Source organism: Bifidobacterium sp. ESL0745 (assembly GCF_029433335.1).
Classification (GTDB): Bacteria; Actinomycetota; Actinomycetes; order Actinomycetales; family Bifidobacteriaceae; genus Bifidobacterium.
The window spans coordinates 1,671,452-1,729,122 of record NZ_JAQTHX010000001.1; the positions used below are offsets into that span (position 1 = coordinate 1,671,452).

The 57,671-nt window shown below is 55.5% G+C and carries 35 protein-coding genes, 1 tRNA gene and 2 pseudogenes (1 of these 38 cut by a window edge); 14 read left to right on the forward strand and 24 right to left on the reverse strand.

Annotated features, from left to right (window positions below):
• A protein-coding gene (locus tag PT275_RS06735) for a DUF6541 family protein (RefSeq protein WP_277153525.1) crosses the window boundary here: on the reverse strand, positions 1-2,149 show its 5' portion. The gene continues 104 nt to the left of window position 1, outside the view; 2,149 of the gene's 2,253 nt are visible here — the first part of the coding sequence; the start codon lies at positions 2,147-2,149; the stop codon falls past the left edge of the window.
• 242 nt (positions 2,150-2,391) lie between these two features.
• Here PT275_RS06735 and PT275_RS06740 point away from each other — a divergent pair, with 242 nt between their 5' ends.
• Both PT275_RS06740 and PT275_RS06745 read left to right on the forward strand, forming a co-directional pair.
• Positions 2,392-3,858 (forward strand): ABC transporter permease, encoded by a 1,467-nt coding sequence (locus PT275_RS06740; RefSeq protein ID WP_277153526.1) that lies wholly within the window; start codon positions 2,392-2,394, stop codon positions 3,856-3,858.
• The gene (locus PT275_RS06745; RefSeq protein WP_277153527.1) at positions 3,855-5,300 is read left to right on the forward strand and encodes an ATP-binding cassette domain-containing protein; all 1,446 of its coding nucleotides are present in this window, start codon (positions 3,855-3,857) and stop codon (positions 5,298-5,300) included. The genes PT275_RS06740 and PT275_RS06745 overlap by 4 nt, the downstream gene beginning before the upstream one ends.
• Positions 5,301-5,652: 352 nt before the next feature.
• Here the strand turns inward: PT275_RS06745 and PT275_RS06750 are convergent, their stop codons facing one another.
• The 7 genes from PT275_RS06750 to rsmI form a co-directional block, all read right to left on the reverse strand.
• Complete coding sequence (locus tag PT275_RS06750) at positions 5,653-6,645, reverse strand: HD domain-containing protein (protein ID WP_277153528.1); 993 nt, start codon at positions 6,643-6,645, stop codon at positions 5,653-5,655.
• A 385-nt stretch (positions 6,646-7,030) separates the two neighbouring features.
• Positions 7,031-10,651: a glycoside hydrolase family 2 TIM barrel-domain containing protein gene (locus tag PT275_RS06755; RefSeq protein WP_277153529.1), complete on the reverse strand. Its 3,621-nt coding sequence runs from the start codon at positions 10,649-10,651 to the stop codon at positions 7,031-7,033.
• Positions 10,652-11,090: 439 nt separating this feature from the next.
• A complete protein-coding gene (locus PT275_RS06760) occupies positions 11,091-12,635 on the reverse strand; it encodes an alpha-L-arabinofuranosidase C-terminal domain-containing protein (RefSeq protein WP_277153530.1) in 1,545 nt (514 codons plus the stop codon).
• Positions 12,636-12,786: 151 nt separating this feature from the next.
• Positions 12,787-15,336: a KUP/HAK/KT family potassium transporter gene (locus tag PT275_RS06765; RefSeq protein ID WP_277153531.1), complete on the reverse strand. Its 2,550-nt coding sequence runs from the start codon at positions 15,334-15,336 to the stop codon at positions 12,787-12,789.
• Between the two features lie 346 nt (positions 15,337-15,682).
• A complete protein-coding gene (locus PT275_RS06770) occupies positions 15,683-18,424 on the reverse strand; it encodes a KUP/HAK/KT family potassium transporter (protein ID WP_277153532.1) in 2,742 nt (913 codons plus the stop codon).
• 241 nt (positions 18,425-18,665) lie between these two features.
• Entirely contained in the window at positions 18,666-19,622 is a 957-nt protein-coding gene (locus tag PT275_RS06775) for a TatD family hydrolase (RefSeq protein WP_277153533.1), read from the reverse strand.
• A 172-nt stretch (positions 19,623-19,794) separates the two neighbouring features.
• On the reverse strand, positions 19,795-20,805 hold the full coding sequence (rsmI, locus tag PT275_RS06780; protein WP_277153534.1) for a 16S rRNA (cytidine(1402)-2'-O)-methyltransferase: 1,011 nt from the start codon (positions 20,803-20,805) through the stop codon (positions 19,795-19,797).
• Between the two features lie 105 nt (positions 20,806-20,910).
• Here rsmI and PT275_RS06785 point away from each other — a divergent pair, with 105 nt between their 5' ends.
• The 4 genes from PT275_RS06785 to PT275_RS06800 all read left to right on the forward strand — a co-directional run bounded on the left by PT275_RS06785 (position 20,911) and on the right by PT275_RS06800 (position 27,088).
• The gene (locus PT275_RS06785) at positions 20,911-21,615 is read left to right on the forward strand and encodes a LytTR family DNA-binding domain-containing protein (RefSeq protein WP_277153535.1); all 705 of its coding nucleotides are present in this window, start codon (positions 20,911-20,913) and stop codon (positions 21,613-21,615) included.
• 7 nt (positions 21,616-21,622) lie between these two features.
• Positions 21,623-22,900: an ATP-binding protein gene (locus tag PT275_RS06790; protein WP_277153536.1), complete on the forward strand. Its 1,278-nt coding sequence runs from the start codon at positions 21,623-21,625 to the stop codon at positions 22,898-22,900.
• Between the two features lie 181 nt (positions 22,901-23,081).
• Positions 23,082-25,976, forward strand: coding sequence for a glycoside hydrolase family 3 N-terminal domain-containing protein (locus tag PT275_RS06795; RefSeq protein ID WP_277153537.1), 2,895 nt, complete (start codon positions 23,082-23,084; stop codon positions 25,974-25,976).
• Between the two features lie 287 nt (positions 25,977-26,263).
• Positions 26,264-27,088 carry an alpha/beta hydrolase gene (locus PT275_RS06800; RefSeq protein ID WP_277153538.1) on the forward strand — a complete coding sequence of 275 codons (825 nt, stop codon included), beginning with the start codon at positions 26,264-26,266 and terminating at the stop codon, positions 27,086-27,088.
• Positions 27,089-27,184: 96 nt separating this feature from the next.
• Here the strand turns inward: PT275_RS06800 and PT275_RS06805 are convergent, their stop codons facing one another.
• From PT275_RS06805 to PT275_RS06845, 9 genes are all read right to left on the reverse strand, one after another.
• Entirely contained in the window at positions 27,185-29,497 is a 2,313-nt protein-coding gene (locus PT275_RS06805) for a glycosyl hydrolase family 65 protein (RefSeq protein ID WP_277153540.1), read from the reverse strand.
• A 366-nt stretch (positions 29,498-29,863) separates the two neighbouring features.
• Positions 29,864-31,006 (reverse strand): glycoside hydrolase family 172 protein, encoded by a 1,143-nt coding sequence (locus PT275_RS06810; protein WP_277153541.1) that lies wholly within the window; start codon positions 31,004-31,006, stop codon positions 29,864-29,866.
• Positions 31,007-31,196: 190 nt separating this feature from the next.
• Positions 31,197-32,231 (reverse strand): carbohydrate ABC transporter permease, encoded by a 1,035-nt coding sequence (locus PT275_RS06815; protein ID WP_277153542.1) that lies wholly within the window; start codon positions 32,229-32,231, stop codon positions 31,197-31,199.
• Positions 32,232-32,243: 12 nt separating this feature from the next.
• A complete protein-coding gene (locus PT275_RS06820; RefSeq protein WP_277153543.1) occupies positions 32,244-33,182 on the reverse strand; it encodes a sugar ABC transporter permease in 939 nt (312 codons plus the stop codon).
• 116 nt (positions 33,183-33,298) lie between these two features.
• The gene (locus PT275_RS06825) at positions 33,299-34,606 is read right to left on the reverse strand and encodes an extracellular solute-binding protein (RefSeq protein ID WP_277153544.1); all 1,308 of its coding nucleotides are present in this window, start codon (positions 34,604-34,606) and stop codon (positions 33,299-33,301) included.
• Positions 34,607-34,821: 215 nt separating this feature from the next.
• The gene (locus PT275_RS06830) at positions 34,822-35,994 is read right to left on the reverse strand and encodes a LacI family DNA-binding transcriptional regulator (RefSeq protein ID WP_277153545.1); all 1,173 of its coding nucleotides are present in this window, start codon (positions 35,992-35,994) and stop codon (positions 34,822-34,824) included.
• 300 nt (positions 35,995-36,294) lie between these two features.
• Entirely contained in the window at positions 36,295-37,353 is a 1,059-nt protein-coding gene (locus PT275_RS06835) for a class C sortase (RefSeq protein ID WP_277153546.1), read from the reverse strand.
• Between the two features lie 248 nt (positions 37,354-37,601).
• The gene (locus PT275_RS06840) at positions 37,602-39,581 is read right to left on the reverse strand and encodes an isopeptide-forming domain-containing fimbrial protein (RefSeq protein ID WP_277153547.1); all 1,980 of its coding nucleotides are present in this window, start codon (positions 39,579-39,581) and stop codon (positions 37,602-37,604) included.
• Between the two features lie 167 nt (positions 39,582-39,748).
• Complete coding sequence (locus PT275_RS06845) at positions 39,749-40,081, reverse strand: hypothetical protein (protein ID WP_277153548.1); 333 nt, start codon at positions 40,079-40,081, stop codon at positions 39,749-39,751.
• A gap of 968 nt (positions 40,082-41,049) precedes the next feature.
• Between PT275_RS06845 and PT275_RS06850 the strand changes: the two genes are divergently transcribed.
• From PT275_RS06850 to PT275_RS06870, 5 genes are all read left to right on the forward strand, one after another.
• On the forward strand, positions 41,050-41,775 hold the full coding sequence (locus tag PT275_RS06850; protein WP_277153549.1) for a VTT domain-containing protein: 726 nt from the start codon (positions 41,050-41,052) through the stop codon (positions 41,773-41,775).
• 950 nt (positions 41,776-42,725) lie between these two features.
• Positions 42,726-43,550, forward strand: a complete 825-nt coding sequence (locus PT275_RS06855) for a (Fe-S)-binding protein (protein WP_277153550.1) — start codon at positions 42,726-42,728, stop codon at positions 43,548-43,550.
• Positions 43,547-45,634 (forward strand): LutB/LldF family L-lactate oxidation iron-sulfur protein, encoded by a 2,088-nt coding sequence (locus PT275_RS06860; RefSeq protein WP_277153551.1) that lies wholly within the window; start codon positions 43,547-43,549, stop codon positions 45,632-45,634. The genes PT275_RS06855 and PT275_RS06860 overlap by 4 nt, the downstream gene beginning before the upstream one ends.
• Before the next feature lie 3 nt (positions 45,635-45,637).
• Positions 45,638-46,528, forward strand: a complete 891-nt coding sequence (locus PT275_RS06865; RefSeq protein WP_277153552.1) for a lactate utilization protein C — start codon at positions 45,638-45,640, stop codon at positions 46,526-46,528.
• Between the two features lie 284 nt (positions 46,529-46,812).
• Positions 46,813-46,885, forward strand: a tRNA-Ala gene (locus PT275_RS06870).
• Positions 46,886-46,922: 37 nt separating this feature from the next.
• Here the strand turns inward: PT275_RS06870 and PT275_RS09240 are convergent.
• The 7 genes and pseudogenes from PT275_RS09240 to PT275_RS06900 all read right to left on the reverse strand — a co-directional run.
• Positions 46,923-47,129: pseudogene (locus tag PT275_RS09240) on the reverse strand (HAD family phosphatase); the annotation flags it as partial.
• Positions 47,130-47,375: 246 nt separating this feature from the next.
• A pseudogene (locus PT275_RS06875) lies at positions 47,376-47,921 on the reverse strand (HAD family hydrolase); the annotation flags it as partial.
• Positions 47,922-48,407: 486 nt separating this feature from the next.
• Positions 48,408-49,100 (reverse strand): helix-turn-helix transcriptional regulator, encoded by a 693-nt coding sequence (locus tag PT275_RS06880; RefSeq protein WP_277153553.1) that lies wholly within the window; start codon positions 49,098-49,100, stop codon positions 48,408-48,410.
• A gap of 395 nt (positions 49,101-49,495) precedes the next feature.
• On the reverse strand, positions 49,496-50,512 hold the full coding sequence (locus PT275_RS06885; RefSeq protein ID WP_277153554.1) for a DnaJ C-terminal domain-containing protein: 1,017 nt from the start codon (positions 50,510-50,512) through the stop codon (positions 49,496-49,498).
• 124 nt (positions 50,513-50,636) lie between these two features.
• Positions 50,637-51,374: a nucleotide exchange factor GrpE gene (gene grpE, locus PT275_RS06890; RefSeq protein WP_277153687.1), complete on the reverse strand. Its 738-nt coding sequence runs from the start codon at positions 51,372-51,374 to the stop codon at positions 50,637-50,639.
• Positions 51,375-51,559: 185 nt separating this feature from the next.
• Complete coding sequence (gene dnaK, locus PT275_RS06895) at positions 51,560-53,458, reverse strand: molecular chaperone DnaK (protein WP_277153555.1); 1,899 nt, start codon at positions 53,456-53,458, stop codon at positions 51,560-51,562.
• Positions 53,459-53,855: 397 nt separating this feature from the next.
• Positions 53,856-54,020: a YjzC family protein gene (locus tag PT275_RS06900; protein WP_277153556.1), complete on the reverse strand. Its 165-nt coding sequence runs from the start codon at positions 54,018-54,020 to the stop codon at positions 53,856-53,858.
• On the opposite strand from PT275_RS06900, the gene PT275_RS06905 reads away from it, so the two are divergent.
• The 3 genes from PT275_RS06905 (at position 54,019) to PT275_RS06915 (ending at position 57,655) form a co-directional block, all read left to right on the forward strand.
• Positions 54,019-54,204: a hypothetical protein gene (locus PT275_RS06905; RefSeq protein ID WP_277153558.1), complete on the forward strand. Its 186-nt coding sequence runs from the start codon at positions 54,019-54,021 to the stop codon at positions 54,202-54,204. The two genes, PT275_RS06900 and PT275_RS06905, sit on opposite strands and share 2 nt — an antisense overlap.
• Positions 54,205-54,342: 138 nt before the next feature.
• Positions 54,343-55,404 carry an ATP-binding protein gene (locus tag PT275_RS06910; protein WP_277153559.1) on the forward strand — a complete coding sequence of 354 codons (1,062 nt, stop codon included), beginning with the start codon at positions 54,343-54,345 and terminating at the stop codon, positions 55,402-55,404.
• Positions 55,397-57,655: a S8 family peptidase gene (locus PT275_RS06915; RefSeq protein ID WP_277153560.1), complete on the forward strand. Its 2,259-nt coding sequence runs from the start codon at positions 55,397-55,399 to the stop codon at positions 57,653-57,655. Before PT275_RS06910 ends, PT275_RS06915 begins: the two co-directional genes overlap by 8 nt.
• Positions 57,656-57,671 lie beyond the last annotated feature (16 nt).

The window sequence follows — 57,671 nt, forward strand, 5'->3', positions numbered from 1 at the left end:
CGATCAGATCCTGACGATGGAAGGTGTCGTACTGCTGGCGGAATGTGAACATCTGCAGACTCGGCGCCTGCGGGCCCATGGAAAGGAAGTATTTGGGAACATCACCATCGATCGGGCAGGTCGTCGCACTGAGTTTGGCCGGATCGCCGGAATCGAACGCCGATTCGGTAGCCGGGAAAATAGCACCATTCTTTTCACGCATCGCGTTGTAAATCGGATACAACATATTCGCATCGAACATCGCCGAACCGTACATGGAACCGTTGAGCGGGTCGGAAATGATCACCGAAGCGTTACCGGTCATCTTGACGGTCTGTTTCAGGACGTCATATTTGGCACGGTTGAGCTCTCCGTTTTCGGGCTTGCCGTCCAAGGTCGAGTTGTTCGCCAGCGACGCACTCATCTGGTTGCGCGTCGTATTACCGAACTGGCAGGAAATCGCAAGCGCAGCCAGTACGAGAACCGCAATCAACTTACCCAGATTGACGCTGACCCTTTGCGAAACGTCTCCGGCCCTCGCACCATCCGCTACCGGCTCCTCCGTCATCACCGCAACAGCACAGGCTGCGAATACCAGCAACGGAATACTGGCCAACGGGATCATCGTCAGCGGCCGCGTTTCGGCGCGGTACCACGCGCCGGCCACGATGTTCGGGAACCAGCCGGTCAGCGAGGTCGAGCAGACATACACCAGACACACCAGCGCAAACGCAAGAACCAATGACACCGCATCCTTGGCCATCGACGTTGTCGGCGTGACAAACCGAGAAGCCGGCCTGTCGGCGTCATACCTGTCAATATCGTATACACCCTTGGAATCGTAAGAATCTCCGGAATCTGCAATCACGGGTGACGCAACCCCGCTTTCTGGCGCAACCCCGCTTTCGGTATCGGAACGGGTGCCAGCGGACGCGTTGCCCTCCGCAGCGATGCCATGCCGAACTTTTGCCGCCGAACGTTTATCGAACTTTACGACCACCAGCCTGGACCTGAAAAACGCAATGACCACAACAATGGCGGCCACCAATGCGGCAATGACCATGGCAGCCATGAACCAGCCCGCAGCACCGCCGATATTGTCGGTGAAGAAGACCCGCAGCGCATCCGGCACACTGCGATTGGGCACGTAGGTATGGAACCAGCTGGACGGATCGAGGTAACGGGACGAATGGTAATGTCCGATCATGTAGAAGAAGAACGCGACGGCACAGATCACGACAGCCACGAAAGCGCCCAGAATCAGTTTCCACGGCAGCCGCAGCAACATGAACGGGGCCATCAGCAGCAGCCAGGTGAAGGCGATGCGCGGGTGCGCGAAAACGCAAAGCACGCCGAGTAACACCGCGGCAGTGAGCCAGCGCGAAATCTGGAAACGGGCGGCGATGGCGTCGAACAAGCGCAACGTCGCGTAAAGCCAATATGGCAGAAGCGTGGTGGCCAGACCGAACGCGATCAGTGGGCCTGAAAGCAGCATCTGGAACGGATGGCTGGCCGACGCGACGGCAAGCAGCGGCACAATCAGCATCATCGCACACGAGAACGGACGCCACGACGCCGCCAGCAAACCCATTATCGCCGGCCAAAGCCGCTTCTCGTTGATCGGCGGGAAGGAAGCGGCGGCATTGGCACCGGCACCGCCACCTGCGCGCGACTGCGAATCCTTCAATGAGGACTCGCCCGCATTTTTCAGCGAACCGCGGGAAGCATAGGAACGCGAAAAACGGCTTTCCCACCGATCGGCGAATTCCCCATCGACCTTGCGCGTCCAATAGCTGGCCCACAGCGATACGCCCGCCGGCCAGACAAGCCCTGACGTCACCAGCCAGACGAGATTGAATGCGGTATAGATATTGACCTTGATGCCCAATGCCTGGCCCGTGGAAATGATGACTGCGGCAATGATATGAAACATCGGCGGGTAATAAGCGTCATTGGGCCATAGCCTGGTCGCGGCCCCTATCCCCTCACGCAACAGCTTGCGAATGAAATAGTAGTGGGCCGGCGCATCGATCTCCTGCAACGGCAGGTTCCACGCATCCCAGGTCTTGGGGAACCATGACAGAACGATGCCGAACGCCACGAGCACGCCAAGTACCGAACAAACCGGCAGCGCCGCACTATCTATACGCTGTTTCCATTTCGCATTCATTATCCGTTATCCTACCTGCTGCCTGTATCAAGCGAAATTCTCAGGAAACTCTCAACATTTCCGGAGGTTTTGTTCGTCTCCTTCAAGTTCAGGCACATATACTTAGGTCTGTTGCCTATGCTGCGGCCTAGCATCGAAAAGGTGCAAGCCTGAAATGGCGGGAACACGTGGTGTCTGTATGTCACGCTTGGCGCGAAAGCCCCAAGCGTCGTGGCTATAGGCCTTGAACGCAGGAGAAATAGATGTTCGTGCTTACCAATGCTGGGTCTACGGTGATACGTCATAAATGGCGGAGCCTCATGATGCTGTTGGTTTCTGCAATCATGATATTCGGCGTCGTCTTCGCCACCGCCGTGTCAAGCGCCAGCGACAAGGCGCACGGCGAAACCTACAAGGCCCAAGCGCCGGTCGCGGTCATCCGACCCACGGCGGCAATGGAGAAGACCATCAAAGGCGACGACGTCTCCAGCGTGAAAAAGTACATGTCCTTCGACGAATACGGCGGCTACGCGATGTCGATGCAGCAGATCGGCGTGCAGGACCCGCAATTCTCGATCAGCGTTTCGATGCCGATGCGTCAGACCGGCTCACTCAAGGCCATCGCGGGCAAAAGCGACGAAAACAGCACGAAAACAGGCGGCGAGACCACACTGTTCAGCTTCTACGACAAAAACTCCGTAGTGATCAATCCGTGGGGAAGCTTCAAGATCACCCAAGGAAAATCCCTGGACTACCAAGGCAAAGACGGCAAGGACGTCGTGGTCTCCCAAGCCTTCGCCCGCAAAAACAACCTGCAGGTGGGCAGCACCTTCAAGCTCGGTAATCCCACGACCGCAGACACCTATGAATTCAAGGTTCGCGGCATCTACACCTACACCGATCCGGCGCCCGCGGGCCACGGAAGCGACGCCAGGCTTGCCAAAGACAACCGCGACAACGCCATCTACACCGAACCCGCCGCCCTTACGGTCAACAATCTGTTGAGCGAAAATCCGGAAGGCTGGCTCAATCCCCGTTTCGATGTCGGGTTCAAGCTCGACAGCGTCGACCAGTACAAGACGTTCGTGCAAACAGTCAAGTCCATGAAGCTTCCGAAGGGCTACGCGATCAGCTCGCCGACGCTCGACCAATACAACGCCACGCTGAAGCCCTTGGATTCTCTGAACGCCATAATGAGCAAGGTGCGCATCGGGCTCTACGCCGGCGGCGGGGTCATTCTGCTGCTGTTGGTAGCCCTTGCTCTACGCAAGCGCCGTGACGAAATCGCCATGGATATGGTCATTGGTGTCACACGCGCCCGCATCGGCTGGCAATTCTCCTTGGAAACACTGATACCTACTGTTCCCGGGCTGTTGATCGGCGGAATCGCCGGGGCCTTGTGCGCCAAGCCTTTGGGAGGCGCACTGGCCAAAGGATTCGCAACCCCTGCGGTCTCGGCCTGCTGGATGCCGATGTGGTATTCGATCGCCATTGTGGCGGCATTGGCCGTCATCGTGTTCTTCCGGGCTATTTTTGCAGGGACGTCACACCTCTTCGATACCCGTGACGTAACCGGTAACGCAACGCAATCGACCAACGCGGAAGTGAGTGCGCAAACCGTTGAAAACACGGAGAACGACACGAACGCCAATACCGACGAGCAAAACAGCAAAGACAGCAATACCAACGACGACAACGCATCCGAAGACGACACGGAGGCTCAGGCATGAGCAAGAACACCGATTCGAAAGACGAAGCCATGAACAACGATCCAGACAATATGGATGACAACGCGACGGACACTTCGGCAGATGCCTCGGCGGTCCAGTATGACGTGGTCTTTGACGATGACGAGAACGCCCTCGATCTTGGCGCCTTGGCAACTGCTGGTCAGATCGACGATGCCGTAAGCAATGATGACACCGATGATGCCGATAGCGACGGCAACGGCGGCGACAACAATGCCGGCAACGAAGACAAATCCGAAAATCCTGCCGAAACGAAAAAAGAACGCAATACAAAAAAATCGAATTCGGCAGCCAGCAAGGCAAGCGGAAACAAGACCGATCATACGGCCAAGCGGACTTCGTCAGCAAAAAAGAGCAACACTTCCGAAGCCGAACCCAAAGAGCCAAACAGCGAAGACACATCAGAGGCTGACAAGGAAACCGACGGCGACAAGGCGACCCCGGACAACGTAGCGACCTCGAACGCGCAACACGTCAACGAAACGATCGGGCTTGCCGCGCCGGAAGAGGACGAACTGATCGCCCACGAGGCGAAATCGGCTGCCGTCGAGCCAGCCACCGCGGTTTCAACGCGCCTCGACAAAGAAACCATCACTGAAGCCGACATCCTGCTCAAGCCAAACCCAACCTTTGCGCTCGACCACGTCACCTTGACCAACCGCAAAACGGGACGAAACGTACTGGATAATATCGACTGGGGATTCTTTGCCGGTTCGCTGTATGCCATCACCGGGGCCGACGACGAACAACGTCGCGCTCTGCTAGCGGTGGCTTCAGGCTTCTACCGCGCGGATAGCGGCCAGGTCATGGTGAAAAGCCAGAGCCTTTTGGAGCTTGAGACCAATGAGATCCGTGGCCATCGCATTGGTCTGATCACGCAGCGTTACAGCCTGCGCGATGACCTTGACGCGCTGACCAATCTGACGTTCACCATGCGCGCATCCGGTCGCACATTCCTCAAGCCGATTCCCGAAGCGGCACGCGATATTCTCAAATACGTCGATTTCGATGAGGCCGCCACTGGCGTCAAGGTGCCGGAATTAAAACCGGTAAACCAACGCCGTCTGGCCATCGCGCGCGCCATCTGCTGCGAGGCAACAGTTGTTCTTGCCGATGACCCATTGGGCGGGCTTGACACGAGCGACCGCAGCATCATCCTCGATTTGCTTGCGCGCATCGCCCATACGCAGGATCCGAAGCGCTGTGTCATCGTTCTGGTTCCGGGCTTCGGGGCCGAAACCAGCCAAAACGACAGCGTAGGTACCGGCGAAAACGATGATGCCGAAGTCGAACCAACTGCCGAAGCCATTGGCAACAGCGGCCGCGGAACGGCAAAAACCGAAGCCGAAACAATTGAAGATTCAGATGAATACAGCGACGCAACCGATTACGAGGTCAAGGCCGATAAGATCTACTCGTTCTGACTGCCACTCATACAGACTCATCACTTCTTGAATGAAAAGCTTGCGTTTAAGGATTTAAGCGCAAGGTCAAGCCATTTTCATGCTTACAATGCTGAGTTGCAAAGGAGGTTTAAGCACAAAAACAACTGATTCTGTGCTTAAACCGCATTCTACCAGTCGCAGAAGGAATTTATTCGCGATTCCCGATCCCGATCTGCATGGAGATGACTTCCTGTTGACGCCTCGAGATTCTGTTGCTGCGACCAAAAGCATGTATAACCGTGCTTTTCGTCGCGATTTATTTGTCATTGCGACCAAAAGCACGAAAAACAGCCCGATTCTATGCTTTTCGTCGCAGTAAGGTAGCTGCCGGCTACTCGTCCAGCTTCATGCCGAATTGTTTGGCGAGCGCAGGAATGTCGGGCACACCGTACTTCTTGACGAGATCAAGCCACTGTTGCTCATTGCCGGCGCCGAAGCGACGGGCCTTGCGAGCGTAAGCCTCGGCCGTGAGGAAGCGCGGCGGAATGGATTTGCTGTTGTATTTATCGGCCACCATCACCACTTCCTGCTCCAGGTTCATCGGCACATAGTCGGCCGGCGGGAGCGGCAACCCCTGCGCCACGACCTGCTCGCGGGTAAGTCCCACTCCGGTATGGTTGCGCGCGAATTGCGCGATGGACTCGTCAACACCCTGCGAAAGCAGCCAGTCGTAGCCACGCAGCCCATGCAGAATGTAGTTCGGCCCGTCGAATTGCAGCTTTTCACCGTCCGATCCGTCATGTTTCAGAACGAGGTAGGTGCCAATATCGTGAAGCATGGCCCCCACCACGGCAAGGTTCTCGTCAAGCAGACGCGGAGGCACCATGCCTCCACGCACGCCGTCGATGGGCGGAACCGTCGCCTCGATGAGGTTGATGGGGGCGGAACCGTTGTGTTTCTGCGCCAACGTGGCCGGCGTGACATGCGCATCGGCAGCGGAATTTGTTGCATTCGCGCTGCCGGCAACGGCGTCACTTGTATTTCGAGCACTGTCACCATCGGCACCATGGTTTCCTCGGAATCGTTCATCGCCACCATTGTTCGAACCTGTGGCACCACCACCTTCAGCAGCGAGCCCAAAACCGTTTGCTTCGGCAGTTGCGTTGCCGGAATCGTCATTCCCGTACTTTCCGGTGAGTTCGGGAGCGTCCTTCGGCAGCGTGCAACGGCGGACGAACAGCGCGTTTTGCCGGCGAACCAACTGACGGGTGATCGTGGCGATGATGACGCAATGGGTATGGATAAGATCGTAGGCGGCCTTGGATGGTGCGATCTTATGATGCAGCTCTTCGGCTTGGGCAAGTGTAGGGATATATCCGGTCATGGCCTCCATTGTATTCAGTCTTGCTCACTTCGGAATCTGAGAAAATCTATTCCAACGCAAAAGCCTGATTCCGGCCACTGCCGCATGGCGGGAATCAGGCTTTCACACGAGTAACCGTTTACTGGACCGAACTAACGACGATGTGGCGCTCTCCGCTGACTATTGGATAAAGGCTCGAGACACAACACACGAAAAAGAGCCCGCACCCCTGGAACAACCCATCTGGCACCGGTTACGCAGAGCAGAAATTCGGGGGCAGTACATCACATCTCAGCGTGCCCCCCCCCAAAAAAAAGTTGACGTGCCCGTTGCCGGTCACCATGCAGAAGCTCAGGAAACTACATACCGACATATTTCGCGGCGTACAGCACAAACCTGGCATCTATCACTCAACGCGTTGCGGCACCAAGGTCAGATTGAAGGTGAACTCGGTGGGGTCAAGACGGTAGCGCTTGGCCAAAGCCGGTCCACAGCTGTTGGAACCGACGCCGCTTTGCGCGTAATCGAAACAGACCACATTGGACGGGCAACGCTCGAGTTCATGGCGATGGCCTTTTGCGGTCATCTCCTCCTGCGTATACGGCAACGCCTGGAAGGAGAACGGTTGCGGGGAGGCTGCGGCAAGCGTGACATTCCCGTCGCCGACGGAGGCGTAGTCACAGCCATAATGCGAACCGTTTTCCTGCGGTTTGATATACGGCTCGACCATCGCCTCGGGGGTGGAAAGGTAAAGGCCGTATGCACTGGAACGATGCTTGTCAAGGTAGCTTTCGTTGGGACCGTATCCGCAATAAGCAACCTGATTCATGGCTTTCGGGGTAAACAGCCGAAGGCCGAAACGCGGCAGGAACGGGAAGATGGGATCGCGCTGGGCTTTGAGGCTTACATTGATGCTGCCGTCACAACGTATCGTCCACGTGGCATCCACGCGCAACACCGGCTGCCGGGATGGCGAGGCGATGGCGATACGGCTGGAAATCCGAACGCCATTGCACTTCCTGCTCATGGAACCGCTTACGTTACCCTGGCCGTTGCCATTTCCAGTGGCTTCGGCACCAATTTCATTTGCACTTGTGTTGCTTTCGACGGATTTATCCGCATCCCCCGGCAAACATATCAAACGCTCCACGCGCATGTCCTGGGCGCGAGACGAGGCATGGTCGTAACGGGCATCCTGCCATTCACGACGAATGTTGATGTCATTGTCGGTGGGTGCTCGCCAGATGTTGAATTCCATCGGGACATCGATAAGCTGCCGATTGGCAAAGGTCAACGAGGAAAACGTGCCGGTACGTTTGTCATACACATAACGCCATTGCGAACCTGAAATGACAACGTCACGAGAGGTCTCACCGATGCTTATGGAACTTGGCACGTCTGCACTGATCGAGGCACGCGAATCGACCATGCCGTTCCTTTCGGCAGCGCCCCTTGACGCTGCTGAATCTGAAGCGGAAATCACACCTTCGGAATCGCAGCCATTCGCCGAACGAGAATCCGAAAGCCCCGCAGACATGCCCGAAACCATTTCCACAGGCGTTTCCGCGCCGATATCTCCGCTTTCCAGCAGTTTCACGGCATCCTGGTTGCGGCCGTCGGCATTCCTGAGCGCAACCTCGTCGAACCCGAGCGGGAAACCTGCGGACAGCATGGCACCGGCCGAACGCAAGGCATAACGAATCTGCAAGGTGGCCTTGCCCTTCGCCGGCACTTCGACGCCTTTAAGCTTGACCACACCTTGTTGGTGTGGCGCGATACGTAAGGCGGAATCGTCGGCAGCGATTACACCTTCGCCCAGCGTTTTCCCGTCAACTAGCAGCCGCCACGTAACCGTAAACGCATCGGCGTTCAGGAAGTCCATATAGTTGCGCAACGTCAACGCGCCGCTGTTCTCGTCATAACCCACAACCCGCAGCGGGCGGAAGACGTTCTTGAATTCCTTCAGTCCGATATGTGGAGTTCTATCGGGGTAGACCAAGCCGTCCATGCAGAAGTTGCCGTCGTCAGGATATTCGCCGTTGTCGCCGCCATAGGAATAGATGGTCCGCCCATCGATCGTATAGCCGCGGTCAATGGCATGGTCGCACCACTCCCAGATGAAGCCGCCGGCGAATCCCGGATAGTCTTCACAGGCATCGAAATAATCCTCCAAGTCACCCGGACCGTTGCCCATCGCATGGCAGTACTCGCAAAGCACGTAAGGCCGCACAGCGTGGTCATCCCCTTTGCCGTAGGCTCCGTCGTGCCCGTCCTTCCCGGCACCACGAGAAGCCTTGACAAAGTATTCGCGGATCTCGTCAATGCTGGGGTACATGCGGCTGTACAGATCGAGATTGCTGTAGTCAAAAACCTTGCCATCGGCGGGGTGGAAAGCGCTTTCGTAATGGGTAAGCCGCGAGTCGTCAAAGCCCTTCGTCCATGCCAGCGCCCGTTCGAACCCTCGCCCGTAACCGGCTTCGTTGCCCATCGACCAGACCACGACGCAGGCGTGGTTCTTGTCGCGTTCGACACTGCGCTCAACGCGGTCGAGGATGGAAGGGAACCATTGCGGATTGTCGTTGATCTCGCCATGCCAGTTAAATTGCGGTTCCCCGTCGCCATAACCGTATTGCATTTCCACGCCGTGGCTTTCGATATCGGCTTCGGCGATGACGTAGAATCCGAGTTCGTCGCACATCGTGGTGAATTCAGGAATGTTGGGATAGTGGCTGGTGCGGATGGCGTTGACATTGTGCTCTTTCATCAGCCGCAGGTCAGTGAGCATGTCCTCGCGAGTCACCGTGAAACCGGTTACGGGATTGGAATCATGGCGGTTGACGCCGTGAAGTTTCACCGGCGATCCATTGATTTCGAAGACGCCGTCGCGTACGTTCACCTCGCGGATACCGACACGGTCGGTGATGGCCTCGCCACAGCCAGGTTTGCCAGGTTCGCCAGGTTCGCCGCTTTCGAAAACGAGGGTATAAAGATACGGTTCCTCGGCGTTCCACAGCTGCGGATTGTCGATATGGAACTCGACTGAAGCCTGTGTATGGAAATTCTCAGCACTCCCGGAGTTCATCACGTCATCGGCGGCACCGACAATCGGGTAACCGGTTTCGTTTGCCCCGTCAACAGGATGCGAGACCGCCGTCGCAACCTTGTGACCTTGCGTGTCGAACAACGTAACCGTTACCGGTACCACCGCCGCGTCAAGAAAATCGAAGTCCACCGTAACGTCGGCGCTGCGATGGTCGGACGCCAAGCTCGTATGGGTAAAGAAATCGCGGATTCCGGCCTGCGGGCGACGCAACAGATAGACGCTGCGGAATATGCCGCTCATACGGAACTTGTCCTGATCCTCCAGATAACTGCCGTCGCACCATTTGAGCACAAGGACCGCGATAGTGTTTTCGCCTTCGCGCAACACCTTGCTCACCTCGAACTCGCTGGTGGAATGCGAGACCTGGCTGTAGCCGACAAACGTGCCATTGATCCAGACATAGAAGCAGGAATCCACGCCCTCGAAATCGAGGAATGCACGCGGCGCATCGGGGTCGGCGTGGTAGTCGAACGAGCGAACATAAACGCCACAGGGATTGTCTTCGGGAACGTGCGGGGGATCGAACGGGAATGGATACTGCGCGTTGACGTATTGCTGCCTGCCATGGCCTTCGCATTCCCAGGTCGAAGGCACCGGGATGCTCCCGAACGCACCGGCGCCGAGGTCCTGCGCAGGGTCGAACCCTTCATCGAAAAACCTCGTTCGGCCGGCCTCTGCGTCCTCATCCAAATCGTAGATGCTCCGGTAGTAGCGGAACGACCATGTTCCGTCAAGCAAACATACCCGGTCGGAACGATCGAGAGGGCTTTGGCGAATATCGCCGAAACAGGCCGAATCAGCAAGCGCCTCCCCATCGTTGCTCACCGTCCGCGAGCGCGGCACGAAATAGGATCGGTTCGGCATTGTCCCCGCATGCAGCACCGAACAGTTTTTATAGTAATCAGCAATAAACATCAGTGTCATACCTTTACATTCCAATTGGTTCCGGCCATGCCCATGGCCATACGTCTGTTTGGACGGCGGCCGAGGCCGGTTCCGCCGTCACGCTTGTACCCCATCACCCTTCGGCTCCTGACGACCGTCCATTGTTCTATAGCTATTTATACAAATAATATGCAAACAACTATCCCTTCATAATTTATCGTGAAACTCTGACCAGAATATGCGCACGGCTCAACCAAACGAATCGTTGGAAATTCGGCATACAAACAGGCTGAAAACAGCCCGAACCGTTAATTTCCCTTCTCGCGCAGGGACAGGCCTATCAGTTTCCCCACACCACCGACTCAACATGCTCCACGCGCAAAGACACCGCCGAACCAAACCGGTTTCCACTTCAGACAAAGGCAAATAGCCAATTGGGCTTCGCTTTACAACATCGTCTCATACCCTCATCAACACGTCACTTCACGTGAATGGCCGTCCACGAAACCGCGGGAAGGGTGATCTTGACCATGCCGGATTTCGGGAAGATGGTGACGGTTTTGTTGTCCTGCGGGGTGACGCGGTTCTGATCGTTGCGGGTGTTCCTGGCGTTGATGTCATCGTCGTGCAGGGTGAGCGCCTGAACATCCAGATTCGGGTTGTCGCGCATTTCCGCAGGAAGTCGAACCTCGAATTTCGCCGGTTCGCTAAGAGAACGATTGACCACGAAAACAGACACCGAACCATCGGCGCCACGCACCGCGACGGCATTGACTCCATCGACCTCACCGAATTTCGGCGTACGAACCTGCGTCGAGCTGAGCTTCGGTTCGATCACCGTACCGCCTTTCGCCAACCTTGCCGTAATCGAGAACGGATAGAATATGGTTTGCCTCCAAGCCGGGCCGCCGGGCTCGGTCATGATCGGCGCGATAACGTTGACGAGCTGCGCGAGGCTCGCGGCGTGCACGCGGTCGGCGTTCTTCAAAAGGGTGATCATCAGATCGCCGACCACCACGGCATCCGCCACCGAATAGACGTCCTCCAACAGGTGCGGTGCCACCGGCCAGTTGCCGATGCCTTCGGGAAGTTTGCTTGGCTCCTGGCCTGCGTACCAGACGTTCCATTCATCGAAGGAGATGAAAACGTCGTGCTTGCTCTTGAGCCTCGCCTTGGTGGCGTCGATGGATGCGGCGACATCGCGGATGAACCCGTCCATATCCACGCCGGAGGCGAGGAAGCTGGCCATATCACCATCGAAAGGCTGGTAATAGGCATGGCAGGAAACGAAATCGACCAGATCGTAGGCCTTGCCCAGCACGGTCTGTTCCCATTCACCGAATGTCGACATGGCATGGGATGAGGAACCGCAGACCACCAATTGAAGATCGGAGTCCATCTGACGCATGCCGGCGGCTACGGAACGGGCCAGCGTGCCGTAGTCCTCGGCGGATTTGTGGCCGAGCTGCCACGGACCGTCCATCTCGTTGCCGAGGCACCACATACGGATGTCAAAGGGCTTGTCGGCGCCGTTGGCGCGACGCTTTTCCGAAAGTTCCGTACCGCCCGGAATGTTGGCATACTCAAGCAGATCCATCGCATCCTCAAGGCCGCGGGTGCCGAGGTTCACGGCCTCCATCAGCTCATTGTCGCCGACTTTGTCAATCCACTTGGCCATCTCGTGCAGGCCGAACTGGTTGGTTTCGGTGCAATGCCAAGCCATATCAAGCCGCCGCGGACGCTGGTCTTTCGGACCGACGCCATCCTCCCACCGGTATCCTGAAACGAAATTGCCGCCCGGATAACGAACCGTGGTCACTCCCAGTTCACGCACCAGATCGATGACATCCCCACGGAACCCATCGGCATCGGCCGTGGGATGGCCAGGCTCATAGATTCCGGTATACACGCAACGGCCAAGATGCTCGACGAACGAACCGAACAGCCGCTTATCGACTTTCGCCACTTCAAAATCATTATCGACGATCAACTGTGCCGCATTGGCGGATGACGTCTGGGCCATTTCAATTCCTCACATCACTGGACTACAACGTTGTACGCAACATTATGGTAGCGGAACCTGTACGAAATGCCGGTGTCTCCTGCCGATTCGCACGCGGAACGACAAAACACCGGCATTGCCATACGCTGGGGAGGGCAATGGAAATGATCAATCAGCTCTTGCTGCCGCTCTCCTTGGCCACATCCTTTTCATCCGTTTTATCAACGGCCTTTGAGGCACCGGAAGGCTTCAAAGCGGTACCGGACGCACTGCCGGATGCACTGCCGGACGCACTGTTGGAAACAGTACCAGCAGATTCCCCGTTATCCTTTTCGGCTTGCCGAGAAACGGCCTTCCGTCGTGTGCTGTTACGGAACGCCATACGCTTCAAACGCGGAGGACGACGGGTACTCAGGAAGAGCGGCTGGACCTCGACCACCGGGTTGTAAGGGGCCAGGCCGAACCACTTGACCGGCGAACCGGCCACACGACGAATCGAGTACTTCATCTTGAGCGACAGGGCCTCGCGGCCGGTGATCTTGGATTCCGGCATCAAAGCCTTGTGGATCAGGACGTAGCGGACGGTGCCGATGTCCGGATCGGCGTCGACCTTCGGATAGACCGACTTCTGCTCCGGCAACTCGCCCGAAGCGGAAAGATCATGCATCACCTGATGGATATAAGCCGGGATGGACTGCGAAACCTTGAAACCAAGCCGCAGGCGCACACGGAAAATATAGTCCGTGCCGAAATTTTCCACGGAATACTCGCGTGTGAACGGCTCGTCCGTGGTCACCACGGAAACGGCCCACCAGGCGCGGGCACGCTTCGGGTGGTCGGCGAAGATCGAGAAGAAGATGTCGGTGTCAAGACGGCGCATCTCCGAATCGGAGGTCAGGTAGACGATGTTGTCCGCGAAATACGGAAGACGGAAATCGTCATGCAATTTGGCGAGCGCAGGCTTGAAATCGCGAGGACGCATATGACGACGCTGGCTCCGCTCAATCTTCGTGCCGTCGTTCCAGGTGATCATGACCAGAAGGATCAGCGCCGTCAAAAGCATGGTGAACCAGCCGCCACGCAGGAACTTCGACATCGAGGAGATGAAGAAAAGCGAATCGGTGGTGATGAAGAGGGCAAAGAAGCATATCGAGGCCACGCGATGGCGGCGATGCCAGAGGTAGGTGGTCAACAGGATCGTCGTGGCCAGCATGGTGATGGTAAGCGCCAGACCGTAAGCCGCGGAAATGTGCTCGGAATCCTTGAACAGCGCCAAAACGGCGAGCGTAGCGATGCACAGCACGACGTTGACGGTCGGGATGTAGAGCTGGCCGCGGGTACGCGAGGGGTAGCGCACTTGAAGGTGCGGCATCCAGTTCAGGCCGGTGGCCTCGGAAACCATCGTGAACGCACCGGTGATCAACGCCTGCGAGGCGATGACGCCAGCCGCCACGGAAAGGAAGACACCGAAGTAGCGAACGTTCGGATTCATCATCTCGAAGAAGGGGTTGACGTTGCCGAGCGTGGTGTTGCCTTGGTTCTTGAGCATCCAAGCACCCTGTCCGAAGTAATTGAACACCAGCGCGACGTTGATGAAGGGCCAGGTGAAGTAGATGTTGCCGCGGCCGACGTGGCCCATGTCGGAGTAGAGCGCCTCGGCGCCGGTGGTGGCCAGGAAGACCGTGCCCATCAGGGAGAGGCCGGCGACGTTATGCGAGCTGAAGAGGAAGCGGAAACCGTAGACCGGGTTGATGGCGGCGAACATGCTCCAGTCGCCGCTGACGTTGACCAGCCCGACCAGCGCGAGGAACGCGAACCAGACCAGGACGACCGAGCCGAAAACCTTGCCGATGCTCTCGGTACCGCGCGATTGCACACAGAAGAGCAGGATGATGATCACGATGGTGATCATGAGCGTCAGGTTCGGGGTGTCCTGGAACGCGTTGGTCAAAGCCGGAATGGATTTGAGGCCTTCCACTGCCGAGGAAATCGAGACGGCCGGGGTCAAGACGGAATCAGCCAGGAAGGCCGCGCCGCCGATCATTGCGGGCACGACCAGCCATTTGCCATAGTGGCGTACCAGCGAGAAGAGCGCGAAAATGCCGCCTTCACCCTTGTTGTCGGCGTGCATGGCGACCAACACATACTTGACGGTGGTGATGAGCAGCAACGTCCAGAAAATCAACGAGAGCATACCCAAAACCGCAGGCCGGTCGATTTTCGGAAGCCCGCCCTGACCGGCCAGGAACGTCTGGACGGTGTAAAGCGGGGAGGTGCCGATGTCGCCGTAGACCACGCCGAGGGTGACGATGGCCATGCCCAGCGTCACCTTGTCGGGGCTGGACTGCACCTTGCGCCACCAGCGGCCAAGCGGGCCATGCGAGGACTTGGTCAGCCTTTTGGCCTCAACCTCTTCCTCATGCTCGTGCTTGGCGATTTCCTTGCGTTCCTCTTCGGTCAGCGTGTCACGCGAGACCTTCGGGGCATTGGTGAACGTGTCGGCGCGCAGCAACGCCCTCTTTTCGGCCTCCGCCGCACGCTTTTCGGCGTTCAGGGCCTTCTTTTCAGCGCTCACGGCCTCTTTCTCGGCCTTCACCGCCTTGTGTCCCCCGCGACGGTCGGGATGGGCCTGCCGGTCTTGCTCCCCCTGCGGTTGCTGATGGTTTTCGGGTTGTTGACTATTTTGAGATCCAGTTGACCCATGATTCTGCGGTTGCGCCATGATTTGCCCTCCAAGAACGGAAACCTCTACGCACTTGTCTTCTTCTCGAACCCGTGTACCGGGCGTTCTCATTTAAAGACCAACGGGCAAGTCTAGCCATCTATTTGTGAAAACCAAAATCGGAATCGGTTATTTTGACACAATGAGAATCATTAATAGATAACAAACATTCGAATCGGTAGAAAACCAGTAATTTCGGGGACTTATGAGGAAAATATCGCAATGCCCCGTCCTTCGGTTTATGCTTTGAGCATCAAAACCATAAGTCAGGCAAGCGCAAGAATACGAAAGTGCGCCATCCATACTCAAACGGATGACGCACCTGACTCTGATTTTCGTTTACCTGCTATGCCTGCTTCTTGGATTTTTCGTCACCGTTATCGGGACGCGGCAAGACGGTGGTCTGCTCGCCGGTGTCGACCTTCTTGCGCTCGGCGACATCATGTTTCTTTCCGATATCTTCGGCCGAAGCCTGAGTCTCGACTTCCTTGCTCTGCATCTTCTGCAACTTTACGGATTTGGCGAGATTGCCGAGACCCTTGCGACCTTTGGCGAGTTCGGCGACGCCGATACCATTGGCGGGCTTGCCCTCGATATTCGCGGAACCGTCCTGCGGCTTGGAAGTGCCGCGACGTGACACTTTTACCTCTTTTCGAGACGTTTTCGGATCACGCGATTCGACGCGACGCCTGCTGGCGCGCAAGGCTTCACGCTTCAAACGCGGAGGACGGCGGGTGCTCACGAAGAGCGGCTGGACCTCAACCACCGGGTTGTAGGGGGCCAGGCCAAACCACTTGACCGGCGAACCGGCCACACGACGAATCGAGTACTTCATCTTGAGCGACAGGGCCTCACGGGCGGTCAACTTCGATTCAGGCATCAAAGCCTTGTGCACCAGGACATAACGGACAGTGCCGATGTCCGGATCCGCATCCACCTTCGGATAGACCGACTTCTGCTCCGGCAACTCGCCCGATGCGGAAAGATCATGCATGATCTGATGGATATAAGCCGGAATGGACTGCGAAACCTTAAAACCAAGCCGCAGGCGCACACGGAAGATGTAATCGGTGCCGAAGTCCTCGACCGAATACTCACGCGTGAACGGCTCGTCGGTCGTGACCACGGAAACGGCCCACCAGGCGCGGGCACGCTTCGGGTGGTCGGCGAAGATCGAGAAGAAGATGTCGGTATCCAAACGGCGCATCTCCGAATCGGAGGTCAGGTAGACGATGTTGTCCGCGAAATACGGAAGACGGAAATCGTCATGCAATTTGGCGAGCGCAGGCTTGAAATCACGCGGCTTCATGTGCCGACGCTGGCTCCGCTCGATCTTGGTGGCATCGTTCCAGGTGATCATGATCAAAAGAATCAGCGCCGTCAAAAGCATGGTGAACCAGCCGCCGTGCAGGAACTTCGCCATGGATGCGATGAAGAACAGCGTCTGAATGGCGATGAACACGACGAAGAAGACGCCGGCGAATACACGGTGATGCTTGAACCAGATATAGACGGTCAAAAGGATCGTCGTGGTGATCATCGTGATGGTAAGCGCCAGGCCGTAAGCCGCGGAAATATGCTCGGAATCCTTGAACAGCGCGAGCACCGCAAGCGTCGCCACGCACAGCACGACGTTGACGGTGGGAATGTAGAGCTGGCCGCGCGTACGGGCCGGGTAGCGCACCTGAAGGTGCGGCATCCAGTTCAGGCCGGTAGCCTCGGAGACCATCGTGAACGCGCCGGTGATCAAGGCCTGCGAGGCGATCACACCGGCGGCCACGGAGAGGATGACGCCGACGTAACGCACATTCGGGCTCATCATCTCGAAGAACGGATTGACATTGCCGAGTGCGGTGTTGCCCTGGTTCCTGAGCATCCAGGCACCCTGACCGAAGTAATTGAAGACCAGCGCCACGAAAATGAAGGGCCAGGTGAAATAGATGTTGCCACGGCCGACGTGACCCATATCCGAATACAGCGCCTCGGCGCCGGTGGTCGAAAGGAAGACCGTGCCCATGATGGCGAGTCCGGAAAGATTATGCGAACTAAACAGGAACTCGATGCCGTAGACCGGGTTGATGGCCTCGAAAATGCTCCAGTCGCCGCTGATGTTGACGATGCCGGTGATCGCAAGGAACGCGAACCAGACCATCACCACCGAGCCGAAGACCTTGCCGATGCGCTCGGTGCCGCGCGATTGCACGCAGAAGAGGATGACGATGATGACGACGGTGATGATCAGCGTCAGGTTGGTGTTCGATTTGAACACCGGCTCGAACAGCGGAATGGTCTTAAGGCCTTCCACTGCCGAGGAAATCGAGACGGCCGGCGTCAGCACGGAATCCGCCAGGAACGCCGCACCGCCGAGCATCGCGGGAATCACCAGCCATTTGCCGTGGTGGCGAATCAGCGAGAAAAGCGCGAAAATGCCGCCCTCGCCCTTGTTGTCGATGCGCATGGCGATAAACACGTATTTGACGGTCGTGATCAGCGTGATCGACCAGAAAACCAACGAAAGCAAGCCAAGGACCGCCGGACGGTCGATGTTGGCGAACCCGCCTTGGCCGGCGACGAACGCCTGCGAGGTGTAAAGCGGCGAGGTGCCGATGTCGCCGTAGACCACGCCGAGCGCGACAACGGCCATGCCCAGCGTCACCTTGTCGGGGCTCGACTGCATCTTGCGCCACCAGCGGCCGAAACGGCTGTGCGTGGAGACCTTGGTGAGCTTTTTGGCCTCCTCCTCTTCCTCCTGCTCGTGCTTGGCGATGACCTTGCGCTCTTCGTAGGTCAAGGTGTCTTTCGAGACCTTGGGGGCATTGGTGAAGGTATCGGCACGCAGCAACGCCTTCTTTTCGGCATTTGTCAGACGTTTCTCGGCGTTAAGCGCCTTCCGTTCGGCGCTGGCCGCTTCCCTTTTCGCCTTTGAGGCGGCCTTGCTCGCCTTCTTGCTTTCCTGTTCGAGCTTGCGGACGGATCTTTTCTCTGCCGGCCGTCTGCCTGCATCGCCATTTTCGGTTTTTCTATCGTCATGATGCGGATTTTTCCTATTTTGAGGCTGATTTGACTCGCGATCCTGCGATTGCGCCATGGCGTTGTCCTCCAAAGCGGAAAAGCAGAGGCTCCTCCGCACATACTTTCTTCCCTCAAGCCCGATTTGCGGGCAGCTCATTTGTCGACTAAAGCGACAGTTTAGCCTGAGGAGCATAATAAACCAAAACAGCGCAGTTAATAATGTATATTAAATCTACGAAAATGAGCGCGATTCGTTATGATGACGGAATTTGTTTAATTCTTCCACCATCGCCTTTAAAAATCGCTACAAACCCCTATTAAACGCCATACACGGCATTTGTAGTGCGGCGCGTCGCCTTGGCAACTTCAGTTATTGACAAACCAAGGGTGTCCGCGAGCGCCTTCAAGGTATAAGGAATCATGTACGGCGCGTTCGGGCGGCCGCGATACGGCATCGGAGCCAAATACGGGGCATCGGTTTCCACCATGATATGGTCGAGGCCCACGACAGCCGCTGACTTGCGAATCTCCTCATTGCCCTTGAAACTGGATGCGCCGGAAAAGCTCAGATACCAACCCTGTTCTTTGGCGATTTGGGCGAGGTCAGTGTCGCCGGACCAGCTGTGGAAGACGGTGCGTTCGGGGCTGCCGTCCTTGAGCAGGGTTTCGATGACCTCTTTATGGGCCTCGCGATCGTGGATCTGCATCGGCAGGTTGAGCTCCTTGGCCAGTGCGATATGGGCGCGGAAGGCATCGCGCTGGATCTCCATCGCGGCCTCGCCGGTGCGGAAAAGATCCATGCCGGTCTCTCCGATAGCGACCACCTGCTCAGGGTATTTTGTGGCCAGACGGTGGACTTCGGCGAGCGCATCCTCGAAACTCACGTCGTGCCACGGCTGGTATTTAAGCGGCAAGCCGTCAGGGCCCGGCACCCCGTGATGGCCATGGAGGACTGCCTCGTTCGGATGAATGGCCAAGCCTGCGTGGACGGTTATCGGATGGTCGAGCGCCATCTGCACAGCCACCTTGAGATTCGGCAATTCGCAACCCACGTCGATGACGCCCTCGACACCGACGGCCTCGGCTTGCTCAAGAATCTCGTCAACGCTGTACACCGGCACCGGCGGCTGGTCACGCTCGATCGCCTGCCGGTTCATCTCGCGCGCAAACGGCACCACGCTCGCCACATGTGTGTGGTCGTCGATAACGTGCACCCCGTCCGGCAGCGCAATCGGTGCCGGCGCCCAGCTTCGATCCCGATGTTTCTTGCTCATGTGGCCCAAGTCTAGCGAGAGGCGTAACAGTGTACATTCATCAAAGGCCAACAATTCTGCGGTTTTCGGAGGTACGCTGCCAGTTTTACCCTAGGAAAATTCTGTACTTCTGCCAGTTTTACCCTAGGAAACTTCCGTGATATTGGCGATTCCCAGTTTCGTCTCAGCACGCTTACTTCAGCTTGAGCGTCGCTGTGTAGATGGCCTTGCGATTGGGCAGGGAACCGTCTGGAAGCGGGTGCTCCTTGACGACCTCGGCGATGGCATCCTTGATGCGCTCATTGGTTTTGTTGGCACGTTCGGCGGCGAGCGCGGCCAAGTCATCGACGCTTAAAACCGCTGCCGTGGCTTCGCCGGCCTTGAGCGCTTCGTCCTCACTGGCACCGGCAATGACCAGAACGATTTCGCCGCGTGGGGGATCGTCAACGACGGACTGGTGGATTTCGCCGATGGTTCCACGGCGAATCTGCTCGTAGTCTTTGGTCAGTTCGCGGCACAGGGCCATCGGACGATCAGGACCAAACATCTCAAGCAAGTCGTCCATCGTCTCGGCGATGCGGTGCAGCGTTTCGTAGAAAACGATGGTGCGCCGTTCCCCCAGCAGCGAACGGAAACGCTGGACACGCTCGTTGTGCTTGCGCGGCACGAAGCCTTCGTAGCAGAAGCGGTCGGTCGGCAGGCCAGAAAGCGCGAGCGCGTCGAGCACCGCAGAGGGGCCGGGAGCGCAGGTCACCGGCAAGTCGCGCTCGATGGCACGGCGGACGATGGCCACGCCTGGGTCATTGACGGTGGGCATGCCCGCGTCCGAGACCACCAGCACGGTCGCCCCGCGCTCGACTTCGTCGAGCAGGCCGTCGGCCTTCGCGCGCTCGTTGTGATCGTGGTTGGCCACGACGCGACCGCCGACATGCACACCGAGCCGATTCGCCAAGTCGTAAAGGCGCCGCGTGTCCTCCGCTGCAACGATGTCCGCGCGCTCAAGCAACGCCCGTAGCCTGGCCGAAGCGTCGCCGACATTGCCGATCGGCGTAGCCGCCAATACCACCGTTCCACGCGGGATCTCAACCATCACACCATCTTCCATTACAGCGTCTTCCGCTACTTCGCGCCCATTGACATCATCTTCCGCGATTTCCCGTTCGCCGGTCTTGTATTTTGCGGATTCCATATCACTTGCTTCCATATCTCAAGTATCCATCACCACAGTGACGCAAAAACAAAGACATTTTATGCATATTCAATAACGCTGTATACTACAGGATATTCAACCAATTGAGGGACTTCGAAGATGACAATACGTATTGCCTTGGTAGAAGATGACGAAGACGACGCCGATACGCTCAGTTCGTTCATCAGCAAATTCTTCAACAGCGACCATTCAAAGTTTTCCATCATCAGATTCAACAATGGCGATGATTTTCTGGAAAAATATAGCGCACAAATCAATTTGATATTCATGGATATCGAAATGCCTGGGACCAACGGCATGGCCTCCGCACAGAAACTGCGCAAAATCGCACCTGAAACACCATTGATTTTCAGCACAAGACTTTCCCAATTTGCTTCTATCGGCTATAACGTTGACGCCTTGGGCTACCTTCTGAAACCACTGAATTACCACGCCTTCGTCATCCCCATGCGCAAGGCCGTCAAACACATTGCCAGCCGCTCCACTGTCACACTTACCCTGTGCACAAACGGCAGAGACGAATTCGTTTCTTCCGCACGTATCAAATTCGTTGAAGTACGCGGACATATATTGTATTACCATATAGATGACGAGAAATGGAAAATCTGGGGAAGCCTCAAATCCGCATCAGAACAACTCTACGACGCCGGCTTCATCCTCTGTAATCGATATTGCCTGGTAAATCCGCAATGGATAGACAGCATAAACGGCAATACACTGACCATCGGCAGCGATACCGTGACTATCAGTAGGAACAAAAAGAAAAAGCTTCTCAAGACATTACTTCAGTATCACGAGAGCTAGGTGAATCATGGCCGCACTCGATTTGCTTGCATTCTTCCCCGAATTGCTCGTCGGCTCCGCACTATTCATACCATTGTCGGTATGGCGGAAAAACATAAGGCTCAGCTCTATTCCCGTTGCCATACTGGTGATGACTCTTTATTTTCTGACGACATCAACAGAAACTTTCCCTCGGCCGTCTCTTCCATTCGTCATTTTCAGCTATGTACTTTGCGACATGGCTGTGATGGCCCTCATCAAATATTGCACAACCGAACCTTGGTTGAGCGCATTCATCTTTTCGGTCTTAGGCCACGCAACCCAACACCTGTCATACGATATTTCAAATATCACAATCTGGATCATCGGAGCAGCAAACAATGGCATTGCGCAAATACCGATCATCATCCCCCATCTTCTCGGCTGCACGGTGATTTACCCCTTGGTCTGGTTCTTGCTGGCGAAACGATTCAGAGTCAATCACGAGAAAACCAAGAATTCTTTGATATGGGTCATAGCCTGCTCATTGATACTGCTGCTAATCATCATCCTCAATCTGATATTCACCCACGATTCCGGATATTCCATCTACGACACGATATGTACATTGCTGGCTATGACGATTCTCATGCTGCTCTCTTCCAACAACCGGCTGCAAAGCAATATTCTTTTGCTCAAACAAGTTGAACAATCGCAACAAAAACACTACGAACTGGCAAAGGACAGCATTAACCTCATCAATGTCAAGTATCACGACTTGAAGAAACTTGCCCTCCGTCTGGCTGATACTCCAGCAAACGACGTCGTGCCTACCGCAAAAACCTGGGCACAAGATATATCAAAAAGCATCTCGACCTATGACGCCATCTTTCATACCGGCAATGCAGCACTGGACACCATCATCAACGAAAACGCCCTATACTGCAATACAAACAATATCACCTTGCTGTGCATGGCCGATGGCAAATGCCTGGAATCATTATCAGAACCCTGCATCTATGCCCTGTTCGGCAATCTGCTCGACAATGCGACCGAAGCCGTAACCCAAGTGAACGATGTCGACAAACGAATCATCAATCTCACGGTTAAAAGCAGCAACGGTCTGATAACGATACAGGAAACCAATTATTTTTCCGGTTCAATTGCGTTTAATCGCGATGGCCTGCCGAAATCCAGCAAAAAAGACGATTCACATGGGTTCGGGTTACGTTCGATTGAACATGAGATCCGCACCCATCAAGGATATATGAAAATCTCCGTCGATCATGACCTGTTTACGTTGACAGCCATCATTCCCATTCCCTAACCTGATTTTTACTGCGCCCAACCGGACAACGCATTCCCTCCATCAAAACCATTCACGCGACCACATGCCTCTATTTACGCAATTCGCAACTCCACCGGATAACGAAAAGACGAGGATGGGACTGTTTCCATATTCAATCGGCACGTTGCAGTGACCGATAACAATGAAGGAGAACAGGTTCATGGTCCAAATAAACATGAATGACGTACGTACCCTGTTAAAAAATCTGACACCGTACCTTGTCGTCATAGCAGCGATGCTGCTGATATCAATCGTCCTGTTGTGTGCCATCAACAAGCACACCGTCAAACAAAGCCGAGTAAGAAAGCTCATACATTCCCAAAGCTGGATTGTCACAGCCATCGTTATCGTAATCGCAGTGAGCATGATGCTTTTCGGCCCGCTTAACGCCATGCTCACCAAGGCGACCGACAAACATAAACTGCAGCCTCAAACCATTGCCGCCTCGAAATCGCTGGCAACGGATATCGAACGCGAAGCAATCACATTGCTCAAGAACGATGATTCCCACTTGCCTTTGACAGAAAAGAAAATCAATGTATTCGGCTGGGGGTCGACCAACCCAATCACTGGAGGCACTGGCTCCGGTTCCATGTCTCCGGATTATCCCACTACATCGCTGTTAGACGGTTTGCATCAGGCTGGCTTTAAAACCAACAGCGAACTGAGCAAACTCTACACCAGCTATCGCACGACCAGACCGACTGTTGGCATCTTCCAGCAAGATTGGACACTCCCCGAAGTCCCCTCAGCCCAATATTCCGAAAACCTGTTGAAAAACGCTACCGATTTCAGCGATGAAGCGATGATCGTCATCACTCGCGTCGGAGGCGAAGGAGCTGACCTTCCAACGAATATGGGTGCCAAAGACCTTACCTATCATAACAATTCCAAGAGCTATGCCGACTTCACGCCAGGAGAGACTTTCCTGCAATTGAGCCGTACCGAGCAAGACATGATCAACATGGTCACCAAGCGCTTCAAGAACGTCACCCTGGTTTATAACGGCGCAAATGCCATGCAACTGAATTTCATCAACTCCTATCCTCAAATCAAATCCGTGCTGTGGTGTCCACCTGCTGGCCAGACCGGTTTCACGGCCCTCGGCCAAGTTCTGGCAGGCACCATCAACCCTTCCGGCAAGACTTCGGACACGTTCGTCAAGGACCTGACCAAGACACCATCATTCAACAACTTCGGATCCTTCTCCTACGACAACATGAAGGAATTCAAAGGCTCCACCCTTCTGGGAACACCGACTTATCCTACATTTGTGAATTATGACGAGGGAATCTATGTCGGTTACCGTTTCTATGAAACAGCTGCGCAAGAAGGGCTGATTGACTACAATTCATCGGTGCAATATCCGTTCGGATATGGCCTGAGCTACACAACGTTTACTCAAAAAATGGGAAATCTTACCAGCTCCAACGATACGGTATCGTTCCCAGTCACCGTGACCAACACCGGCAACAAATCAGGAAAAGACACCGTCGAGACCTACTTCAATCCGCCATATACCAATGGCGGAATCGAAAAGGCCAGCACCAACCTCATTGCATTCAACAAGACAAAGACACTCAAACCGGGCGAATCACAAACGATACATGTGTCATTCAATCGACAGGATATGGCATCCTACGACTCGGCAAAAACCAAAGGCTATGTTCTCGAAGCCGGAGACTATCAAGTGTCCATCCGTTCTGATTCGCACGAGCCGATCGCCACGCAGACCGTGAACGTGTCCGACACCCAAATATACGGGAAGGATCACAAGCGCGATTCTGATAAAACCGCAGCGACCAATCAGTTCGACGACGCCACAGGGCATGTGACATATTTGTCCCGTGCCAATCACTTCGCCAATTATCAACAGGCCACCGCCGCCCCAACCAGCATGACGATGCCCTCAGACCTGAAAGCGAAATTCATCAACGCATCCAATTACCGGCCGAAAGCTCAGGACGACAAATCCGACAAAATGCCTACCATGGGTGCAAAAAACGGAGTGCAGCTATACCAACTGCGCGGCAAATCATACGATGACCCGTTATGGGACAAGTTGCTCGACCAAATGAGCTTCAGCGATATGGACACCTTGATTTCCCAAGCCGGATACGGGACGAAAGCCATCAAGAGCGTAGGCAAAATCGAATTGACGGATGCCGACGGTCCAGCAGCCCTGAACAACAATTTCACCAATGTAGGATCGATTGGATTCCCTTCCTCCACTTCCGTAGCATGCACTTGGAACACCGATCTCGCAAGTCGCTACGGCAGGTTGATCGGCGACATGGCACATGACATGAATGTGACCGGATGGTATGCCCCCGCTATGGATATCCATCGCAGCGCATTCGGCGGAAGGAATTTCGAGTATTTCTCCGAAGACGGTCTATTGGCAGGTACTCTTGCCGCCGCTCAAATCAAAGCCGCACAATCCAAGGGTGTCTATGCGTTCATGAAGCATTTTGCCGTCAACGAGCAGGAGACGAACCGGTCAAGCATGCTGGCGACATGGGCCAACGAACAATCGATCCGCGAAATCTACCTCAAACCGTTCGAACTTTCCGTCAAACTCGGCAACGCCCATGCCGCAATGACCGCGCTGAACTACCTTGGACCGACCTATGTGGCCGCCAATCCCAACCTCCTTGAGAATGTACTTCGCAAGGAATGGGGATTCAAGGGATTCGTGATAACCGACACCTTCGCCGGAGTCGGGTATCAGGTCGGCGATCAGGAAGTCCGCGCGGGCAATGATGCGATGCTCACTATCATCGACACCACTAACCACATCACCGACCATTCGGCGACCTCGGTCAAAGCCATGCGCAGAGCCTCTCACAACATTCTCTACACAGCCGTCACCAGCTGGAAATACGAAAACGGAAAACCTGCAATGCAGACGCCTTCATGGCAAATTGCCACGTACGTTGTAGTAGCGATACTCGCGATCCTGCTCATACTCGCGGAAATCGCAACCATCCGTCGTTTCCATGGCCGTCGAGACAAAATAAGCATCATAGATGGTACATCCGATACACAGCAGTGACAGTTAAAACTGTGCAGGATAATCATTGATCATGATTTTGGCGGACTCAATCAACGTTGAGCCCGCCAAAATATTTTTATCGAAAACCGCCAGATTGGAAAATGTTGAATGTCGCGGGTCCAATATTCTCGTTGACGGCTTTAACACTTTTCTATAGTTGAAATTACTCCCCGTATAAATCCCATAAACCGTCGAGCAACCTTCTTAGAATCCGGAAGTAGACATCGGTGGGTCTGGCAGAATATTAATAACCACAGAACGACCGCTGATTATCAAAAGAGGCACAAATGCAATACATTACGAAAACCATTAAAGGCATCGACGGCAGCGAGGCGACACTGACCGGTTATATCATCGACAATTCACCGGAAATCGATCCGAACCGTCGCCGTCCGGCGGTGCTCATTTTCCCCGGCGGCGGATTCAACAAGGTAACCGACCGCGAGGCCGAGCCCATCGCGATGATGGCCGTGGGCGCGGGCGTTCAGGCCTTCATACTGCGCTATTCCATCGCCCCATCGCGCTACCCAGTGCAAATGCTTGAGGGCGCAGAAGCCATGAAGATCATCCGCGAGAACGCCGAAGCCTGGCACATCGACCCCAAAGCCGTCACCGTGATCGGCTTCTCGTGCGGCGGCCAGCTCGCCGCCTCGATGGCGACCACCACCGGCGACGACGTGATGCGCGAAAACGGCTATGATCCCGACGAAGTCCGTGCCAACGGCCTGGCACTGGGCTACTCCGTGCTCACCGCCGGCAAGTATACGCACGTCGGCACGATCGACAAGCTGCTCGGCGAGAAGAAAACCGATCAGAAGATGCTTGACGAAATCTCCTGCGAAAAGCACGTGGATTCCAAGACGCCGACCACCTTCATCTGGCAGACCGTCACCGACGCCGTGGTGCCGGTGCAGAACTCGCTGCTCTTCATCAACGCCTGCGTCGACGCGGGTGTGCCCGTCGAGGCACACATCTTCCCGCACGGCCCCCACAGCCTGGCACTGGCCACCGCCGAGACGGCTGCCGCCGGCAACACCGCGCAGATTGAGCCGAGTGCCCAAATCTGGCCGAGCCTTTGGGCCGCGTGGATCAAGCGCAATTTCGTAAAGTAGTGAACAGCCTTTTCATCACAAGAAGAACCGACCGCCAGATTTTTCTTTGGCAGCCGGTTCTTTTAGATATGTTCAGTCAATCACATCAATAAAATCTCAGACCGTACGGAGCTCGCCTTTGACTTTGAGCGTCACGGGGTCGCCGGAAACGCGGCGAATCGAGACGGCGTCGTGGTCGATCGTGACGATCAGGCGTGTGCCATGGACGACAAGGCGGTAGGTAAGGCTCTCCCAGCCCTGAGGCAGGTGTGAATCGATCGAAAGCTCGTTGCCGCCAGAGTCGCGCAGACCGCCGAAACCGGCCACCACCGACATCCACACCCCGCCAGCCGAAGCCAGATGGATGCCATCGGAAGTATTGCTGTGCAGGTTGGCCACATCGGCGTACAAAGACTCAAGGAAGTAATTCATCGCCAGATCGCCGTAGCCGACCTCGGCGGCAAGAATGCACTGTGAAGCCGCGGAAAGCGAGGAATCCCCCGTGGTCAACGGGTCGTAGAAATCGAAATCGCGGCGTTTGACATCCAAGCCGAAATTCGAGGAGAGCAGGTAAAGCGCCAGCACGGTGTCCGTCTGCTTCAAGACGCGGCGGCGGTAGATGACCATCGGATGATAATGAAGCAGCAGCGGGCGCTCGGTGTCGTGCTCGAAATCCCAAGGCTCGCGGCGCAGCACGTCGTCGTCCTGAAGATGGACGCCAAGCTTTTCGTCATACGGAAGTTTCATCAGCTGTGCCACTTCGCGCCAACGCATCGACTCTCCGGGCTTGATGGAAAGGCGCTGAACCGCGGAATTGAGCTCTTCGCCGTCAAGCGATTCGAGGGCGTCCGCGGCCTTGCGCAGGTTGAATTGCGCCATAGCGTTGGTGTAATAATTGTCGTCCACCAACGCGGTGTATTCGTCGGGGCCCGTGACCGTGTTGATATGGAAGGTGCCGTCCCAGCCCATATAGCCCAGACTCGCCCACATCCGCGCGGTCTCGACCAGAATGTCGATGCCTTCCGTGGCCAAAAACTCATGGTCACCGGTCGCCGAAACATACTGGCAGACGGCGTAGGCGATGTCCGCATCGATATGGCACTGGGCGGTTCCGGCCTCGAAGAAGGCCGAGGCCTCTTCGCCGTTGATGCCGCGCCACGGGAACAACGCCCCCTCGACGCTCATCATCCTGGCGCGCTTGCGGGCCGCCGGCAGCATGCGGAACCGGTAGGAAAGGATGTCGCGGGCGCGCGCAGGATTCGTATAAATAAGGAACGGCACGATGTAGGTTTCGGTATCCCAGAAGTAATGGCCGGAATAGCCGGTACCGCTCAATCCCTTGGCCGATACGCCGTTGGGAACCGTCGCGGTGGCTTGTGCCAGTTCGAAAAGCTCCCAGTGCATCGTCTGCTGGAGACGGCCGTCGCCGCCGTCGTCGATCTCGACGTCTGATTCACGCCAGAAGCGGCTCAGCCATTCGCGCTGCTGCTCCTGTAACCGCTCAAAACCTTGGGCCACGGCCCACTGCAAGGTTTGTGCGCAACGCCTGACAAGTTCGACGGAATTCGGGGTTCCGTCGATCGAGACCTGAAGCCCTCTTTCAATTCCGATAGGATTAATCGGATACGTATTATAAGCGGCGAAACGCGTCACACACTTTTCGCCGCCGTCGGGCACGTCGACGTCGAACGTCTCCGGAATCATTTCGCCGTCCGCCTGCTGGCAGAAGCCGACCCCCATTGTCAGGCCGGAATGCAGACAGTGAAAAGCGCCGAAATTCTCATCGGCGACGCCTCGTGAAATGGCGTCGACCTCAAGCTTGCGCAGGCCGCCGTCGGCGATCATATCGGCCTTGCGCGGATCGACGTCGCGGGAGACCACGGGGTGATCGGTGTTCATCGAGCCCACGACATGGACGTTCATCGCCCGTCCGTGAGCCTTAAGCGTCAGGGTCGTGGCCATGAGGTCGGCGTGGAACAGGCACACCATCGTGACGATATCGACGTCAAGGCTTGCCCCGTCGCCAACGTCATAGGTGTACGAGCGGGTGGCGGTGCCGTCCCTGAAATCAAGGCTTTGCGAGACTTGTTGCGCATCGGCGAGCGCCTTGCCATCCACCGAGAATTTGAAATCGACGGTATCGGGAACGCCTTGGACGACCTGCCCCACACGCGCGAAACCGTAGGCCTCTTCGGCGTGACGGATGGCAAACGTCTCATGGAAACCGCTCAGGAACGTACCGTCGCCGAGATTTCGCGGCCCGTTGGATTCGCCGCGCACGCCGATGGTGCCGTTGGAGAGGGAAAACAGCGTCGCGCTTTCGGCGGTCGGTTCCCCGTATTCGGTGAATTTCCAAGGATCGATCGGATAACGGCTTTCATCGAGCGGGTCGTGCTGTAAATCGAGTTTCCGAATTTCGTTACTATCCAACGGTTTCCTCCAACATCTCGCCGTCCATCGCATGCCGCCCTGCGACGATTGCCGACAATCGAGTGCATGTACGCCATGGCATTGCCCGTGATCCCATCGTCGAACGGGCATCCAGTGCATCGTTCTTTACTGCACGCAAGCATACAGCAAATAAAATGACATTGCTGTTATAAAACACCTTGGGAAGCGGCCCCATAGGAATTTTTCAGAGGATTTCCCGCCGATTAGCGGCAATAAATAGCCATAAAACGGTCATATTGGTAATAAACATCTCATTTACGATATCGACGATTATCGATTCCCACTTACAAATATCCGGTACCGATAGTCCTGATTGCTCACTTATCGATACCGGACAATCCAACCTCACCGAGGCTGACGGAAATGCCGATCGCCAATCGGCGCAAACGCCGTGTGCGGCTCACGCTGGTACCAATACGCAACGCTGGCCACGTCGTCGCTACGTTCGAACAGGCCGGCCTCGTCGGTGCCGATCTGCTGGATGGTCACGCGCAGATCGCGGTCGAAATAGATCGGGTCGGGGACGTGCCAGCGGTAGAGGCCGCGGGTCACGGGCGTGGCCTGATCCCAGTAGTCGCTTTCGCGGCCGGCCAAGTTCTGGGAGCGGAACGGGAAACCAACGAACGGGGCGCAATAGGTCTGCTCACGCATGTGGTGATTTTCATCGAAAGCAGCAAAGCTCCAGGCACCGCCGAAATAGTCTTCGGTGCCGGTGCTCGTGACGGTCGGGTAATCACTGTCGCCGTCGAGGTAGAACTTGACCTCGCCTTCGCCCCACCAGCGGCTTTCCAGCGCCGTCAATGCCAGATAGGTGCCGACGTAGGTGCCCTGGCCGCGCACGCCGTCGAGAATGGTGTAATCCTGCGCCTTTTTGGTGACCCGTTCACGACGCCACTGGGCGTGGAAGCGCATCGCATCGGCCGGAAGCGCGTCGTATTCGGTGTAATCGATCTGGTAGAAGAACGCCGGAACGTCCTCGTTGTGGTCGCTGCGCAGCACGATTTTCGCGTGCTCGAACGGCATGGCGAAGTAGCAGTTGAAGCCGCGGTTGGGCGCGACCATGACGGGCATGGAATTGATGCGGCAATCCTGCCCGTGCCCGCAGCAGAAGAAGTCCCCGATCGGGCAGACAACAGACGGATTCTCCTCACCGTCCCAATAGAACTCGAGGATCAGGTTGCGCAGGACGTTCGGGCCGGTCGGTGACGTCTTGTCGGTTACGGTCATCCAGATATGGCGGATCACGCCGGGGCCGTCGACGTCCATCAGCGTCACCGATTCGCCGGCCGGCACGGTGCCGAGGCAGGGCGTCCCCTTGCGCGAGGGGCCGAGTTTGCTGGCGGTCCGCGCCGCCACCCCTTTGCCACCGGTCGGGTTCTCGGCGTTGACGCACCGCGAGCGCCCGCGCGAAGCCGCTGCCAGCCCGTCCATCATGCCAAGCCCATAACCTCCATATTCTTGGGTCGCTTCTGCCGTTACACCGTTCATCGATCTTGCCTTTCCTTAATTTACTTAACATTATTCTTACTGGCTTATCTGACACTGGCATCAGGCCAAGTCCAATGTCGGACCTTCAATTCCGACATAATCAAGCCACTCAGCCAGTCTCAGCGGCCCCAAAATGGCGGAAACATACAATCGCGCCATATTCGAGCCGCCAAGCGGGCCGATAAACCGCTTACTTCACCGCGCCGGCGACAATGCCCTGGTTGAGCTTACGCTGGAAGAGGATGAAGAAGATGATGGTCGGGATGATGCTCAGCAGCGACGCCGCAGCCAAGGTGGTCGCGTCCATCGTGTGCTGGCCCTGCAGCGTGGCGAGCGCCAGCGGCACGGTCTGCACGTTGTCGTCCATCAGGAAGGCCATCGGGATCATGTATTCGTTCCAGGTCCACACGAAGAAGAAGACGAACAGGACGCTGATGGTCGACCATGAAATCGGCAGCACCACTTTCAACAGCGTCTCCCAACGGGTCGCGCCGTCAAGCGTTGCGGCCTCGAGGATGGCCTGGGGGAACGTTCCGTAGACCGACGAAAGCAGATAGGTGCCGTACGCGCTTTGGATGACGGTGAAGATGACGACGATCGCCCATTGCGTGTTGTACAGACCGATATGCTTGAACATCGTATAGAGCGGGAACAGCATCGCTTCCTGCGGCATCATGTTCGCAAGCATGATCGCCAGGATGATCCAACGGTTGCCCTTGACCTTGCCGATACCGAGCGCGAAGGAGTTGAGCACGGAAAGCACCACGCCCAGCACTGCGACGATCAGCGAGATCAGCAGGGAGTTGCCGAGCTTGACAGGGAAGTCGCTCATCTTCCAGAAACCGACGATGCCGCTCATCGTCGGATGCGCCGGAAGGGAGAGCGGGCCGGTGGCGTTGTAGTCGCCGATGGTCTTGAAGGCGTTCATCGTCAGGATGATGATCGGGAAGAGCATGATCACCGCGCCGACCAGCAGCAGGATCAGCGCCAGCCAATCGCCCCACGACCTGATGTGCTTGGCCTTGTGGCTTACCTCGGCGGTTTTGCCTTGGGTCCGGCTGTGTTCGTCGCGCACGACGGTCGTCACATTGTTTGTATTACCTTGCGTTGCACCCGCATCGGCCTGTGCCATGCGTGCGTTGCGACGCAACGTTTTGATGGCCCTTGACTTCGCGCTTGATTGGACACCGCCCATAGCGGACACCGGCATAATTGCTTCAGACATGTTGCACTCCCCTCAGTCGTCCATGTTCTTCTCGACATGGCCCTGGAAAATCGTGAACACCACGGAGAACACGATGATGACCAAGGTCAGCGAAGTCGAGATGGCGGCGCCGTAGCCGACCTGATGGATTTGGAAGAATTGGTTGTATGAATAGTAGGACGGCACGATCGTTGTGGTGCCGGGTCCGCCTTTGGTCAGCAGATAGACCGGGCCGAACGTCTTCAGCGCGCCGATGGTGGCGGTGAGGATGACGACCATGAGCTCCGGCATGATCGACGGCAAAGTGACCACGCGGAACTTCTGCCACCAGTTCGCACCGTCAAGCCCCGCGGCTTCGTAAAGCTCGGGGTCCACGCGCTGCAGGCCGGACATGAATATCACGATAGGATAGCCGAGCTGGATCCAGATGAGGATGAACATCAGGCTTGGCAGGGCCAGTTTCGGGTTGCCGAGCCAGTTGATGGCGACCGGACCGCTGGTGAATTTGGCGATGAGCGCGTTGATCGCGCCGTCGTCCGGGCGGAAGATCCAGCCCATGATGATCGCGGCGACAGCCACCGGCAGCAGCTGCGGAAGATAGTAGAGCGCACGGATGAACGACGCGGTCTTGGAACCGAATTTCTTTTGGATGACATCGGTCAGTACCGAGGAAATCAGCAGGCCGAGGATGGTCGGGATGACCACGATGGCCACGATGATCCAGAACGAGTTGAGGAACGATTTCCAGAACGTGGCGTCGCCCATCAGGCGGATCCAGTTCTTGGTTCCGATGAATTTCATCGGCCCGACCCCGCGCCAACGCGTGAAACTCAGGCAGACGTTCCACAGGAACGGGACGATGATGATGACCGCAAGTCCCAGAACGCCGGGGATGAGGTAGGGAATGAATTTTGATGATTTATTGCCGGGCAGGCGCGACATCGCGGGCCTCTTGGCTTTGTCTGTTTGCATTACAAACTCCTTGGAAGTAATGAACTGCTGGATTGATGATTGCGATGATTTCAATGGGTCTCAACCCGCCGGATAGGTCCGACGAATCGAGCCGAAGCGTAACAGCGGACGCCGCTTTAGTCCTTGAAGCCCATATCGACCACACCGGTGTCGTAGGACTTGTGAAGTGAGTCGAGCACCTGCTTGGGTGTTTTGGTGCCGTTGACAAGCTCCTGGAACTGTGCGGAGATGTCGTCGGTCAGGTTGGACGCTGGATAATCCGGGTAGTAGGAAAGGTCGCCCTTCTGGGAATACTGCGAATACTCCTTGATCATCTCCTGGTTCTTCACGTTGGTGATCTTGCTCATATTGGCCGCAAGCGGGATGCCGCCGGCGTTGCCGATACCGTCCTGGTTCTCCTCGGAAAGCACGTTGTTCAAAAGCTTCGCCGCCAGATCCTTATGGTGCGATTTGGTCGGGATGGTCAGCAGGTTGCCCGTGCATCCCTGAAGCATCTTGGTGCCCGGCAGCGCGGCGGCAGTCCATTCGAAGTTCTTGATCTGGTCGACGAAACGGCTTTGGTTCCATGTTCCGGTCTGGTAGATCGGATATTGATTGCCCTTGATGAAGGAGTTCGTGGTGTCTTCGGCCTTGAGGCCGGTGGCGCTGCGGGAGATGTAGCCTTTCTTGACCCAGTCGTTGATTGTGTTGGTGGCGTAGGTCAGCGGCTCGGAATTCCAGTTGACATCGTGCTTGTACATCTGCCAGTCATCGATGAACTTCTTGTCGGCCTTCGTTCCCACAAGCGACCACCAGAGCCACATCACGCCGTATTCCTGGGCGTCGGCAGCGATCGGGGTGATGCCGTGCGACTTGAACTGGCTGCACGCCTGCTCGAATTCGGCCATCGTGGTGGGGATCTTGATGCCGTACTTGTCGAACAGCGTCTTGTTGTAATACACACGCTGGTATTCGGCATAGCTCGGCAGACCGACCCACTTGGTGCCGTCCATAATCCCCATCGCGTCATACTTGGCGATCGAGGCATCAGCCTTGGTGATCTTCTTGTCCCAACCGTATTTCTTGACATACGGCTTCAAATCGCTCAACAGCTCCATCGAGGAAAGCATCCCCGCCGAACCGTTGCCACGATTGGACTCCATGATGTCCGGGGCTTGGTTCGAGTCGAGGAACTGGCTGGAGTTCTGCGCGATCTGCGTGAACGACTTGACCTCGAATCTCACCTTGACGCCGGTCTGTTGGGTGAACTGGTCGGCCGCCTTCTTCCAGGCCGCGGTCTGGGCCGCGGTAGGCAGGTCATAGTACCAGAACGAAATGCTTTGCGGGTGTGCGTCGTCCTGGGCGTTGCTCGACCCGCAGGCCGAAAGCGCCGTCACCGACAGCACCGCCGCAAGCGCCGCCGCGGCAATCTTCCTTATCTTCATCTTTCCTCCTTGAACTTCCACGGATGAATGAAATTATTCAAACAATAATCGAAACGTTTCGATTAACAGGACAGTAAACCATTCTTGTTTTCGCTATGGTTTCCTTGCTCCATTGAAAGGCGGAATCAAAGCCACGCGCCGCACGGGCCCTCATCGCTGAAAGCCTGGCCGGCAAAGCCTTGGTCCTTCACTCAAACTCAATGTTTGTTATGGTATCAATCCATAAGCTCCCCTTCCAGGTCCCTGCTCTCGCGGGAAGGAACGATTGGTCTTGAAGTCGAGATTTTTTCGTTCGCCTGGATTCGGGCAACCGAAGAGGAAGCGGGAGTCGGTGTCCCGTCGTTGACAAGGCCCGCATTCTGCGTGGCCTGCGCCGGAGCCGAAGCAAGCGAACCACGATCGACGAATTTGGGATCGATCAGCGTCACTTCGCCGGCAATGCTCTGACGGTTCTCGATGGCGGAAATCAGCGAGCCCATGGCTATCGAGCAGAGCCGTTCCGGTTCGAACGGTTCCTCGCTCACCGGCCGACGCATCGGCTCGTCGCGCAGGAACGTGCCGCAGGAAAGCACTGAGATGTCATCGGGAACCTTCAGGCCTGCCGCCATCAGCGCGGTGACCGTCAGGTTGAGGATATTGACGCCGGATTGGCTGACCAAAGCCGTCGGACGCGGGGTCTTGGCGAGCATACCGGTGACGAATTTCCTGACGTCGAATGTCGCGTTGTCGACCGGACCGGATTCGAAGACGTCGAGGCCAATCTGTCGTGCACGGTCGAGGAACGCGTCGCGGAAGAGCAACAGATAACCGGCATGGCGCTCGTAGTCGATTTCCTGGGCGCGCAGCAGCGCAACCCGGCGATGCCCCAGCGCGAAAAGCCTGTCGGCGCTTCGACGCCCCATCTTGGCGAAATCGATGTCGATGCAGGCACAGTCCTTGTGGCTTTGCGGCAAGCCGATGGCGACGCACGGCTTGTGATAGCGGGCCGCCTGTGCCACGCGCGCATCGCGCTGTTCGACGTCGAGTAGAAGCACCCCGTCGACGAGGTTGCTGTGGGTCACACGTTCGATATCCGCCACAGCATCGGGGCCTGTCAGCAGCAACACATCATAACCGGCGCTTCTGGCCTGCCACGCGGACTGCATGAAGTAGGTGCTGTATTGCATTTGGTTCAGCCCCTCGTGCATCGGTTCGCTGATGGCGATGATGTGGTTCAGCTGGCCACGCATCTTCTGCGCGCTGGCGTCGGGGATGTAGCCGAGCTCATCGATGGCTTTGAGAACCTTGTCGGTGGTTTTCGAGGAAATGGATCGCTTGCCGGAAAGCACATAGGACACAGTGGAAACGGACACGCCCGCGGCCTTTGCAACATCCTTGATGCCTGCCATGCGTCGCCTCCCTTACCGTGCACGTAAAGCCGGGTCCGCCGGGCCCGTCTTCAACGTCTCAATCTTAAGAAATCAGTCGAAACGTTTCGAAATATGTAGCTTCAGAATAGATGAGGTTTTATCAAGATGTCAATCACTTTGGTTTCTTGAACGTTTCTCATTATTTTGTCTAGTATAGGGCGGCCTGCGGCCCGTTACTGGCTTTGCCTGGTCTCAACGCAGAAGCTTCAATAACTCCATAAAAACCAGACAGGGACGGCCAATTGACTTACAGATACGGGGAAACCAAGCACGGACGGCTTAGTGGCCGTCGCTACCACCATGCCGGGCCGTCGGGTGCAGCGCAGCGCGGCGACGACGCTGCCAGAATCTCGGGGGCTGTCCGCCGACAAGCGCATGGCGAATCGGGCGCGGCTTCTTGTGCCGGATTCTGGTCACGGTCACACCGACGAAGAATATGACCAGACCGGTGACGATGCCGTTAAGGATGCCGTCATTCTGGGTATGGTCGAGGTCCGGAATCGGATCGGGGATGGACCGGCGGCTTCCGGTGATGATCAGACGTTCGGTGTTGATGCCGTAAGGCGTGCAGGTCATCAGCGTCACCAGATCTTGGCCAGGAACGATTTTGTAGAGGTGGGTATCGTCCGGCTTGATGATGTGGATGCCGGTGATCAGGTAGCCCATGGTGTGGTTCAGGGTCTGAATATAGAAGAAATCGCCCTTTTTGAGCTCATCGATTCTGGTGAACAGCAATGCTCCCGGCAGGCCGCTGTGCCCACTCAAAACAGCGTTGGTCGACGGGCCGCCGACCGGCAGGCTTGTGCCGTAAAGGTGGCCGGCACCATGACGCAGAACATCCTCGGACGTGCCGTGGAAAATCGGCATTCGTACGGAAACCTTGGGTATACGAATGGTGCCCATCATCCCTGTTCCGTCGTTGAGCAGGGAAAGGTAATCGGTGTCTTTTTCACTTATCGGCTTGTCTGCGTCGGCACCTTTGGAGAAAGGGTCGGCGAACTCGCCCAGAGTGGCCTGCCCGGACTCGGCGATCTTGCGGTTATAGGCCTGCGCCCTAGCATATTCGTCAGCGATCTTGCCTTGCGGCCAGGAATCAAAACGGGCATTGCTGCTTTCCGTCATCTCGCGTTCGAGGTTCATATCGGAAAGCCAACGCACGGGGAACCACGCAAGGGCGACGATAAGCGCCACAAGGAAAACGGCGATAAGAGCGTCGACGCCAAGAACCGCCGCCCGGCGAAACGGGTTCTTTCCCTCTTCCGGCTCACGCAAAACCGCAGCGAAAGAAACGTCCGAGACAAGCGAAAGTCCCGCTTTATCGCCGTTAGACGACACCATACAAGTCTCCTTTAGGGCAAGGGTAACGCACAAGCGCCATGCCTGAAAAACAACGCTCAACGATTGGCATAACCACAATCGGAACACACGAATCCGAATCGGCGGACCCGACGAAGCAAACAGATGAGAATGGCAAGAAAAGCGCAACCGTTACGGTTCACGCCCTTCTTGCCATTCTCATTTCATCATCGCTTTCGGAAAGGTTTCAACGAAAAGTAATTTTCAGAAACCTTTGCGAAAGCCGAGCCTCACTTGCGCAGCTTGCGTCGGGCCATGACGAGCGCCGCGACGATCATGGCGAGCACCACGATCACAAGCAGCATCAGCAGAATGCCGACGCCACCGGTGAGAGGCAGCTGGGAAATCGAGTTGATGTTGTTGACCACAACAGCCTTGCCGGCTGCCATATCAACGTCACCCAGCGCCGCAGGGGTGGAACCGGAAGCGACGGTGTTCGTGGCGCCGATCAGGCCGTAGACGGCATCAGCCGTGTTCGCGAACTGAGACTTGGAAAGATCGGTGCTCTTGCCGCCGACCTGCACGTCCGTGGAAGGCAAAAACGTGGAGGAATAGCTGCTGGGAGCAACGGTCTCCTTGAGCGTGTAGATGCCATCGGCGAGACCGTCGATCTGCAGTTGACCATTGGAACTTGGGCTATCGGCGGGTGCCGGCGTGACGGCGGTGCCAGAGAAGACCACAAGATCAGCAGTCGCTCCGGTTTCGTTCTGATCGGCAGCCTTCTTGTACGCGCCATTGGCGGTCTTCAGGAACTTGATCGGAGTGGAGTCACCCTTCTTGGTCAGCTGGAAAGTAGCGCCGGCCAAGCCAGTGCCGTCGGCCTTCTTCACCTTCATGACATCGAAATGACGGAAGTAGGAATTGACGCCGCTTGGGCTATTGGTGCCATCTTGGCTGGCATCATTGGTGACGCCACCGTTGGTGCAGGGACTCGGAGAAGAGGGAGTCGGCACGCAGTTGACGACGTTGCCGTTATTGTCCGTTTGCGCGTTATCGGTGCTGGACTGGTGGTTGGTGTCGTTGGAATACGCGACGGTCACACCGTTCTTCAGAGGCTGGCCACTGAGCGCATGGTCGTTGATCTTCATCGCATAGGTGATGACGATATCCTTGCCATAGGTCTGGTTGCGGATGGAAGGCGACAGATCAAAGACCATATACGTTGTGTTGCCGGCAGCATCTTCACTATGGTTGAAGGTGTAATTATTCGATGCAGTCAGTGTAGTGCCATCAACCTTTACCACAGGCGTGACGCTGGAATCAAAGGTGAGGCCGACACCCGGATGATCGGTCATCGCAAACAGATAGTGGTCATATCCGGTGGTCAACGGAACCGTACTGGTCAGTTTGTAATGCAATCTGCCACCGATCGAATTGTCCGAATTATCCTGCGATGAGTCAAGTTGTTTTTTCACCGAGGGTACATCGTTCTTCATGTCCACCTTGCCCAGGGTGATGGCCCCGAGCTGGGTGTAGTCATTGCTGTTGTAGGTGATGCCAGTGCTCACAAGCATCGGGATAGCGTTCTTGAGAGCCGTGCTTCCCGTGGTAAGCACTTGCGTTGTCGTATCGACGACGACGTAGATGCCAGGAGAGCTCACCGGAATGCTCGCGGAGTACGTGGTACCGCCGACCAAAGCCGCCGTGATCTGATTGCCTGACTGGGCAGCCACCAAATCACTGAACTTCTGGTTCGAGCCATTCTGAGCGTTGCTCTTCATCAGATCGGTGACGAAGTCACGCAGCTTGCCGCTCCAAGCCGCATTTGCGCTGTTCGACGTGGTATCTTGCGAGCCTGTGGCGGCATAGCCAAGCCATTTCGAAGCGACCTCACCGACCGGGTTGCCGTCATAGCCGGTGTCCGGTGCGGTGCTGCCTTTCGCGGTTGCAAGAGCATCTGTTGCGGCGGCCTTGGCTGTTGCCGTGGTGCCTACGGAAACCGAGGTCAACGTACCAGGAGTTCCGGTGCTGGAGTTAGGGGTGGTGTCGTCATACTGGGCGGTGAGATAGTCACCGATTTTCACAGCCACGAACTTGTGGCCCTGCATATTGCCCGCGGTGCCGTTGATGACGATATTGGGCGCCGTGGCACCGGACATCGGCATGGTCTGCGTCGCCGCATTGGCGACGCCGCCTAACGGCGAGAATGCCAGCAATGTCGCCGCCGCAATCGCGCCTGCTGCCAGCGCGCGAAGCTTTTTGCTACTCATAATTGGGTTAGCCCTTTCTTTCTTGTTCAATCCCCTGTTACAAGATTGAGATATTGTTTGTTTTGGTCAATGAAGTTATCAAATCCCTATGGTGCTGTAGCTCTTCGGGCTAGGTCTGCAACGCGGTACCACATGCATCGCCTCTTTGGAACCTCGACAGGGACGTATCATTCCGCATGCGCCCCCTTATGTATCAAGCTGGAACGAACGTACCGGAAAGCGAAGTACCCGCCGGTCTCTTCCGTCTGCCAAGCGTGATAACGCACATGATCCTGAAGCAGCGGGTTAATCTGCGTATTGTCGTCCATGCTCCAAGTTCCGTCCGACTGTACCATGGCGGTCCCCACACGCACATCTCGGGTCGAGGTGTTGTCCGGATCGCTTGCATTGATTGGGAAGCTGGGATCGCTCGTGGTCGGTGTGGCGGTAATCGGCCACGTAACCAGTTTGAAGTAACCGTCGAGTTCAGGCTGGGCGGGCGTCGAAACCAGGACAATCATCACTACCACCGCTCACACACACAACGGCTTTTTTATTCAGCCCGACGCGTTTCAAAAAATCACTTTACTTCATTAAACCACTTACAACCTTTTAGACAAAGGCTTATAAGAGGCATAATGATTATCGTTTGACGCAATAACCTGAAATTTTGTATAAATTTCGATTACACACGTTGTATTCAGTCTCCTGTTTTTTATGTACATGGGAAAAATTGCTAAAACCTAATGATGAAATGAATAACAGTTATATACTTTGACCAAAAAAATGAATTTTTAACATCATTTTGATATAATAAATTTCGACAAAAGATATCACTAAAATAGAAAAATGTTTATAAGACAAGCTATTAAATTAATTCTATCAAACGATATACAATCAAGCTAACAAACAATCACAAATGCTAAGTTTTTAACCATCAGAAAATATTACATTGTACTTTTCGTGAAAACATTCACATTATATTCACATACAATATTAATTATCGATTCCGACTATTCGACAAAGCCGGCGAAAAATCCCGGCTCCCTGCTTCCTCTTATCGAAAGCTTGCTCACACAACAACAGCAGCCTCAACTAGCCTGTATTGCCCCTGCCGGCAAGAGACGAATCCCGCCCCACCGATCGGCTTCGTATCACCTCACTTCCATACCGTTGCGTATATCGTCTGTATCAATTTTTATTCGCGGTTAACAACCCTCCCAGATTGCCTATAAACGCAGGTCGCTTCCCTCCCCAAATTTGTGCAGATTCATGGAAAACTCAGACAATGCCAAGCTTTTCCCACACCGCGGCTGATACAGTGGTCAAAGTCGGGAATCTTACAAGCCAAAGGCAAATGACGTCCCACACAGATGCCGAGCCAACGCCCTATGACGCTTACTGAGTTTCCCAAAAGCGCGATTCGCGCAACACCTTGAAGAATTTAGGATCAAGGCGATACCAAAACACCATCAATAGACGGGACATCATGGGTTTCATTCACTTCCTCATTGAGCTTCTGAAAGACCCTCGAACCATCATCGCCGGTTGGATCTCGATGGGGGTGGCGCCCACACTCGGCTTCATCTTCCTCATCGTCTTCATCGAGACCGGCGTCGTCTTCTTCCCGTTCCTGCCTGGCGACTCGCTGCTTTTCGCGGCCGGCTTCTTCGCTGCGCCCGACGCCGTAACCGGCAAATCCGCGCTCCCCCTGATTGCGCTGCTACCGATTGTCTGGAGCGCGCCCATCATCGGCGACCAGTGCAACTACTTCATCGGCCGCTTCTTCGGCCGCAAGATCATCGAAAGCGGCAAGGTCAAGGCGATGACCCCCGAACGCCTCGCCAAGACGGAAGGCATGATCGACAAGTGGGGTCCGCTCGCCGTCTTCCTCGGACGCTTCTTCCCGTTTATCCGCACGTTCATGCCGTTCATCTCCGGGCTTTCGGGCATGCGCTGGTCCCGTTTCACCCCGTTCTCGGCGCTGGGTGGGCTGACCTGGTCGACGCTGTTCACCCTGCTTGGCTACTTCTTCGGCGGTATCCCCGTGGTCCAGAACAACTTCGAGCTGGTCATCGTCGCCATTCTCGTGATTTCGTTGCTGCCGACCATCATCGGCTTGGCCAAGGCCAAGTTCGGCAAGAAGAAGAAAGACGGAGTCGACACCACGCAAAGTGCGTCCGTAACCGTCGAGGAAAGCGAAATATCCGACTGATCGCCTGATCAACTATTGGCTGATCAACTGTCGACCATCGTGGCTGTCAGCTCTCGCCGGCCATCGGCTAACGGTATCGGCTAACGACTATCTGGCCACCGAACATGGACGGCCAACTACCAACCCTCGGCTACCGGCTACCCGCTATTGGCTCACCGGCCACCGGCTACCAACTATTGGCCACAGGCTCACCGGCCGCCGACGATGGACCACGAATGTCCAACCACCGACCATTGGGCCACCGACTCATCAAGATGGTCCATCAAACCAGCCATTGCCCTATGGCGGGCTCTCACTGGTCGATAAGTCGGCATTCTTCGTCCACGAGTAAACCGACATTCCTCATTGCCACCGATAGACCCATATCCCCTCTCAGGGATTCCTTGAGCAACTATCTCGTCGATACCATACGGAGAGCATCTCCCTGACACCTTGCCCAATCCGACCCGAAACGGCGCGCGACCCTTGATCTGCCACCAAAGCCACCAAACGAACGAGTCAAACGTTCATTATATAGATGTCAAACGTTATATATTTTTGTACATTATTTATCGATTTGTTAATTACAAATGCCTAAATCCACCAAATTTAGGGACATATTTACTATAAAATAGTAATTTAGGTATCAGAATAGCCTTTATTCCTCGTGGATATACATCATAAATATTCTTCCCCAATTTTCCTTATTCTTTTGTTTTGCAAGCATTTTTACCGATTTTGTTGCAACAATCAACACTGAATAACTCTAATTTAATACACTTTTGTAAGCAAGTTCACGTTGACAATTTTTCTTTTATGATAAAACACGTCTTTTCTGAGGTTTTCAAAGTATATCGTTATATATTAAAGGTTATTTTTGATGGAGTATGGAACGTTGGATATACGTGCAAAGAAGCCATCGACAGGAGCCTGAAAGCAATAACATCTAAGGCCAACTTGAAGGAGTCAAGATGAAGGTAGTGATTTTCTCCACCTGCCTGGTCGACCTGATATTCCCCAATGTCGGGAAAGCCATGGTCGAAGTCCTGGAAAGGTTCGGCTGTGAAACCTACATGCCGATGCAACAGATCTGCTGCGGGCAGATCACCTATAACAGCGGGTATGTCAAGGAATCCACGGCTACGATGCACAACGAGATCGACGCCCTGATGAGCGTCGATGCCGATTACATCGTCGGTCCCGCAGGTTCCTGCGTCAATATGCTCAAGGAACTGCAATTCCACCTGCCCAAGGGTGATGACGAATACAAGGCCAAAGCGCACGCGATGGCCGGCAAGACCTACGAGTTCTCGCAATTCCTCTACCGCGTGCTCGGTGTGCTCGACGCCGGCGCGGAACTCGACGCCGTAGCCACGTACCATCGTTCCTGCCACATGACCCGTCTGCTCGGCGAGCGCGAGAGCCCGTATATTCTCATGGACCACGTCAAGGGACTCAAGGTGCAGGAACTGCCGCATATCGAAAACTGCTGCGGTTTCGGCGGCATGTTCTCGATGAAGGTGCCTTCGGTCTCCAAGCAAATGGTCAACGAGAAGGTGGCGGACGTCGAAAGCACCGGCGCGCAGGTGCTGATCTCCTGCGATCCGGGATGCCTGATGAACATCGGAGGCCGTTTTAACCGGCTCGGCAAAAAGATCACCATCATGCATCTGGCGGAAGTACTCAACAGCAATGTCGACATGAGCCGCGTCAAGTATGTCAACGCCGACGAACGCAAGGCCATCGACTTGCAGGCCCTTCAACATTCCAACGCACATGAGGAGGCCTTGGTATGAGCAACACCAAAATGGACGGCACCATGTTCAAACGCACCGGCAAGAGGACCGGCACGATGCTGCAATACGGCGACCCCGATTTCGTCAAGCGCGTCGAGACCAGCGAGAAGGACAAGTTCGCGCACCGCGCCATCTCCAACGCACAGGACGCGCAGTGGGTCAAGCGCGAAACCGCACGTGCGGAACTCGGCAACTGGGAGGGGTGGCGCGACCTCGGCGAGCAGATTCGCCAGCAGGCGATCCGTTATCTTCCCGATTATCTTGAGGAATTCGCTAACAACGTCGAAAAACGCGGCGGGCACGTCTTCTTCGCACAGACCGACGTCGAGGCGCGTGATTTCATCACCGATCTGGTCAAAAAGAAACAGGCGCACAAGATTGTCAAGCCGAAGTCCATGGTCACCTCCGAGATCGGACTGGACAAGGCACTGCTGAAGATCCCCGATGTCAAGGTCACCGAAACCGACCTGGCCGAGTTCATTCTGGAACTCGACAACTGGGACGAACCCTCCCACCTAGTCTTCCCGGCGCTGCACAAGAACCGCGATCAGGTACAGAAACTGTTCCAGAAAATCGGCTACACCGGCGACAACGACCCGCAACACGAGGCGCGTTTCTCCCGCAAGGTGCTGCGCGAGCGGTTCCTTGAGGCCGACATGTCCATCACCGGCTGCAACTTCGCCGTCGCCGACCAGGGCATGGTCAACATCGTCACCAACGAGGGCAACGCCGACCTTTCCATGGCCATCGCGCCCACGCAGGTGGTCGTCATGGGTATGGAACGCATCGTGCCGACGCTTAAAGAGGCCGAGACGATGGACAATATGCTGGTCCGTTCCGCCGTCGGTTCCAAGCTCACCTCCTACTGCAGCTTCGTTTCCCCGAAGCTCCCCGACGAAGCCGACGGGCCTGAGGACTTTTACGTGGTCATCGTCGACAACGGGCGTTCCAACGCTTTGGGCACCGATTTCGAGCCGATTCTGCAATGCATCCGCTGCGCTTCGTGCCTGAACGTCTGCCCGATCTACCGCAACATCGGCGGCAAGGGCTACGGCTCCATCTACCCGGGGCCGATCGGCGCCGTGCTTTCGCCGTTGCTGCAAGGCGACTACGCGGACTTCCACGACCTGCCGTACGCCTGCTCGCTGTGCTCGGCCTGCACCGCGACCTGCCCCGTGAAGATTCCGCTGCACGAGCTGCTGCTCAAGCACCGCGAGGTCGAAATGAACGACAAGCACATGGGCGACCTCATCGCCGACACCGTGATGAAAGTCATCGGCTTGGGTACCGGCCATTCCTCGCTCTTCCGCACCGCATTGACCTTTGATCACGTCACGATGAATACCATCGCAAAGAAGGGACACAAGGATTCGTCCACGGGTACGCGCGTGCCGGACACCGCACGGAACCTCGACGAAAACGGCAAACACGAGGAATGGATGCCGTTCGTCTTCGGCGGATGGACCAAGGTCCGCGATCTGCCGGAACCGCCGGCCCATTCCAAGAACTTCCGCACCTGGTTCAACAAGCGCAAGACGGCGCAGTACAAGGCCGCAGGCAACGACATGAAATGGGACAAGGCGCAGCGCGAGATTCTCGCCAAGAACCCCAATACCCCGGAGTTCGGCTCGTTTGACAACAGCGTTTCGGCGCGCAAAGTCGGCCATGAGCAGACCACGCCGCTTTCGGACGCCACCGTGCCAGTGGCCTTGGGATCGATCGAGGAGGCCGGCACCGGCAATATACTCGCCCACACCTCGCACGAAAACGCGGTGCGGCACGGCATCGCCATCCCCGCCAACACCAAGCGACACGGCAAACCAAAAAGACGGACAAGCCGATCAAAAGCCGCGAATGCCACAGACAGCGGCAACGCGCCGGTGACACCCAACGCTTCTGCCGCCACTGCTTCCGCCTCAGGCAATCAGGTAGTGCAACAGGCCGTCGCCAGTAACTCAACCGCGGGAACCAATCCCAAAACCACACTGCCGAAGCGTACCGCAAATGCCGCCGCGACACCGGGCAGCGCTGCCGAAACCACACCGTCGAAAAACACCGCCGCGCACAAGGGAAAGAAGGACTGAGCCATGACGGATCGTGAAGTATTTCTTGACTATTTGGCGCAAAAAAGCGGACGCCCGCGCCACCAACTCAAGGATCATCCGCTCGAACCTGTGAATGATCTGCCTGAGACCACGCTTTCCGGGCATGATCAGGACGAGCTGCTTAAGATCGCACGCAAGAACGCCCCGGCGGTTCATGTGGACTTCCAGACCACGACCAAGGCCGACCTGCCGACCGCGCTGAATGCGTTCATCGCAGCCAAGGCCATCCCGCCCGCCGATTCAAGTGTTGCCGAGCAATCTACGATAGACGATCCTGCCGCCGCTTCCGATAACCCTGCCACCTCAGCCGGCCCCACTGCGCCAGACGCGGCTTCATCCGTTGCCTCCGCTGCTACAGCCGCCTTCAACGCCGCTTCCGCCCCCACTACCTCGCCTGCCTCATCCCCTTCGGCAAAACCCTCGCTGCTATTGCCGACCGACGACGAAAACTATAAAGCGTTCGGACTGGAGCAATGGCGCGACGGGCTCGACCCGAAGCCGGCGTTTTGGGTGCCGGGAGCCGGCCGCGAGGCCAATGTCGAAGCCGCGAATCATTCGGAGGCGGCCATCGGTTTCGCGGACTTCCTGTGCGCGGAATCCTGCACCATCACCGCCCCGACCACTCCCGGCCAGGGCCGCGCGTTCCATTTCCTGCCGGTGCACTACCTGAGCATCATCCGCAAGTCCAAGATCGTGGCGCGAACCCGCCAGGCGATGGACTACTACGAACCCGCCGTGAAGTCCGGCAAGCTCAAGACCTCGAACATCAACTTCATCACCGGCACCTCATCGACCGGCGACATCGAGATGGTCCTGGTCGTCGGCGTCCACGGCCCGCTCGACATGACCTATCTGGTCGTCGAAGACATGTAGCCGGTCTGACCCTAAATACGTCATTTCCAGCAGTTCACACACATTTATGCTGGAAAAGGCGTATTTAGAAACTTTAAATGCGTTGTTACCAGCATCTATACCCCACTTAGTGCTGGAAATGACGCATTTTGTATTCCGAATCTGACAGCAACGAAAAAGCCGGGCTCGAATAATCTCGAAATCATAGACTGAATCGGATACGGCCATGACAACCCGCCGGATTGTGCTTGGGACTGGGTTGTACTAGAATATGTAACGTTGTCTTGAGTGAAAACTTGGGACATGGGGCTGTAGCTCAGTTGGTAGAGCGCTTCGTTCGCATCGAAGAGGTCGTGGTTTCGATTACCATCAGCTCCACAAGCAGGGTTTTCGGCGTTTCGCCGGAAGCCCTTTTTCATTCGTCCATCGCGGCGATACGCTGCTCTACGTATCGTTCCAAGACCTCTGCGGTCATGCCATCGTAATTGCCGATCGAGGCGAACTGGGGGCCGGCGGAGGTGTCTGTCTTGATGTAGCCGGTTTGCGCGATGGTGGTGGCGCCTGAAGCCGCAGCCGATCGGATGCCGGTCATCGAATCCTCAAAGGCCACACATTGTGCCATTTCGCGATAAAAATCAGCATGCACTAAATTACTATTCGCGTTATTGGCACCATTAGTTACATTCACACCGTCGATGCCGTTAGCTCCGCTCACGCTGCCTGCACTATTTGTACCGTTCGCACTATCGAAACTATTCGTGGCATTCGCAACAGGAGCAACAGGAGCAACAAACTCAGCGTCATCATTCAATCGGCCGGACTGCCCAGACGAAGTCCCAGCAATGCCGTTGGCTGCCGCGATATCTTGCGGGATATCGATGCCCACGATCTTTGCCGCGGCCAAATACGGCGCAGGGTTCGGCTTCTTAGGCAAGTCGTCATCGCCACATACAAAACCGGCAAACGCACCCTTCGGAGCCTTGTTCACCAAGTTCTGCGCCAAGCTTCGCGGTGACGTCGTCACCAACACCGACGGAATCCCGGCCGCAACCAACGAACGCAACACGTCTTCCACCCCGGGAATCCAAGGCAGGCGTTCCGCCTCCATACGTTCGACGCCCCCAATCACCAACCGCGTGATCTGGTCAACCGGCAACCTGGTACCATTCTCCACCATTTTTGCGCCGACCACCGGCATCGGCTTGCCCGAGCAAGCCCAGCCAAGGCCTTCGTTCCAATAGCCGCCGTGCTCGCGGGCGACATCGATCTCAGCCTGATGCCAATATGGCTCCGAATCAATCAGCGTGCCATCCAAATCCCACAGCACGGCCCTAAGCGCGCCGCCTGATTCCCCCAAACGCCTGTTTGCATCCGCTGCAATATCCTTGTGCAATGCTGATTCCTTTCCAAACACCTTGGTGACTGCGAAACCCAAGTAACGGTTCCATTCCAACAGTTTCGCTTGACATTCATTGCGCTGCTCGGAAACGGATCGGCACTTCCTGCTCTATCAAGATTTTAAACTTCTAATTCGTAGTCCAAAAGGGACATCTAAAAAAATCACAGCATCACAGACAACTTGTCATGGCATCCGAATGGTCGGCAACCGCTTCTTAACATATATTTCAAGCACCTCCGCATCGACCCGCATCGACATCCTTGTAGACGCTCAGAGAAGCGAGCTGAGGGCCAGTTGGAAACGTCAGTACGTCAGCAACCGCATGGTCGTCTGAACAAGAGCAACTGCTTCAGATGCCACAGCCGACTCAAAACCGGCCATCAAATCTTCGATTGAAACACATCAATCCGCCACTATCGCTGATATGGATACCTATTATGTCTGCTTTTGCTGCAGCCAGATACGAAGCAGGATCCGGCTAGCTGAAGTTAGGTCGCCATCTCAATCGAAATAGTGGCCCCAAACGACCAGTGAACGGGGATCGACGAACGGGTCGGAATGCGAATCGCCATCAGAATTGGCTGCGTGACGGGGCTTGTGAACGCTTTGCTGCTGCGTCAGATCGGCTCCGTCCTCGTCTGATGGCTTCTGCGAACCGGAAGCATACGGATCGGCAGCCTGGTTGACATAGTACGGCCGGCCGGGAAGTTCACGGGTGTGGGCCTGCACCTCGTGACGCCAGCGACGGGCCTGGCGCGAGCGCTGGATCTCGGTGATTCCGCCTTCAGGATCAGCCGCAAAAATACTGGAACCACGCGGACGTTCAAGACGTCTCACCTCGCGCCGCAACTGGCGGTTCTCCTCCTGCAAGTCGAGAATCCGTGAGATGCCGGCGAGGTTGACGCCGTCTTCCTGACTCATCTGCTGGGCTTCGGCAAGCTTATGCACATCACGCAGGGAATAACGGCGGGCGCCGCCTTCCGTACGCTGCGGAACGATGAGCCCCTGACGGTCGTATTGACGCAGTGTCTGGGGATGGATGTTGGCCAGTTGCGCGGCACGACCGACACTGAACACCGGCAGATCGATATCGAAACCGACGTCGTCGGCACCGTCCAGATCCGCGCGCTTCTCGACCAGCGCGACGGCGCACAACCCGTAGAGCGCCTGTACTTCACGAGAAATCCGAGCCATTACATTCACCTCCGCTCGTTACTGTCTGTCACTTCATTCATAACGTATGACGCTGACTGCTTTATCCGTCATTGTCATACAAACTGCCTAGCCAACCTGGAACTGCTTGATTGGTCTATCCGCAACGTTCCTACATAGTCACGCATAGACCAATCAAACAGCCTATCGCTTGACTTGATGAATACGACCAATCGTCGCGATCCATTAAATCAATACGTCAACCACACATTTCAGCCGGAGCCCGAACCAAACCAACGGTTCTTCAACCAGCCATTTCATTGTCAGGTTTGGCAGCCGGTTCACAGCAAACCGACCGCCAACCCACATTTCCGCAACATTCAAGCCGAATATCATTCATCTCTATCCGGCTCTGCCATCAGCCGTAGCCGCACGAATCACTCGCGCTCTTTGGCCACCTCGTCCACGAACTCGGCAGAGTTCTTGTCAAACTCCTTGGCGTCGTGCTTCTGCGCCATGGTGGGCCTGCTCGGCACGCGAATCTCAATGCGTCCGACCAAGTCACCATCACGGCCAGGAACACCCTTGCCGCCGATGCGAACCTCGGTACCGCTCGACGTGCCAGCCGGCACGCGGAACGTGACTTCCTTGCCGTCTAAATCAAGCACCTTGACACGGGCACCTGCCACCGCCTCACCGATGGTGACCGGCAACGGCATCACGATGTTGTTGCCGTCGAGGCTGAACTTCGTATCGTTCTTGACGTGAATCTTCAGGTACATATCGCCTGCGGACCCGCCGTTGGAGCCATGCTTGCCCCTGCCGGGAAGCCGCATCTTCTTTCCGTCACTCATACCGGCCGGAACGTGGGCCTTGAACTTGCGTCCACCAGACGTAAGCGAAATGGTCGCGCCTTTCACCGCTTGACGGAACGTCAACGTGATGTTCTTGGTGAGATCATCGCCACGCACCGCTTCCTGCGGTTCGCGGTAGCTGCTCGACCCGCCGCCGTAACCGGCGCCATAGGGCGAGCCCGAACCCGCGTTGCCGAACATCGAGAAGATGTCGTTCAAGTTGGTCGGACCGCCGCCGGAGGTCGAGAAGCGAACCCCACCGGGGCCGCCCGCACCTCCGCCGAACATCGAGAAGATGTCGGAGAAGTCGGAGGCTCCCCCGCCGAACCCGCCTTGCCCGGACCCGCCGGCGAACCTTGCGCCGCCGCCCGCGAACTGGCGGATCGCATCGTACTTGCGCCGCTGATCGGCGTTGTTGAGCACGTCGTAGGCCTCCGAGATGTCCTTGAACTTCTCCTCGGCCTCTTTGGTCTTGTTGAGATCCGGATGATACTTACGCGCGAGCTTGCGGTAAGCCTTGGTGATCTCCGCGCTCGTCGCGTCCTTGGAGACGCCGAGCACCTTGTAAAAATCTTTATCTAGCCATTCATTCTCAGCCATATCACTGCCCTCCTTTTCGGGCCCTAAGCCGGTACATTCCTGCAACGACTTCACAAACGATAAGTGCGACCCTCCGGCCACGCGGGGAATCGCACTCTACGTATTACGTCGTTACGGGAACCCGCTAGGCCTTCGGGGAAGCCACCACCACACGGGCGGCCCGGATCACCCGGTCGCCGATGCGATAGCCCGCCTCTACGACGGTGTCCACAGTCTCTTCGGTCGCGTTGGCATCCGGTTTGTGGAGGATCGCCTCGTGTTTGGTCGGATCGAAGGTTTCACCCTTCTTGCCGAACTTCTCCACGCCGAACTTCTCGAACGCCTTGTCGATCTTGTTGGCCACAGCGGCGAAGGAATCGTCCAGGTCACTGTGCTCACGGATACGGTCGATGTCGTCGAGAGCTGGGAGCAACGCGGTCAGCACATCGATGATGCCGTGCTGGCGGAAGATCTCCTGCTCTTTCTTCGCGCGATTGCGGAAGTTGACGAATTCGGCACGCTCGCGTTGGAGCGCATCGAGATAGTCCGCGGCTTCCTTCTTCGCCTGCCCGAGCGGTGTCAGCGTATTGTCGCCGTCCCTGCCATCGGCAGCGTCGGTCGCGTCCGCCTTACTTGCGTCACCGGTTGCCTTGTCTGCGTCACCGTCACCGGTCTGCTTGTCGCTGTTAGTAGCGTTGGCGGCAGCCGCGGCACCGGCAGCATTGGCTTGACTGTTGTCAGCCTGGCCGGTATTTGCACCCGCTTGCGCGGAACCGTTGCTTGCATTCGTATTGTCGTTGTCGTTGGCAGCTGAAGCGGCGGCACCCTGTGGGTTCTGCTTCGCTTCGTCGTCGGCCTTGTTATTCGACTGTTCGGAGCTCATTGTTTCACCCGCCTTTTCGCCGGTTTCACCGGCGCTAGTCTGCTCGGGTTCGGCGGAACCGGCCCCATCCGGGGATCCGCCGAATCCTGCATCCGGCGCATCGAACCCAGCCATGGAGTTGAGCCATGCGTCGTCGGGATCCGGCAGATCCTTCAGATAGTCGTCCTTATCGAACCCGGACATGATTACTTGTTGTCCTTCTTGTCATCGTCGTCGTCAACGACTTCGGCGTCAACCACGTCGTCGTCATCGGACGAGGACGAGCTGGAACCTGCGCCCGCCGCACCGGCAGCACCGGCACCCGCGGCGCCAGCGGCACCTTCGGCACCCTGCTGCGCATAGAGCGCCTGACCGATCTTCTGCGAGGAAGTGGTCAGCTTCTCCTGGGCGGACTTGATCTTGTCGATGTCGTCGCCCTTCAGGGCTTCCTTCAGGTCGTTGACATCGGCCGTGACTTCCTTGACGACATCATCGGAAAGCTTGTCCTTGTTGTCGTTGACCATCTTCTCCATCTGATAGGCGAAGGATTCGGCGGTGTTGCGGGTCTCGGCGTCTTCCTTGCGCTTCTTGTCGTCGGCCTCGTGGGCTTCGGCTTCCTTGACCATGCGATCGATCTCGTCCTTGGGGAGGGCGGATCCGCCGGTGATGGTCATGGACTGTTCCTTGCCGGTGCCCTTGTCCTTGGCGGAAACGTGCACAATGCCGTTCGCGTCGATGTCAAAGGTGACCTCGATCTGCGGGACGCCACGCGGAGCCGGAGCGATGCCTGTCAGCTCGAAGGTGCCCAACGGCTTGTTGTCGCGGGCGAACTCGCGCTCACCCTGATAGACCTGAATCAGCACGGAAGGCTGATTATCCTCAGCGGTCGAGAAGACTTCGCTGCGCTTGGTCGGGATGGCGGTGTTGCGGTCGATGAGCTTGGTCATGATGCCACCCTTGGTCTCGATGCCGAGGGAAAGCGGGGTGACGTCGATCAAGAGGACATCCTTGCGGTCGCCCTTGATGACGCCGGACTGCACCGCAGCGCCGACCGCCACAACCTCATCCGGGTTGACGGACTGGTTCGCGGCCTTACCGCCGGTGAGTTCCTTGACGAGTTCCTTGACGGCCGGCATACGGGTCGAGCCGCCGACGAGGACCACGTGGTCGATCTCGGAAACCGAGATGTTCGCGTCGTGCAGCACGTTGTTGAACGGCGTGCGGCAACGGCCGAGCAGGTCGGAAGTCATTTCCTCGAAGTGTGCTCGGGTCAGCGTCTCGTCCAGGTGGACAGGCGTGCCGTCGGGGGTCATGGCCAGATACTGCATCGAGATGTTGGTCTCGGTGGAGCTGGAAAGTTCCTTCTTGGCCTGTTCCGCGGCTTCCTTCAAGCGTTGCAGAGCGATCTTGTCCTTGGACAGATCGACGCCGTACTTGTTCTTGACTTCGCCCACGAGCCAATCGATGATCTTCTGATCCCAATCGTCGCCGCCGAGCTTGTTGTCGCCGTTCGTGGCCTGCACTTGAATGGTGGCGAAGCCGTCGTCGTCCTTGCCGATCTCCAGCAGGGACACATCGAAGGTGCCACCGCCGAGGTCGAAGACCAAAATGCGTTCGTCTTCCTTGCCCTTTTCAAGGCCATAAGCCAGTGCCGCAGCCGTCGGCTCGTTGATGATACGCAGCACGTTGAGGCCTGCGATCTTGCCAGCGTCCTTGGTTGCCTGACGCTGTGCGTCGTTGAAGTATGCAGGGCAGGTGATGACCGCGTCGGTCACCGGTTCGCCCAGGTACGCCTCGGCGTCCCTCTTCAACTTCATAAGAATCTGTGCGGAAATCTCCTGCGGAGTCCACTTCTTGCCGTCGATGTCCACCGACCAGTCAGTGCCCATGTGGCGCTTGACCGAGCTGATGGTGCGGTCGACGTTGGTCACAGCCTGACGCTTGGCGACCTCGCCGACGAGAATCTCGCCGGACTTGCTGAACGCGACCACCGACGGGGTGGTGCGAGCGCCCTCGGCGTTCACGATGACCGTGGGTTCGCCGCCTTCGAGCGTTGCGATGCAAGAGTTTGTGGTACCCAAATCAATACCTACTGCACGTCCCATATTCGTATCTCCTTATTCGTTACGTTTCACATCTGTTCGCTCGGGTCCGGAAGCCGCGCCGAGACTTTCGTTTCCTGTCGCGGTCCGCATCCAGGTTCGCACCTGATTGATGTTCCAAAACCTGAGCCTACTTCACTCAACTTTGTATTGTCAAATTATATTCCCAAAATTGAGAAAAAACTTGAGTCTTTTTGGCTCAAGTTTTTGAAATTCGAGATTTATTAGCCATGAAACGCTGGAATTTCAAGGATTTAACAGATAAATCAAAAAAATCATACCTTGGTAGAAATCTGAAAACTCACGCATAAGCATCGATTCGCCACATAGAGGCCTTAATCAACTTGATTCCAGTTCGATACGACATGCGGCCCCGCCCATTGGGCGGAGCACACATTAATCACCGATGCTGCCAACCATGGCCTGGCTGTTGGGTTGGAGGGAGACGATCCCCATTCCCTATCGTCACAATATGGGGATTCGGCACAGCCCCTCCCCTCGGTCCAACCTCTATATAAGAACCAGGTTGATGATTATCCTCACCAGGCTTATATACTTTTGTCATGTTGACTCCTATCAGTCAAAAGCTTATGAAGCCGGAAGGGGCTGAAAGATTCCATCATCCCTTTGCCACAACGCATTTATACGGTTACAGTTGCTTAAACGCGCCCGACAGCATAAGCCAATTTTGCAGCTTCGGCCTGCTGGAACAGGCCGAAGCTTTTATTATCCGACTTGTTGCAGCATGACAAGTCGCTGGCATAACGATATCACAAAAATATAATCTGGGACATTATTTTAAATATTGGGACAAAACTTTGCAAAAGTATGCTATAATCCTTGTTAGCTAACAGATGGTTCCAAACCTCAAGAATTAGGTGAAAGTCATGAAGAAACGCGACGTGCTCAATCTCATCAGATATTATTCAGAGCACAACGATGCCGCATTCAGAAACGAAGCATACAACATTGCCAAAGATTTCGATCACTCCGGAGACTCTCAGCTAGCGGAGTACATCATAGCGCTGCTTTCCGGCACAAACACTTTTGTACCACAATCGACAGAATCCGATGTTCACTCAGGTTTTCTCAACAAATTGCCGGTTGTGAAAACATCGTTACCTTTACCAACAGCCATAGCACAGGATATTCAAGGACTTATTAACGCTATAGGTCGAAACGTTGGCATTCATCGCTTTCTTTTCCACGGCCCTGCAGGCACCGGTAAAACCGAATCGGTTAAACAAATATCATCAATTCTGCAGCGCGAACTTTACGTTGTTGATTTCAGCGCGATGATTGATAGCCGACTCGGCCAAACTGCAAAAAATATTACCAGCCTCTTTGCGGAAATCAACAGCTTCACACAACCGGATAGAACGGTAATTCTATTTGATGAGATTGACGCATTAGCCCTAGACCGCGTAGATTCCCATGACGTGCGCGAAATGGGTCGAGCAACTTCGACATTGCTTACACAGATGGACAACCTGCCTGAGAACATCGTTTTATTCGCAACCACTAATCTGTTTAGCAAATTCGACAAGGCATTTATTCGCAGATTTGATGCGGTTATTGATTTCGGACGTTACACGAAAAGTGACTTATCTGATGTCGCCACAAATATCATGAATGAATATGCAGGACAATTCTCCTTTATCGGTAAGAACATCCGCCTGTTTAAAAAAATTATGAATCTCGCGCCGAAACTTCCCTATCCCGGCGAGATGAAAAACATCATTCGCTCTTCGATTGCGTTCAGCAAACCAGGAGACGAATTCGATTATCTCCGCCGAATCTATACCTCATTAATACCAAACGGAAACGCCGTACTTACCGACCCTCAAAAACTCAGGGCACAAGGTTTCACTGTGCGGGAAGTAGAAACACTAACGGGTATCCCAAGAAGCACTGTATCGCGAGAAACGAGGAGAGGTAAGAATGAATAACATCCTTCGCCTTAAGGGCACTTTACATCACGGAAATGGCTCGGCACCTGGACCAGCGCACCTGCCCGCTCACACAAAAGCGACTACCGATGAAATACTCCAGAAAAAGCAGCAGCTATTTTCAGTGCTCAAGTTCTGGCAGACACGACAAATAAACATCGATCCACTCGTCGAAGTTCATTACCGTACTGTCGTAGCAAAAAGCAATCGAATTAAAAAACTGCTTTCTTACCCGAACCACCTCGCAAGCACTTCAATTGTTGGAGCTACCTTTGAAGGGCCAAAAGAGAAACCAAACCACGTCATCACGTATTGCGTGCCATTAACAGCGATTGAGTCGACAATCACCGACTTGCAACGCTGTGTTGATACACTCAATGAGTACGGCAACGAAATAACTGATACTGAACTCAGCGAAATCACTAAAAACGGCCTATCGACATCGGCAAGCCGGTTCGGCCTGAGCAAGTCGTCTTTTGCGCAAATCATTTGCGATGTACATGCTATCGGCAGGTTCGGCGTCAAAAATGAAGCGCCAGAAAATAACCGTTCATCTTTGGTCACTATCTATGACACCAAAAAAGAAACCGTGCAACTTCTTAATGAGTTAGGCCTCGATATTATCGACGCGAACCTTCTTGACAAGACGACAATAAATCTGCGGCCGGATCAATATGATATCCTCCGGACAAAAGCCCCATATCTCATCGCCATGTCATTACAGGATATTACAGAGTTCAAATTCGAAAAGAGTACAAACGGACAACGTTCCACACTAGAAATTTCAGAGCCTCACAATGAACCCATCATCGGCGTCATTGATACATGCTTCGACAAAACCGTATATTTCAAGGATTGGGTCGAATACCATGACGAGCTCAATCTAGAATTCGATGAAGATCAAAGAGACTACCGCCATGGTACCGAAGTCTCATCAATCATCGTTGACGGACCACGTTTAAATCCAGAACTTGATGATGGTTGTGGCCGTTTCCGCGTACGACATTTTGCCGTTGCAACCGCTGACAAGAACAGCTCCTTCACTATATTCAAGTCAATCCAAGGTATTGTTGCTCAAAATCAAGATATTAAAGTATGGAATTTAAGCCTAGGCTCCATATATGAAGCACCCACAAACTTCATCTCTCCAGAAGCAGCACTCCTTGATGAGTTGCAAAATCGTTATGACGTGGTTTTCGTCGTTGCAGGCACTAACAAACTACTAGGAGACGACCCAAACCGTCCAAAACGAATAGGCTCACCGGCAGATTCAATCAATTCAATTGTTGTCAATTCCTCATCAAGCCTCAACGAACCTGCAAGCTATACACGAGAAGGTCCTGTCCTCCAATTCTTCAGGAAACCAGACATTTCCTGTTTTGGCGGAGACAATTCAGATGGCATGGCAGTTTATTCGCCCGATGGCATCACTACAACTGCCGGAACCTCGTTTGCGGCACCTTGGATTGCCAGGAAAATGGCTTTTCTCATACAAACCATGGGATTGTCCCGTGAAATAGCAAAAGCACTCCTTATCGATTCAGCTTCAGCATGGGGAAGCGTCAATACCAACAGTACAAAACTCGGCTACGGAATCGTCCCGCGGAAAATTCAAGACATATTAAAAACCCCATCCAACGAAATACGATTTGTCATAGAAGACACAGCTAAAACCTTCGAAACATCAAACTATCGCATCCCGGTTCCAATAACAGATGACAAATATCAATACACTGCTCGTGCAACTTTGTGCTATTTCCCAAAATGCAGCCGACAGCAAGGAGTGGACTACACGGACACCGAGCTCGATTTCCATTTCGGAAGAGTCAAGCAAAACGGCGTCGATTCCCTTGATCAAAACGTCCAAGGCGACCCTGGAGCGAACGTATATGAAGGATCGGCACGTAAACTGTATCGAAAGTGGGACAATGTCAAGCATCTGGGCGATGTTGAAAAAAGCCGTTTTATACCTCGAAAAGTTTTAGGACAACCATATTGGGGATTCAAGATACGGTCAACAACACGTTCTGACACTCAGGAAAAGAGAGACCTACGATTTGGAATCGTGGTGACCCTGAAAGAGATGAAAGGACGCAATCGAATCCGTGAATTCATTCAGAGGTGTGAGCTGCAACCTGAACCATGGATTGTGAACGAAATTGACATGAATACCGGTATTGAACTTTATCAGCAATCTGAAGCTGAAATCGACTTTGATGACAACGGCGATGAGACTGGAGACACGGACTAAAAACAAGCTCACACAT

Coding starts and splice junctions, on each gene's coding strand:
- rsmI (WP_277153534.1), bottom strand. CDS start 20,805: ATGGAAGCAAGTGATATGGAATCCGCAAAATACAAGACCGGCGAACGG.
- PT275_RS06910 (WP_277153559.1), top strand. CDS start 54,343: ATGAAGAAACGCGACGTGCTCAATCTCATCAGATATTATTCAGAGCAC.
- PT275_RS06840 (WP_277153547.1), bottom strand. CDS start 39,581: ATGAGTAGCAAAAAGCTTCGCGCGCTGGCAGCAGGCGCGATTGCGGCG.
- PT275_RS06825 (WP_277153544.1), bottom strand. CDS start 34,606: ATGAAGATAAGGAAGATTGCCGCGGCGGCGCTTGCGGCGGTGCTGTCG.
- PT275_RS06905 (WP_277153558.1), top strand. CDS start 54,019: ATGTTGACTCCTATCAGTCAAAAGCTTATGAAGCCGGAAGGGGCTGAA.
- PT275_RS06790 (WP_277153536.1), top strand. CDS start 21,623: ATGGCCGCACTCGATTTGCTTGCATTCTTCCCCGAATTGCTCGTCGGC.
- PT275_RS06900 (WP_277153556.1), bottom strand. CDS start 54,020: ATGACAAAAGTATATAAGCCTGGTGAGGATAATCATCAACCTGGTTCT.
- PT275_RS06800 (WP_277153538.1), top strand. CDS start 26,264: ATGCAATACATTACGAAAACCATTAAAGGCATCGACGGCAGCGAGGCG.
- PT275_RS06865 (WP_277153552.1), top strand. CDS start 45,638: ATGACGGATCGTGAAGTATTTCTTGACTATTTGGCGCAAAAAAGCGGA.
- PT275_RS06880 (WP_277153553.1), bottom strand. CDS start 49,100: ATGGCTCGGATTTCTCGTGAAGTACAGGCGCTCTACGGGTTGTGCGCC.
- PT275_RS06830 (WP_277153545.1), bottom strand. CDS start 35,994: ATGGCAGGCATCAAGGATGTTGCAAAGGCCGCGGGCGTGTCCGTTTCC.
- dnaK (WP_277153555.1), bottom strand. CDS start 53,458: ATGGGACGTGCAGTAGGTATTGATTTGGGTACCACAAACTCTTGCATC.
- PT275_RS06740 (WP_277153526.1), top strand. CDS start 2,392: ATGTTCGTGCTTACCAATGCTGGGTCTACGGTGATACGTCATAAATGG.
- PT275_RS06810 (WP_277153541.1), bottom strand. CDS start 31,006: ATGAACGGTGTAACGGCAGAAGCGACCCAAGAATATGGAGGTTATGGG.
- PT275_RS06760 (WP_277153530.1), bottom strand. CDS start 12,635: ATGGCCCAGACGTCATCCGCCAATGCGGCACAGTTGATCGTCGATAAT.
- PT275_RS06775 (WP_277153533.1), bottom strand. CDS start 19,622: ATGAGCAAGAAACATCGGGATCGAAGCTGGGCGCCGGCACCGATTGCG.
- PT275_RS06755 (WP_277153529.1), bottom strand. CDS start 10,651: ATGACACTGATGTTTATTGCTGATTACTATAAAAACTGTTCGGTGCTG.
- PT275_RS06885 (WP_277153554.1), bottom strand. CDS start 50,512: ATGGCTGAGAATGAATGGCTAGATAAAGATTTTTACAAGGTGCTCGGC.
- PT275_RS06750 (WP_277153528.1), bottom strand. CDS start 6,645: ATGACCGGATATATCCCTACACTTGCCCAAGCCGAAGAGCTGCATCAT.
- PT275_RS06745 (WP_277153527.1), top strand. CDS start 3,855: ATGAGCAAGAACACCGATTCGAAAGACGAAGCCATGAACAACGATCCA.
- PT275_RS06770 (WP_277153532.1), bottom strand. CDS start 18,424: ATGGCGCAATCGCAGGATCGCGAGTCAAATCAGCCTCAAAATAGGAAA.
- PT275_RS06845 (WP_277153548.1), bottom strand. CDS start 40,081: ATGATTGTCCTGGTTTCGACGCCCGCCCAGCCTGAACTCGACGGTTAC.
- PT275_RS06835 (WP_277153546.1), bottom strand. CDS start 37,353: ATGGTGTCGTCTAACGGCGATAAAGCGGGACTTTCGCTTGTCTCGGAC.
- PT275_RS06850 (WP_277153549.1), top strand. CDS start 41,050: ATGGGTTTCATTCACTTCCTCATTGAGCTTCTGAAAGACCCTCGAACC.
- PT275_RS06815 (WP_277153542.1), bottom strand. CDS start 32,231: ATGTCTGAAGCAATTATGCCGGTGTCCGCTATGGGCGGTGTCCAATCA.
- PT275_RS06795 (WP_277153537.1), top strand. CDS start 23,082: ATGGTCCAAATAAACATGAATGACGTACGTACCCTGTTAAAAAATCTG.
- PT275_RS06785 (WP_277153535.1), top strand. CDS start 20,911: ATGACAATACGTATTGCCTTGGTAGAAGATGACGAAGACGACGCCGAT.
- grpE (WP_277153687.1), bottom strand. CDS start 51,374: ATGAGCTCCGAACAGTCGAATAACAAGGCCGACGACGAAGCGAAGCAG.
- PT275_RS06820 (WP_277153543.1), bottom strand. CDS start 33,182: ATGCAAACAGACAAAGCCAAGAGGCCCGCGATGTCGCGCCTGCCCGGC.
- PT275_RS06860 (WP_277153551.1), top strand. CDS start 43,547: ATGAGCAACACCAAAATGGACGGCACCATGTTCAAACGCACCGGCAAG.
- PT275_RS06855 (WP_277153550.1), top strand. CDS start 42,726: ATGAAGGTAGTGATTTTCTCCACCTGCCTGGTCGACCTGATATTCCCC.
- PT275_RS06915 (WP_277153560.1), top strand. CDS start 55,397: ATGAATAACATCCTTCGCCTTAAGGGCACTTTACATCACGGAAATGGC.
- PT275_RS06765 (WP_277153531.1), bottom strand. CDS start 15,336: ATGGCGCAACCGCAGAATCATGGGTCAACTGGATCTCAAAATAGTCAA.